Origin of the sequence: Indolivaga macrotermitis, assembly GCF_900128985.1 — a bacterium.
Lineage (GTDB): Bacteria > Bacteroidota > Bacteroidia > Bacteroidales > Dysgonomonadaceae > Dysgonomonas_A > Dysgonomonas_A macrotermitis.
Map to the genome: position 1 here is coordinate 1 of NZ_FQUC01000015.1, position 57,671 is coordinate 57,671.

Consider the following 57,671-nt stretch of genomic DNA (forward strand, 5'->3'; position numbering starts at 1 on the left):
TTTAAGATTGGGGAACTCTATGGTTTTAAAATACTTGTCAAAACGGAGGAAAGCCAAAAAGAAGGCTCGATGTTTAAAGACAACCGTTTCTTTATCGAGGGAGAGGGAAATATCAAGTATTCTTATAACAACGGACATATCGCTACTGACCCGTTACTGGCTTCGACAAACTTCCTGAAAGCATTGGATAGGATACCTGTCCTGATAGATAAATACCAATCGGACAATCAAAAGCTGGAAAAAGATCTGCCTGTACTCAAAGAGGTAATGGATTCGGTATGGAAGAAGGAACCGGAGCTAAAGGAACTCAAATCCCAGTTGGATTCGCTCAGCAGGCAGATTAACCTAAATTTGGAGAATAAGGACAAAAATCAGGGACAGGTTACGGATGTCGCGAAACGAACGCAAACGGCTGATATACCGAAGATGAAGGATATAAAGCCGGAAGCAGCTGCTCCAAACAAGCCGGAGCAACCGGAAGCTGTATCGAATATACGTTCCGGACGGGCTATGTCCATCAAGGACATAGTGGAGGCCAATCCCGGCAGGATCATTATCGCCAAGCCGGATACGGGGAATACGTCGCAGGACGGCCGGCAGATTGAACAGCGGAAGAGGCCGGCAAAAGGCTTCGGGATTTAAACCGGATATGGATATTCCAAACTTATAAATTATTTACCAACCATTTAAAAATTTTAAATTATGTGTATCGTATTGATAAAAGTAGTATTGTCGGCTGTAGCCGGACTGGTGTGGTGCGTATTGGTCGTGTTCTTCTGTATGTGTGTAGAACATCTGCTCTTTAAGAAAACACGCAGGCCCGCGTTGACTGATAAGGAGGTTATCCTTATCAAAGAAGTACTGGCGGGACATATCTGCCTGCCGCAGGTAGCCAACGACGGCTTGTTCGTGCAGTGCGTGGACAGGATAGAGCAGGTTTTCGAGCAGTTCATCGCCAAAAACGGACGGCAAGCCGGAAGGCTGGAAGAACTCAGCGAAAGGCTCTCCGCGATGTATATGGAAAATAAAAAAAATGAAGTTCAGACACATACATTTCCTCTTATTGAAGCGGATGACGCAGGATTGGAATTGGAGCAGGAAGAGGTATTCTCACAGGGCTTATCCTTTGAGGAAATACTTCGCGGCAGGGATAGCGAGAAAAAGGGGAAGGAAAGGGAAAAAGAGAAGAAAGAAAAAGAAAGCCTGTTGAATGCTTCGATAGACAGTACCGGCCTTCCTCCCTACAGCCGCGGCATTTTCCGATACAGCATGTCCTGCGCTACTGTAAACGATATTTTACAGGTCATGGTCTGCTTTGGTTCCCGCAAGTCCCTGCTGAAAATACGCGGTATCGGGGATGTATCCGTCGACAGGCTGGAAGCGTTCATGCTGGACAACGGGCTGATGTACATGCGGAACCATATGTACCAGTCGGAATACGAAGATCCGGAAGCGCTGGCGGTATTGCGGGAAAACAAGAAATTCCCACGTATAAGATAATCAGGCCTGTTACAGGATAAAAACAACATAAAACAAAAGGATAAAACAATATGGAAATAAAAATGATAGAAGGAAAAGTATATGAGCGGTTCAGGCAGCAGGTAAAGGCCTTGTTGGAGAAGACCCGTAAACTGTCCCCGAAGCGCGTGGACGAAGAATGGTACAATAACCGGGATGTCTGCCGCCTGCTGGGCGTGTCGCTCAGGACACTGCAAACCTACCGGGACAAGGGACTGATCCCTTATTCGCAGGTGGGCCACAAGTGCTACTACAAGATAAAGGATGTGGAATGCTTTATGGAGAAGAACAGGACGGAAATGGGTCGGAGACAGAGATAAATAATATTTAAACCTATAAGAGATAAACAGATATGGACATACATGATATTTTAAACCACAGGTCTTCCGAGATACTCGAATTATTTTACAACATGGAGAAAATAGACGAAAACATTGACAACTATGCGAATACCCATGAGCAGGCATTGGCCAACGGATCTTTTCTGGGCAACAAGGACGTATGCAAGTTATTACAAATAAGCCCCCGCACCCTTCAGGATTACCGGGACAAGCGGCTGATCGCCTTCTATAAACTGGAAGGCAAGGTATTATACAAAATGTCCGATATCTTCAAAATGCTGGAAAATAACTATTTTGACGCATGGAAGCAGAAGAGGTAAATTCCGGATCATTGACAGCAACAGCTAAGAATAAAAATACCCGAATGATTTTTCATCCGGGTATTTTTTGCTTTTGACTTAATTTAAGTGGGAATTCTGTATCACTGGCGGAACTAACTTACTTATTTCTGGATAGATATATTGCCAACCAACCCCATTTTTCCATAAGATTCCCGCATGAAAAATGGAAACCCTATCAGTTATTATAATATTTCACCATAAAACTACAAAATGGGTACATAACTAGGAAATTGTTGGCATTAAGACTTTTTATGGATTTAAAATATTAAAATCATGAAGATTTTATTTTTAATTTATCTATACACAAAGGTTAAGTTAAATATGTATATTTGAATTGATAAATTTTATGATTATGGAAATAAAAGATTTTGTATCCAAATTTAATTCTCATCCGGTTTTATTTGTCGGAACAGGAATGAGTCTAAGGTATCTGAAAAACTCTTTTACATGGGATTCTGTTTTAGAAAAGATATGCAACATTGTCTATCAGGATGAAGAATATTATTTAGATATAAAAGCTAAATGCACTCTTAATAATGGAGGCTTTGATTACCCGGGAATTGCCTCAATCATAGAAAAAGCATTTAATGAAAAACTCCAGAATGAAAGAAATGGAGAATTCAGCAGTATTAATGATTTATATTATAAGACGATAAAGGATGGAAAACCAATAAGCCGTTTTAAATTATACTTATCTCTCTTATTTTCAGAGATGAACTATAAAACAGAAAAAAAAGATGAACTGGACTTACTGAAACAATTAAGAGATAATATCAGTTCAGTAATAACAACCAATTACGATAGATTATTAGAGAATATATTCGAATTTACTCCAATCATAGGGAATGATATTTTGTTAACTAATCCATATGGTTCTTTATATAAGATACATGGATGCGTATTAATGCCCGACCGTATAATTATAACAGAAGAAGATTATGAGAAATCGAAATATCAGGATGAACTGATCAGGGCACAGCTATTATCTTTATTCGTACATAATCCTGTGATATTTTTAGGATATGGGGCGCAAGATGAAAATGTTAATAATATCTTGAGGACTGTATTTAAGTATGCTGAAGGAAACACTGAAATACTGCAAAAAATAAAGAACAATTTTCTACTTGTGGAATATGAAGAAGATTCTGATAATACTATTGTCTCCGATTATGATCTAAAAATAGATGGAGTTTCCATACAAATAAAGAAGATAAAGACAGATAACTATTCAGCCTTATACAAAGCGCTGATTGAAGCTAAATATCCAATATCAGCAATGGATATCAGAAAAGTCCAGAATATCATGTATGATATTGTCAGGCCGACGAAGAAGGAGGAGAACAGGGCTGTCCGGGAAGTTGTCGTTGTTGACTCGAAAGAATCAATAAATAACAGTGACCGGGTTCTTGTCATAACATATGGGAGTAGAGAAACAGCCAATACGATAAAAGAAACGATCTTCAAAGAAAAGTTAGTCAGGACACATATGGTCGCTGATGATTTCATGGCGGACTATTTTGAAATATTGGCACATAGGGATGCTGAAACAATCAAGGTTATAGATGACCTGATCATTCCTAGTAACCAATATTTTCCAATCTTTGGATTCCTTCAAATCTATAATAAGCTTAAAAATAAGACCAAGATAAAAAAGATACAACAGGATATCCTAAACAAGTTTGTCACTAAAGAAAAATCCAAGAAAGATTTTATTATTCATTCCTCGATTGAAGCTATATACAAGGATGCCAATATTGCAACTTCATTTAAGCATCCAACTGTAATATGGAATGTCTGGAATGGTAATATCCCCCTGGATAATCTGGAACAATTTCTTCGGTCTTATCCAAACGAGGAGAAGAAAGACTCAAAATACAGAAGATTGATTAGCTTGTATGACTATAAAAAATATGGTTCCGCAAAAGAGGTTTAGATAAGATCACAAAATAATACCCGAGAATACCTCGGGTATTTATTATAATGATAGTACATCTTCATATAGATAACGAAAAGACTGGGGAGGTATAAAATTTTCAAATATTTTATACGGATTAATCGGGGCATCGTATTTCTTCAGATTCCCTATTTTCAAAGCATAAGCTTTATCTCTGTTTTCAAAGTAAGAATCATAGAATGACTTTGTAATGCCTGATTGCTTTTCTGTATCTTCCCATATCTTTTCCGGCGTATCTTCCAATATCTTTGAAATTTCAAATTCTCCGACTATCATTCCAACCGGCATTGTTGAATAGATGATGACGGAATGAACTTCCTTATTCGAGAATATATTTTTTCTATACTCAAACCTTTTATTTCCATTAAAGATTTGTTCTACAAATTCGGGTTTAATTGATAATAATATTTTCATATACTTGTCCTCTGGCTAAAAGTCTATTAAATTGCTCATCTGTCAATCTGAAAAATCCCCAATATTCGGGATTTATACCTAACTCATCCATTAATATTTGCTTGGTTATTCTTCTGTTGAGCGCAATATTATATGTCATTTTTATAACAGTTAAGTTTCGTTGCTGGTTGAACCATTTGATCAAATCTTCCCTGTCAAAAATACTATATGCATTTGCATATTGAATAAACTCATTTATATTAGCAAAATCATTTTTAGTTTTTACCTCTTCAACAACACATATAGACGTTATCACACTCCTGTAATGCGCCGGACCAAGATTGTCTTTTGTCCGGTATATCGCAATTATATCCCTTGCCCTAAGTAAATTGACATCCCTCATAAAGCATATGTATATTTTATGAATACTATTCGTATGAGAAATATCTTCAATCAAATTGTAATTTTCATTCCTCAATATAGAGTCAGGAAAAAGTTTTGTATGATACTCCGGATAAATTGATAACGCAAATTTACGCCTATTATTGGATTGAATCAAGGGATAGTCAAGAATAACATCATCGGAAAATGTTCGCATGTTTTTTACGAGTACCTGTTCTGTTCCATTATCTGTTGTTTTTATTCCTGCACTAACAAAACCATAACGTTCTAATAACCCGATCAATGCATCATGCTCATTAAAGACTGTAACATAAGCTTCATCAACATCCTCAACAATTGCTTTATCCATTATTTTTTTGACAAAACGCTCTCCAAAGCGTGTCCCATGAGGATTTACTTTAAATGTCCCTACCTTTAATCGTTTTTTATTTGGTCTTACTGGCTCAATATCATCTAAACTTCCGTTTTCTATCTTTAGATATAAAAAACCGGCAATATTCCCCTTCATATCGTACTGAACATAGACAGTTGCCCCTTCAGCAGCTTTTCTTCCAAACCAATCGCTAAATTCAGCGTAACTTTCTTTAAGGGAGTCGAAGAATAGATCATCTAAGTTTATTTCGGAAAATGCTTTTATTTCCATAGTGAACAATTTAATGATTAACATTAAAAAATATATAATCTAAAATTAGACGTTCTTATATTTTCGTAAATGTATGAAAAAAAGATTTAATTTAACATTCTTGTTAATTGTAGTGTATCAGTCGCTTCATTTTGACAGACCTCTGATGATTTTATCATTTTAATTCATCCCCAAATGCTGTTCCATATACGGAGGCAAACAATCGCTTATACCCGGATGCAGACACCTCCTGATTATCCATTCCCGAATGACCTTCGCATGCCGTGAGTCGATACGAAAGGCCATTGCTATAACTACTTCCAGGTTTACTTCGCGTATATCGTAACGGATACGGGTACCACTGGCATATAGGTCGTATTTACATGTTTCCTGCACGTTTAGTGTTTTTTCTTTAAGGATAACATTCAGGCAGGCGTTGATCTTTTGTACGCTCACATCAAAGAGTGAAGGCAGTTCTACCTTGCGGAGCCATATGGTAGCGTTTACAGGCTCAAATACAATCTTGTATGAATTATTTTCCCCTTGCTCTATTTTTAGTATTCCTTTATTTGGGTTTTCTGATGTTTTCATATTGCTGTCTGTTGTAAATTTGTTTGTAAATGATTTGCTTGTGGAAAATGATATTTCCCGTCCAATCGCTTTTTCAAGGCCTGCATATCCTCATCCACCTTTTGATTCGTTATCTTGGCATAGATCTGTGTTGTACTAATATTCTTATGTCCCAGCATACGGCTTAGCGTCTCGATAGGAACACCGTTCGACAGGCAAACGGTAGTCGAAAATGTGTGCCGGGCCTGATGGAACGAGAGCGCGTCCAAACCCGCGGCTTGCCGGATTTCTTCCATATAGTAATGGATAAGCGCATAATAAGGGACGTTAAAAACCTTGCTATTTTCATCATTTCCGGTTGGATTCCGGTATTTGCTGTAAATATCCGAGGCTATGCCTGTCAATGGGACAATAGCCTGCGTACCTGTCTTCTTGCGCCTGAGGCGTATCCATGTGACACCCTGCCCGTCGGTAGATATATCCCCGTAGCTCAGGTTATGCAGGTCGGCATAGGCTAAACCGGTAAAGGCTGAAAAGATAAACAGGATGCGTACCCGTTCCGCTTTTTCGTTTGCCATGGGATTACACAGGATACGGTTCAGCTCTGTACGGGAAAGCCACCGGCGGGCAGTCTCTTCCTGCCTGCATTTATAGTCCGCGAAAGGGTTCTTGCGGAGCATCCCCCTGCTGATAGCCCGGTGTACCATATGTTTCAGTTTCATCAGCACGTTAAAAACCGTATTGACGGAAAAACCCCTGTTGAAACGCAGGAAGAACTCAAAATCTTCGATAAAGGAAGGTTGCAGTTCCCTGAAAGCGATATCCTCCAACCCGCATTTCTGCTGTATGAACTTCTCCAGGTTATTGTAAGCATGTACATAGCTGTAATAGCTGCCCTTCGACTTAACAATGCCTACGCCTTTAAGGTATTCCCCGTTATGCGCTCTGAACTCTGCCAGGAGCATCGGGATACCGGATTTAGCGGTGAGCAACGCGTTTTTCAAACTTTCGGCTGTTACGCAGGCATCTTCTTCCACCTGCCTGTTGTAATACTTTACGAGCTTCCGCTCATATTCTTCCAGCTTTTGGTTAAGTTCCCTGTCTACTTTATCCTTTCCGGTGGAACGTCCCTTTTTAACATTCCACAGGGCTGGGGCTATCTCTTCCCCGGTTGAGAATTGGGTAAGTTTCCCGTCCACCGTGATCCTTCCCATTACCGGGCACTTGCCGTTTTTCTTTACCTTTTGACGGTTGATATAGAATAATATACTGAATGTACTGCGCATGTTTTTTTGAGTTATAAGTTATAAATTATGAGTTATGAAATATCATTCAACAGAGCCAATTATTTGATTTGGACATTATTTACAGATTACCCTCTATCAGGGTAAACCGGCCTTCTATACGCTTCGACAGCCTGTGCATGTCTTCCCTTATCTTATCCAGAGAGAGTTCGGCATAGCGTTGGGTGGTCTTTATATGCTCATGCCCGAGCATGCGGCTGACCGTTTCGACAGGCACACCTTCGGAGAGGGTGATCAGGCTGGCGAATGTGTGGCGGCTGACATGGATTCCCAGCGCCTTATTGATGCCGCACCGTTTGGCAATGGCGTTAAGCCCCGAATGGACTGTCATTTTACCGGGGACATCCAGTACTTTACCTCCGGGCTGTTGCCCACGGTATTTTTCAATGATAGCCAGCGGGATATCCAGCAGGCGCACCCGGTATCCGACGCCCGTCTTTTGGCGTTTGGAGATAATCCACCTGCTGCCGTCCTCCATCGTGTGGATTTCATCGTATGTCAGATTCTTCATGTCGATGTATGAAAGTCCCGTGAATACCCCGAACAGGAAAACATCCTTCGTTTTCTTCTGCTGCCTGACCCGCGGCTCGTCCGACATGAACCTTTCCAGCTCTCCTTTAGTCAGCGTTTTATGTACAACTTCCTCGCGTTGGGCTTCGAAACCGTGAAAAGGGTCACGCGGGAGGATGCCTTCATTGACGGCGTTGCGGACTACTTTCCTGAAATAGGTCAGGTAGATGCTGCCGGTACCGGTACTGAATTTACGGTCTACACGCAAATAATTGCAGTAGTCCTCAATATGGGAATAAGCCAATGTCCTGAAAGGCAGGTCGCTCCGGTTTAGTTTTTCACGGATAAAGCCTTCCAATGCCCTGTAGGAGAGGAGGTACTGTTCATATGCCGCCCTGCTGTAATCTTTTCCTACACGCCCTGCTATATTATCATTCATTGTACGGAAAGAATCCAGAACGGTAGCCTGGGTAGAGGCGATACCCTGGCTGGCATTTTTCAGGTCATGGGCATCAACCGCCGGGCTGGTTTCTCTCAACTCTTTGTAGCGGGTGTGGATAACCAGGTTGATGCGTTCGATGGCGCGGTTGACATCCAGCGCCATCCGGCTCTTGCCTGTCATACGCCCGGATTTGGTGTCCCACAGGCAGGCATCGGCATTGATTTTCAGGCTGAACTGCGACATGGATTTCCCGATGTGGATACGTCCCATGACAGGGCTAAGGCCGTCTTTCCCGCATTGCTTCTTTTTCAGGTAATACAGTACCTTTAATTCTTGTTTCATAGGCTCATTTTTTTTTGTATTTAAGTTATACATCAATGAGCTATATGCTTCTATGAAAAATAGGGCTGGATTATAAGGAAAAACCATCCGGGCAGGTTTGTTCGCCAAAGGATAGACAAATTTGCTTTTTACCCCTGAAAATCGGTCTGTTTTACCGTATTTTACCCCGGTATTCCTTCTTCAAAACAGGTAACGGACAGGTAACGGAAACCCTGCTGAAAACCGCTTTTTCCAGCTTTTTACCCTCCCGAAAATCAATGCAAATGAATGCTTTATCTTTTGAATATCAATCTGATGCCTTTAAATTTTATTAATCTGCTTTTATGTCGTACCTTTGTTACCTTCATATCGAATAAAAAGATAAAGTATTTTGAATCTCGAATTATTTATAGCCCGAAAGGTATATTTCGGAGAAACTACTAAGCAAAAAGTTTCTTCTCCAGCGATAAAAATAGCGATAGCCGGAATTGCTATTGGTTTGGCTGCTATGGTATTGTCTGTTTGTATAGTAGTTGGATTTAAGAAGGAGATTAGAGATAAAGTAATCGGATTCGGTTCGCATATTCAGATTACAAGTTTTACGAATACCACATCGTACGAGACTAAACCGGTACGCCTGACCGATAGCCTGCTATCCGTAATTAATTCTAATGTCAATGTAAATCATATAGAATCTTTTGCGACTAAGCCGGGCATAATCAAAACGGACTCGGATTTTCAGGGAGTTGTTTTAAAAGGAGTGGGAGAGGACTACGACTGGTCTTTTTTCAAAGATAATATGATTGAAGGTGATGTTCTGCAATCATCGGACTCGGTAACAGGCAATCAGGCAATCATATCTAAATATATTGCCGACCGTTTGCATCTGAAGTTGGGCGATAGCTTTATGACATATTTCATTCAAGAGCCTGTAAAAGTACGGAAGTTCACTATCGCAGGAATTTATAGTACGAATTTCGAAGATTATGACAAACTGTTTATGATTGTAGATCTTCGTACTGTTCAGAGGTTGAACAGCTGGGATGATAATCAGGTCAGCGGGCTTGAATTGAGAATAAAAGATTACAATCGCTTGAAAGAAGTGAAGACCGAGTTGTTTTTTGAGATGGCCGAATGTCATGATGGAGACGGAAACGCATTGTTTACCCGGTCGATAGAAGATATGAATCCTATGATATTCAGCTGGCTCAGCCTCTTGGATATGAATGTATGGGTAATTATCATACTGATGCTTGCAGTTTCGGGTTTTACTATGATTTCGGGATTGCTGATAATTATACTGGAAAGGGCTAATATGATAGGTATACTGAAAGCTTTAGGTGCTCGAAATACGAGTATCCGTAAAGTTTTTCTATATATATCGGCATTCTTAATACTAAAAGGGATGTTTTGGGGCAATTGCATCGCTTTGGCTATTTGCGGACTTCAGAAGTATTTCGGAATTATCAAGCTCGATCCTGCGACATACTACGTAACGGAAATGCCTGTTTATATTAATCCCATTTATATAATACTGATAAATATAGGTGCATTAATTATTTCATTGCTTATGATGATAGGGCCTTCATACTTGATAGCACGGATATCTCCGGCTAAGTCCATTAAATTCGAATAAGTAGATTCTTCTTCATATGTTAATGTAACGAATGATAATTGAAAATAATTTCTATCTTTGCAGTAATTAAAGCAATAAACAACACTTGAATGGTAAATATTTTCACACATAGAAACATAAATAATCCTCTAAATTTTAACGGTTTAGATTTGTTATTGTGTGCTGAAATATTAGAGAGAGAGAGAGAGAGAGAGAGAGAGAGAGAGAGAGAGAGAGAGAGACGCATCACTTGCGTTAACTAAACAGAAATTTTCTAAAATACAAATTTTTCTATTGTGTCAAAACAACGGGGCGTCTTTTTATGTCTTCGTTTGTTTTGTCGTATATATCCATTTCCAAATAAGTTGGCCGGGCAGGCTGTGTCCGGTAGGATCATTGTTGTTTTGTTGTCGTTCGAATACTATTTCGGGTAACAGGTTATGCTTTGGCCAACTATTACAGGCAGCAGGGTGCAGTGAATGCATCTTGCTGCTTTATTTTGCCGATTTACCGGATATTTTTTTTAACGCAAAGACTCTAAGACACAAAGGTATTTTACGATATTCTGTAGAGATGTATTGCATACGCCTGAAACAAAAAATAATCAAGAGGATGTATACAATACGTCCCTATAAGAGACATTTTCAAAATCAACAACTCTTAATAAAAACAACAGAAGGGTCTGTGACCCTAAAAACAACAAACAATGAAGAAAAAGATTCTTTTACTAATGGGGGTATTTACTTTTGGAATACTCAATGCACAAGTCGGAATAAATACGCAGAATCCACAAGCTACACTGGCTATTGTATCGGAAGGGAATACAAGCACGAGCCAAGCCCTTGCGGTCGAAAATGTATCGGGTACTGAAATATTATCTTTACGAGATCATGGACATATGGGATTAGGAGTTAATAATCCGATGGTCAGGCTCGATCTCCGGGACGGGGTAAACAATTCTATCATGGGAATTGGTAATAGCAGCCAAACGGCAACAGCGGCTAAAGCGGGAGCTTTGAAGTACGATTCGGGGCCTCAGGCATTGTATTTGTCAGATGGTACGAACTGGAATAAGCTTAGTGCAAATGTTATCCGTACATACGTTGTAGCTGATATAATCAATATCAGCCAATCTTTTGCAACTAATACTTCGACAACGGTAATGAATTGGCGGGAGCTCGAAGACCTGCTCGGGACGTTTTCTCCCACAACAGGAATATTTACTGCGCCTCGTACAGGTACTTACACTATATCGGCAATAGTAACATTCGATGCCGGCTTGGTAGGTGCTAATAGTTACATGCAAATGGAATTAATATCGCCATCTGCCACTGTTAAATGTCAGACTACTTACTACGGTGCCGCTACATTCCAGACATCTGTACTATGTTCGGGAAATTTTCAACTGTCGGCAGGAGAAACTCTCAAATCGGCAATTTATCATAATATGGGAACTGCAAAGAGTCCTAAAGCGGGATATTGTAATTTAAGTATATTGGAGAATTAAGGTCTCACACCTTTTTTATTGCTTCAGTAAGTAAGAGAGCAATAGATTGTTATGCTTCGAAAATATATCATTAAATACTTATTATTATTTAATATAATGGAAAAGAAAATATATAATTATTTGTGGTTAACCGCAATTGTTGTATTCAGTGGGTTAACTACATCTGCTTTTGCTCAAAGTGTAGGCATCAATACCAATTTACCTACAGGTACACTCGACGTATTCTCAGAGGGAAATAGTAACCTGACTAAAAATATAGAGATCGTAAATTCCGCTAATGTCAATTTACTGACATTATTAGACAATGGTTATATGGGAATAGGAACATCTATTCCATCTGTAAGGCTCGATTTGAGAGGAACGAGCGGAGCAAGCAATATTATTGGTATCGGGAATACAAACTTATCGGCATCAACAGCAAAAGCAGGTGCATTGAAGTATGTGGACGATACCAAGGAATTGCAATACTCGGATGGGACTCAGTGGATGATTCTCGAAGCCGATATGGTGAGGGATTGTGTGATTGCCGAAAACTCATATAACTTGATGACCTGCCCTGATAATACCACAACCCAACTGGGTAATTGGATTACGGTGTACGATCCAACATCTACATTCGATCCGGTGACGGGAGTATTTACAGCCCCTAAAACTGGATTATATACAGCCACATTTAGTATACATATGGTAATTACTGTAGTTGCTGCAGGCAGTTATCTAGAGGGGCAATGGATTGCCAGTAACGGGAAGACAATAAAATGTACCAATTCGTTCCCTATAGCCGGAGGTTTTATGGCAGCTATTACTTGTAGTGGAACTATTACTCTAAGTGCAGGAGATACTCTTTATCCTCAGATTTTCCATAACATGGGAATTGAAAAGCATCTGCGTATTTATGGGGATTCATTGTCTCCTGCATCTGATTTGAATTTCAATAACTTATCGATAGTGATACAATAAAGTAAATTGACCAAAATGAAAAGGATATTAATTATTTTATATATACTGCTTATTTTACCCTTTTGTCTGACTGCTCAGATAGGGGTAAATACAGAATTGCCCAAAGGCACACTCGGAATTAGATCTGCTTCATCTGCTATTCCCGTTGTTGTGTCTCGCAACTCAGACAATACGGAATTAGCAAAGTTATTAAATTCGGGATATCTGGGATTAGGTGGAGCCAATCCCGTTGTTAAACTTGATTTAAGAGGAACACAAGCTGATGGAGAGCTTGGGCTGGGAACAACTTCTATGACAGCCGCTGCTGCCGGAGCCGGAGCTATAAGATATAATAACGGTATTGAGTATTCGGATGGGGAGGTCTGGGTAAAGCTGACTGCGTTGCCTACTAAAGCTTATGTAATAGCTAAAAATTCTTCTCCATTAATTGCATTGCCAACGAGCACAACCTGGAAAAACTGGACAAAAGACATAGATGTAACTAACAGCTTTAATGCTTCGACCGGGGTATTTACAGTTCCACGCACCGGTGTATATTCGATATCTTGTACCGGAATGTTCCATATTGTTGCTACTATGGTTGGAGCTTTGCGTCTTGAGATTAATCTACAGGTTAGCAGCAGTACCGCTGCTAATGTAAAAAGTGCAGTAGCAGCTCCTGTAGGTGCAACAGGTGATCTTGTAAATATGACATGTGTGAATAAATCATTTTTATACCTTCAGGCAGGAGATACCTTCTATTTTTATATCTGGCATAATACAACTCCCAGTATAGAAATGACTACCGACGGATCATATAATACACTGACCATATCAGAGATGTAACAGAATATATTGAGAGGATAAATAAAAAGAGATGACTTTCCGGTCATCTCTTTTTTATTAAAATTTTATTTCTATTTCGGTGGTAGTATTTCCGGCTTTCCATTTAGGACCTTCTTCTATAAGCCGGATAGCTTCGTTGTCGAAAGGTTCGCACAAGCTCTTTTTCACCTTAATATCTGACGGGTGCCCATCCATACCGACAGAGAATTGTAAAACAACTTTCCCTTTTGTTTTATTACAATCTGTGTTCTCGGGATGAATTATGTTAGCTTCTATGTATTTTTTATATTCATTCATCCCTGCAACAGGTTCAGGTTTGATTTTAGCCGGTTCAGCTTTCTTTTTGTCTGGTTTAACAGATGATATGGCACCTGTGACCATAGATTTCTTCTGAACTCCGTATCCTGTAACAACAACTTCATTTAATTGTTGAGTGTCTTCTTTCATTGCCACTACTTTGGTATTCTTCGGATCGGGTATATCAATTTTTTCGAAACCGATAAAGTATGCGGTTAATGCAGCGTCATCCGAGTCGACGTTTAACTTGTAGTTTCCGTCAATATCTGTAATTGTGGCGTTGTTGGTACCTTTTTGTTGTACGGCAACTCCTATCAGTGGTTCGTGATTCTGGTCGACGATCTTCCCTTCCAGAGTATATTTCTTATTCGAAGCACGACTCTCTGCTTTAGCTGACCTGGCAGCCGGAGCCGATTTTTCAGCAATAGACTCAGCTGCCATAACAGCTGCAGGTGGGGAAGGGGGCGCAGGAGGAATTGCTGCCGGAGCCGGTGTCGCAACTGCTAATCCGGCAACTTTACCATCCAGTGCATTTTGTACATCAGCTGATAGCATATCAGCATCTTGTTGGCTTATCTCCTCATGCGATGCCAGCATAGGTGCGTCTGTAGAGATAATTTCTGTTGAAGAATGGTTATTAATATTCTTTTGTTTGACCGAAAGTTCCTGTATCTCATCTTTTCTTAGCTGAGCATAACTTTCAGGTACATAGATACGTATCGGATCAATCGGTGTAATTACCTCATGCAGGTTACTGATAGTTGCTACAGACGTAGCAATTACTTCTTTCTGCGGATTTTCTTCCTGAATAGCAGTTAATTCGAGGCGTTTTTGTTCTACATACTCCTGAGGGACATACAGATCGATATATCCGTTGGTAGTTTCGTTAGCAACAACCATCGACGACTGATGGTTTAATAAAACGAAATACCCGCTGATGAGTACAATAACGGCTACTGCTGCAATGGATATTTTCCATGCACCTTGCTGCCTGCGCTGTACGGAACGGGCTGTAATTGCAGATCGCATACGGGCAATACGGTCGGCATGATTTCCGGGTATGGAATCATAACCTTCTATGGCTTCTGCCAAAAAAGGATCGTCCATCGCATTTCGTTCAATGCGATGAGCCTCTTTACCTTTGCGGTAGCCTCGTATGTAATCAAGAAATTTCATTTTGCAATCTGCTTTCTATACACAGTTTTAAATTTCGTTTACCGTTTTGGATGTAACTTTTTACGCTTTTCATATCATATCCGGTCACTTCCACTATATCTGCATAAGACATGTCTTCGTAAAAAAACTTAGTCACAGATATTCTTTGAGGTTCGGATAATTTCGCCATGCAATAATTGAGTGCATCTTCCCGCTCGTCATCCAAATCTTCGCTTAATAGAGTCATAACGTCACCCGATTCCATAAGGTTCGAATCAAAATCGACCGGAATTTCACGTTTATTATCTTTTAGCAGGTGAAAACAGTGATTTTTTGTCACACTATACAACCATGTCTTGAATACCTTTATTTCGTACCCGCTGATTTTGGGAAGCAGGTTCTCGAATATTTCCATTACAGCATCCTGCGATTTATCTTCATCTTGCAGGTATTTCAGGCAGAGACCATATACAAGAGGTATATACCGATTGTAGAGCTTGCCGAAAAGTTCGGTATTGCCCGTATCACGGTACTGTCCGAGTAATTCCTCGTCGGTATACTCGATAGTTTTCTCTTTATTTAGTTTAAAGAACCTCAATAATATGGAATTAGTTGTTTTTTAGGCTTACTTACATAAGGCTATAATATAGGACAAAGCTACATGATTTTGCAAAAGATTGCAACATTTAAAAAAAATTATGCCTTGTTTATGGAATTTTTCTCCCTGTTTCCTCTATTTAATCAACAGCAAGTATTAGTGATGTACTTTGAAATCATAACAGCATATTGTTGTTTTAGTTACCAAAGCAATAAAATAGAATAAGAAACAATCAGAAAAAGTAATAAACATAAAAAATGAAGACCATGAAAACTAAAATCACAGCTTTTTTGACATTTATGCTCTTTTGTATTTCTGTAGCTGTAAATGCTCAGGATATAATAGTAACAGGTACGGTTAGAGACAATATAGGAGATACTATCATTGGTGTATCCGTCTATATAAAGGGTACAACAAAAGGAACTTTAACTGATGTTGATGGAAAGTACAGGATAAGCGTATCCCCTGATAATACTCTTGTTTATTCTTTTATCGGTTTTAAAAATAAGGAAGTAAAAGTGGATGGCCGTACTGCGATTGATGTTGTGTTGGAAGAAGATACTCAACTGTTAAGTGAATCTGTCGTTATAGGGTATGGTGTTCAGAAGAAATCGATGATTACCGGATCAGTTGTGTCGGTAAAAGAAGATAAGCGGCAGAGAAATAAAAATAAGTCTACACCTCCGGCACCGCCAGCTCCTCCTGCGGCGTCACCTGTTCCGGTAGCCAGAGCTGAAGCGGATAGTAAATCTTTTGTTTCGGTTACTAATTACGGGAGTGAGGAATACGGAACTTATAAAGAGAACCGTTTTATGTCACCGATAGCCGAGGCGTTGTCTACTTTCTCCATTGATGTGGATACCGAATCATATACAAACTTTCGCCGTTTTATAAACAGTGGACAGAAGCCGAGTAAAGATGCTATCCGTATTGAAGAGTTTATTAATTATTTCAAATATAATTATGACGAACCGACTAATGCCGATCCTGTAAAAGTGACTACCGAAGTGGGACAAAGCCCTTGGAATACCCAGCATCGTTTGGTACGCATTGGGGTGAAGGCTAAAGAAATAGCAAAAGAAGATCTGCCTCCGAGCAATTTAGTATTCTTGATTGATGTTTCGGGTTCTATGTCGGGACCGACCCGTCTCGATTTGGTGAAAACTTCTATGAAAATGTTGGTAAATAATTTGAGGGATAATGACCGTGTGGCAATAGTTGTTTATGCGAGTGAAGTAGGGGAGAAGCTGGCTTCGACCTCTGGGAAAGACAAAGAGGTTATTAAAAATGCAATCGATCAGTTACGTGCATACGGTGCTACTAATGGTGCCGGAGGCATACAAAAGGCGTATGAGATAGCAGAAAAGAATTTTATGAAAGATGGTAATAACCGTATTATACTTTGTACCGACGGCGATTTCAATGTAGGGGCATCCAGCCCTCAGGCTTTGGAGGAAATGATAGAGCAGAAACGCCAATCGGGAGTATTCTTATCTGTACTGGGGTACGGTATGGGAAATTACAAGAGCAATAGAATGCAGTTGCTGGCAGAAAAAGGAAACGGTAATGCATTTTACATTGATAACCTGCAGGAGGCAAATCGTGTTTTAGTACAAGAGTTCAACGGTACATTGTATACTATAGCAAAGGATGTGAAGTTGCAATTAGAGTTCAATCCGGCTAAAGTTCAGGCATACCGACTGGTTGGTTATGAAAGCCGAATGCTTGCTAAAGAGGACTTTAACGACGATACTAAAGATGCCGGAGAAATGGGCGTAGGGCATACTGTTACCGCTTTATATGAGATTATTCCTGTGGGAGTAAAGTCGAATATGTATCCGAGAGTGGATGGTCTGAAATACCAGAAAACGGAACAGCCTGCCTCTAGTGTATCATTAACCGATTCTCCGGAATTGCTGACTGTGAAGTTGCGCTACAAGCAGCCTGATGGTGACAAAAGTGTGAAATTAGAGCTCCCGGTTATTGATAATGGAAAAAATGAAGTATCTTCGGACATGCGTTTTGCATCGGCGGTGGCTATGTTCGGTCAATTGCTGAAAGGTTCGGATTTCAAAGGCGATGCAACTTACGAAAAAACAATTGATCTGGCTCGTTCGGGCATCAGTAAAGATAATGATAAGGATGGGTACAAGGCCGAGTTTGTAAGGTTGGCCGAAACAGTCCGGGCAATGAATTAATATTACATAATTAAGACGGGAATCATGAAAGCTAAGCTGGGTATAGTTTTATTATTATTATGTGTTGTCTCTTTTTTCTTTTATAATAAAAGAGGGGGAGGAGTAAAACAGGAAGAGAAAACTGAAAAGTTACTAAATGGAGTGGTGTTAAATGCTTCTGATGATAAGCCTATATCGAATGTGCAGATCGCCATTGCCGGGAATAATCCGCAAACAATGACTAACAGCGAGGGCGAGTATCTGATTCTGGTAAGACCGACTCAAGAGCTTATTTTTAAACATCCGGCTTATCGTTCTGTAACTATAGCAGCTTCGGAAGCCAAGACTGTAAAAATGGAACTGATCGATTCTTCCTTTATTAAGAAGGCCGAAGAAAATCTATCTGTTACAGGTCAATAACCTGATATGCTGATATAATAAAGAGAGGAGATTCAAAAAATGAATCTCCTCTCTTTTATTTTTATTAGCCATCCTTAATCGAACATTTTGCGGAAGTGGCTGAATATTTTTTCTTTGACAGATGGTGACGGTTGAAAATTAGGTGAATTCTCAAGCCCTGTAAGGGTTTGCTTTTCACTGTCGCTAAGTTTTTCGGGAATGTATACACTGATATTGATCAGCAGATCACCCGTTCCATACCTGTGAACGCTGGGTAATCCTTTATTCTTCAGTCGAAGAACTTTTCCGGGCTGGGTTCCGGGTTCTATTTTTACCTTTGCTTTACCATCGATGGTCGGAATTTCTACACTTCCACCTATTGCAGCTGTGGTAACGCTGAGCAGAAGGTTGTATACGACATCATTATCGTCGCGGAATAATTCGGGATGTGGTTCTTCTTCAACCAGAATAAGTAGATCACCATTGACTCCGCCATGGCGGGGCGCGTTACCTTTTCCGCTCATCGAAAGCTGCATGCCTTCTGCTACTCCGGCAGGTATATTAAGGGTGATAACTTCTTCGTCGCGGATAATCCCTTCGCCCGAACAGTGAGGACATTTCTTTGTGATCGTTTTTCCTTCTCCGTTACAAGCCGAGCAGGTTGTTTGTGTCTGCATACGTCCCAGCATGGTGTCTACTACCCGGGTTTGTGTGCCCGATCCGTTACAGGTCGAACAGGAAGTGTATGCTGTTCCGTTTTCGGCACCGGTACCGCTACAATGCTGGCACGAAACGTATTTCTTTACTTTTATCTTTTTTTCTACTCCGGTAGCTATTTCTTTCAGAGACAGTTTTACCTTAACCCGTAGGTCTGATCCGCGGTTTACACGGCGGCCTCCACCTCCGCCAAAGCCTCCGAATCCGCCAAAACCTCCTCCGAAAATATCACCGAATTGAGAGAAGATATCGTCCATAGAGAACCCTCCGGATGAATGTCCGCCGAATCCTCCCGGGGCATCATGTCCATAACGGTCGTATTTCGCCCGTTTTTGATCGTCGCTTAGCACTTCATATGCCTCGGCAGCTTCTTTAAATTTGTCTTCGGCAGTTGGGTCTCCCGGATTTTTGTCGGGGTGGTATTGGATTGCTTTCTTCTTATACGCTTTTTTTATTTCTTCTACAGTAGCAGTTTTGGTTATTTCCAATACCTCGTAATAGTCTCTTTTGCTCGCCATTGTTTAATTTACTATATATAATTAAGGTTTTTAAGCCCTTATTTTGCTACAATTACTTTAGCAAAGCGGATTACTTTGTCATTCAGGCTATATCCTTTTTGAATACAGTCTACAACTGTGTCTTTTTGGTCTTCGCTTTGGGCAGGTATTGTCGTAATAGCTTCGTGCCTTTCGGTGTCGAATGTTTCGCCGATAGCATCGAGCTCTTTTACCCCGTTTTGAGCCAAATAACTTTTGAATTTGTTGTAAATAAGCTCTACACCTTCTCTGGCATCTTCCGGAATATTAGGTAATGCCCTTTCGAAGTCGTCGATGATAGGGAGCACACCTATAATGGCTTTTTCGTTGCCGCTTTTCAATAAGTCGGCTTTTTCCTTCATCGTGCGTTTCCTGTAATTATCAAATTCGGCGTGAAGGCGTAAATAAGAATCGTTCAGTTCTCCGAATTTTTGTTCAAGATCATCAGCCATATTGGCACTCTCTTCACTCGTGCCATCAGTATTTGTTTCGTTTTCTGACAGATTATCTGTGTTCAGAGTTTCGTCTTCCGGCAAAAAATCTTTTTCTTCGTGGTTTGCTCTCATGTTTTATATGCTTTTAGTTTCTTGTATTTTAGAGTTTTAGATTGTTCTCTTTGATACAAGTAACTTCAGTTATGCTTTATTATTTGCAGGTTGTACTACAAATTCTTTGCCAAACTTTTTCTGGAAGACGTATTTATCGGTTGTTGGAGTTTTAATAAATCTGTAAGTAAGCTTAGAATCTGTTTGAATTTTAGCGAAAATATTTATTATAGGCTCTCAATAGCTATAAAAAAGTTGAGCTATAAAATTTAAACAGACTCTTAAAATGTAAATAATTGTTATCAAAACGAAGAATAACTGAAAAGTGAAAACAATTAATCAAAAAACGAGAATCGGTCTTTGTAATGGTGAGGCAAAGTTCCTATCTTTGTGTAGAACGCTGATTTTAGGGTGTTATCGCAAAGTATCTGACCCGTTATAATCAGTTTTACAAGACATCTATGTTATCCGTCAGAAATATAATTTCAGTTATATGCTACTAGCACAGTTTTTTACTCCGATGAATGTTACGCTGATAATACTGCTGGCATCGTCAATCTTTTTTATGAGAGGGAAAATCAGGTCAGACCTGGTTGCGATATGTGCCCTTTTGGCTTTGGTCATAACCGGGATATTATCGCCGACGGAGGCTTTGTCAGGGTTTTCTAATCCTGTGGTTATAATGATGATAGGCCTGTTTGTGGTCGGTGGCGGAATATTCCGTACAGGGTTGGCTAAACTGATAAGCTCGAAGATTTTGCGGCTCGCGGGTGAAAGCGAAACCCGTTTGTTTGTACTGGTTATGCTCGTAACTGCTTCTATCGGGGCGTTTGTGAGTAATACGGGTACGGTAGCGGTGATGATGCCTATTGTTGTCAGTATAGCTGTGAGCGCCAAGATAAGTCCCCGGCGTTTTCTTATGCCTTTGGCTTTTGCCAGTAGTATGGGGATATTGACCCTGATTGCGACACCTCCGAATATGATAGTGAGTAACGAACTGGAAAAGAACGGATATGACGCTCTTTCGTTCTTCTCTTTTACACCAGTAGGTTTGGTTTGTTTAGCTGTCGGGATTATAGTACTGTATTTCTTGTCAAAGATATTTCTCTCGAAAGATGATTCGGACGGACAGGAAAATAAGAAATCGGGAAAATCCCTGGATGATCTTACGAATGAATATCAGTTGCATAAGTTGCCACATATTGTGATAAGTGACGATTCGGATATGATAGGCAAGACATTGAAAGAACTGAAGATATCCAATAACTATAATATAAGTGTGGTTACGGTAGAAAAACCGGGTGGGGGACGTTTTCGTAAAAATGTAAATGAAGTTGTAGCCGGCCCTAATACATTGATCGAAAAAGGGGATGTATTGGTTTGTTACGGTAAAAAAGGAAATATAAACCGGTTTGTTGAAGAGCAGGGATTTAAGATTGCCGAAACAGTAGAAAAGGAAACCGGCATTTTTGACTTCGAAGAGATCGGTTTAGCTGAGGTTTTTATTATGCCTAATTCGAAATTGGTGAACCGTACTATTATAGATGCCCATTTCAGAGACGAGTTTAATGTGAATATTCTGGGTATTCAGCGCGACAATGAGTATAAGATGACCGATTTGCAAAAGGAAAAGCTGCATTCGGGTGACGCTTTGCTTATACAGGGTACATGGACGGATATTGCTGATCTGGGCGATCGTCAGGACGATCTGGTGCTGGTCGGGCAACCTCTGAAAGAAGCGGCAAAGGTTACTATCAATTACAAGGCTCCGGTTGCTGCTACCATCATGGTGCTGATGGTTATAGCTATGGTTACAAATATTGTGGCGCCCGTTATCGCTGTTATGTGTGCTGCTGTACTGATGGTGGCGACAGGATGTTTGCGGAATATGGAGGAAGCTTATAAGAATATAAATTGGGAGAGTGTTGTACTTATCGCAGGAATGATGCCTATGGCTGTTGCCTTTGAGAAAACGGGGGCGGCTGCACTTATTTCCGATACACTGGTCGGCGGATTAGGTACTTATGGCCCGTATGCTTTATTGGCAGGCGTGTACTTCGGAACTTCTATTTTGACTATGTTTATCAGTAATAGTGCCACGGCGCTTCTTTTTGCTCCGATTGGTATACAGGCGGCTGTGAATATGCAGGTTAGTCCTTATCCATTTATGTTTGCTGTGGCTGTAGCAGCCAGTATGTGTTTTGCATCGCCATTCTCTACGCCTCCTAATGCTTTGGTAATGTCTGCCGGACGCTATAAATTTATTGATTATATAAAGGTAGGGCTTCCATTGCAATTGATTATGGGTATAGTGATGATCTTGGTATTGCCGCTTTTATTCCCATTTTAAAATGACTTAGAGATATGAAAAACTATATATTTGATGATTTTCCGCGCATAGGCTATCTCTTGGTTTCGAGAATGGTTGCCGACCAAAAAAAGAAACCTAAGTTTATGTATCGTGAGAAAAGAACGAAACCCGAAGATAGCGGGTGGCGTATTTTTTCGGGGGAAGAATCTGATGATTATGTAAATAATCCGGAGAATATAGCAATATCTTCTCCTTCCACTATTCTGAAGCAGGATGCTTCTATTGCAAATCTGCTTCTGAAGGGGGTTGGTTCTGTTTATGAGCGTGTATCGGATACTGCAGAATGGCGTAAAGTTCATGACTTTGGCTTGAAGGATGATTTTATGGTCAGGCACGAGTTGACTGACAGATGGAGATTCAGTATAAACAACCTGTTTGAACGCAGGTTGGAGAAGGAAACCGGTAGTTTGTTGTATACAACGGGAGATAAATCGGTACGTTTATCGGTTTGGAACGATAAAGGGAAAACGAAAGATATTATCTATAAAAGGTGTATTGAACGGGTAAATACAAGGGATGAATCACGTAACAAAACATTAGAAAAATATGATTTTTCGGATGATAAGGTATTTCGCACAGGGTATAGGATAAAAGAGTCTGATAGTCACCGGGAATACAATGTTATATATGCTTCTTCGATAATCAATGAGGAGTTACTACAGGCAGCTCTGTATTTTGATTCTGAAGAAGATATGCAATGGGCAATTGGTACATGGCAGTCAATGACTATTGATTGAAGAATTTTTATCTATTCAAAATAAAGAGGTTCTTTGATAGATTGAAGTTTGAATTTTTTGAACAATATATGAGAGGCAGGGCATAAGGTTTTATGCTCTGTTTGTGTTTAAAAAAAAGAGGATAAAAATATTTTGAAAAATGGTGTCACTTTTGTCACCTTTGTCACCTTTTTACGAGAAAAGCCTTTACAGTAAAGTGTTTGTGAAAGTGACATATTGGGTGACATCTGTTACCTTTTTTGATTATTTTGTTTACCTTTGGCAAAATTTTAAAGTTTTGCGCCTTTTGTTGTTTTCTAGCTACAAAATGGTAATTGTAGATACGAAACTTAATGTGCACAAATACTTGTTGTTACCGTTATAACTTATGTCTGTAGATGTAGAAAAGGCAATGGATGAAACTATCTTGCCTATCAAAAAAACGGATCTGATTTATCAGATTGAAGACCGCCCTCCATTTAAAGAAGCATTGTTCGTTGCTTTTCAGCATTTACTCGCCATCTTTGTGGCAATAATAACCCCTCCTCTTATCATTGCCGCCAGCTTAGGTTTAGATAGGGAGACTACCGGATTTCTGGTTTCAATGGCACTTTTGGCCTCCGGTATTTCTACATTCATTCAGTGTCGGCGATTCGGTCCTGTAGGTTGTGGCTTGCTCTGTGTTCAAGGGACTAGCTTTTCTTTTATAGGGGCTCTTACTGCCAGTTTTCACGGAATGGGTTTAGTTGCGTTGCCCGCCATGTTCGGGGTATGTATCGCTGCCGCTCCGGTCGAAATGATCGTTAGCCGCATACTGAAATATACACAGAAGATTATTACTCCATTGGTGTCGGGTATTGTAGTAACCATGATTGGGTTGAGTCTTATCAAAGTGGGTATTACTGCTTGCGGCGGTGGTTACTCTGCTATGGAAAACGGTACTTTCGGCAGTTATCAGAATTTAGGTTTGGCTGCTATTGTATTAGTGTCTATTTTGGTATTCAACAGTTTCAGGAATAAATATATACGTATGTGCTCGATCGTCTTGGGGCTGATTCTTGGATATATTGTTGCTTATACTCAAGGGTTGATTGATTTTTCTCAATTAGGTAATCTGGGAACTCTAAATATACCAACTCCTTTTAAGTACGGATTGGACTTTGATCTTTCGGCCTTTATTGCGGTTGCACTGATATATTTTATTACGTCAATTGAAGCAATGGGCGATATTACTGCCAATTCGATGATCGGGGGAGAACCTATTAAAGGTGAGAAGTTTGTGAAGCGGGTGCAGGGAGGAGTTTTAGCCGACGGTTTTAACTCTATTGTAGCCGGAGTGTTTAATTCATTCCCGAACTCGATATTTGCCCAGAACAACGGACTTATACAACTGACTGGTGTTGCAAGCCGTTATATAGGGTATTATATTGCGGCATTTTTGGTAATACTGAGTGCCTTTCCTTTTATCGGGGGGATTTTCTCACTTATGCCTGAGCCTGTATTGGGTGGTGCTACTCTGCTGATGTTTGGTACGGTGGCCGCTTCGGGGGTACGTATTATTGCATCTCAGGATATAGACCGTAAAGCGGTTTTGGTATTGGCTGTAAGTTTCGCCTGCGGATTGGGCGTAGAACTCGCTCCGGATATTTTGGCTCAAATGCCTACATGGGTTAAGGGGATATTCTCTTCCGGAATCACTACTGGCGGGCTGGTTGCTATTGTGGCGAACATTGTAATTCGTATAAAAGAATAAAGGACTAGAAATTATATTATAACTACGACGATTATGAAATTGCTTAAAGACAGGATTTTAAAAGATGGTAAAAGTTTTGATGGTGGAATTTTGAAAGTGGATAGCTTTATCAATCATCAAATGGATCCTATATTAATGAAGTCGATAGGAGTAGAGTTTGTACGTCGTTTTGGTAATATGCCTATAAATAAAGTGATAACGATAGAAGCCAGCGGTATAGCCCCGGCTATAATGTTGGGTTACTTATTGGAGCTACCGGTTGTTTTCGTGAAGAAAGCGAAGCCTAAAACTATGGGGAATATGATTACTACTCAGGTATATTCTTTTACTAAAGACACAACCTACGACGTATGTGTTAGCAGCGATTTTCTTACTCCGGATGATACGGTTGTTTTTATAGATGATTTCTTAGCAAACGGTCATGCTGCGATAGGTGTGAAAGATTTGGTTGATAAATCAGGAGCAAAATTAGCAGGTATGGGATTTATTATAGAGAAGAGCTTTCAGGAAGGCGGAAAACGTCTCCGCGATCTGAATATACATGTCGAATCTTTAGTCCGGATTAAGAGCCTGGGTACAAATAGAATCGAGTTTGAAGATTGACGATTATTTCGTATCAATCTTTTATAAATTAATGCACACAGCAAATACAACTGATAGAACAAAGGAAGCCATTGAAGTATATTTTAGATATGGATCCAGTTGAGCATCAACCTTAGTTGCCAGTATATTTCTTAGTATGATCAGAAAAGGAATAAAGAAGATAATATATAGATATTGATACCATTCGCTACAATAAAAGCAGCCATAAACAATAAAGCAACTAATACCCAAGAAGGTTAATGCTGCATGATATATGCGTGAGCCTTTTCTTCCAAATCGTATAGCTAAAGTCATCTTGCCCGATACGCAGTCATTTTCCATATCGCGCATATTGTTAATATTCAAAACTGCTACAGTAAATAACCCCATCCCGATTGCGGGAAGCCATGGTTGAAATGTGAGTTGCTGCACATTCAGAAAGAAGGTTCCCACGATAGCAACTAATCCGAAGAAGATAAATGAAAATATATCGCCAAACCCTTTGTATCCATAAGGGTTTTTACCTGCAGTGTACTTGATCGCAGCTATGATGGATGCCCCTCCTAATATAAAGAACAGGAGAATGTATGTAATAGGCATAAATTGAGAAGCTATATATATCAGGGAAGCTCCGACTATGCATGATAAAAGTATCGTTATTAAGATGGCTCTTTTCATAAGTTCAGGACTGATAGCTCCACTCTGAACAGTTCTTGTAGGACCTACGCGTCCTCCTGTTATATCGGTTCCCTGTTGATAATCTCCTAAATCATTAGCTAGGTTCGACAAAAGTTGTAATAGCGTAGCGGTAAGCATGGTTAATAAGCATACACTGATGCTAAAGTGCCCTGTTGAATATGCCATGCCATTCCCGCAAATAGTAGTAGCTATTGCCAGAAAGAGTGTACGAGGACGTAATGCCGAGATCCAGGTTTTTATAGATGCCATTTTACTTTATTTTCTGCAAAATAAATAGTTTTCGGTGGACATGGCAAATTATTTAAGGTCTCTGATCTTTTTATTACTTTTTCTAAGCAAAATAGCAATCAGTTGTTGCCATCTCAAAACATTGTGTTAATACTTATAATTATCCAATTAAAGCAGTTTGTAAAAAAGATCAGAAAGAGACAATTTGGTTGCTATTATGTGTTTTTATTGACATATATACTTTGCATGGTCTTTTTTATTGCTAATTTTGTGAAAACAATATATTAGTGCTTAAGTCTATATAGCATAAGCAAAACTGATTAACTCTGTTTTTTTTAATACTAAGATTTAAATATATAAAGTAAAAAGATGCTTACTGTCGAAAAAATCGGAGGCACTTCAATGTCTCAATTTAAAGATGTCCTATCCAATATTATTATCGGAAAACGTACTCCGGATGCTCTGTATAATCGTATATTCGTAGTATCGGCTTATAATAATGTTACTAATTGGTTGTTAGAACATAAAAAGACAGGGGACCCCGGTGTGTATGTTCAGTTTTTGAATAACGAAGATTATAGTATTGCTTTAGATAGCCTTTGTCAGCGTTTAGTCAATATTAATAAGAACTATGAAGCGATCGGTCTGAACCTGTCCGAAGCTAAAGAATTTATAGAATATCGTATCAAGCAAGCCAAGATGATGTTGTTCAGCTTAAGTAAGGTAATGGCATCCGGTTATGTGAATACGGAAGATATATGTCTGGCTGCCCGCGAAATACTGGCATCGATAGGAGAGGCACATTCGGCTTGGAATTCGGTGAATATTTTAAATAATAACGGAATAACCGCACGCTTTATCGATTTGTGCGGATTCAATGACTCATTGCCTTTAACAATTGATGAACGGATAGCGAAAGCTTTCGATAAGGTCGACTTTGAGAAAGTCTTATGTATTGCAACAGGATATACAAAAGGTACCGAAGGCATTATGAGAGCTTTTGATAGAGGCTATACAGAAGTAACTTTTAGTAAAATAGCGGTACAAGTGAAGGCTGATGAAGCTATAATCCATAAAGAATATCATTTGTCTAGTGCCGATCCTGGCATAGTAGGTGTCGATAAAGCTGTACCTGTAGGGCAAACTAATTATGTGATAGCAGACCAATTGGCAGATATAGGTATGGAGGCAATCCATCCTAAAGCAGCTAAACCGTTGGAATTAGCTGATATTAATATCCGCATAAAAAATACATTTGAGCCGGAACATCCCGGAACATTGATTTCCAGGGAATATGTATCGCCGGAGGCCAAAGTTGAGATAGTGTCCGGTACAACTAAAGTAGTTGCTATTGAAATACATGATCCCATGATGGTAGGAGAAGTTGGGTTCGACCTTCGTATAATGACTCATTTCGCTAAATACGGAGTCAGTTATATACTGAAATCAACCAACGCTAACTCTATAACAATGGTAGTGTGGGATAACCCTAAGTCGAAGGAGTTGATAAGTAACCTTAAGGATCATTTTTATCAGGTTAGGGTACAGCCTGTAGCTATAATTTGTGTTATGGGAACTAATATTGCAATGCCCGGTTTCTTGTATAAAGCAGCTAAAGCACTGTTCGAAGAGAATATCAATATTGAAAGTTTCGGACAATCATTGCGTCAGGTTAATATGCAGTTTGTTATAAACCGCTCTGATTATAATAAGGCAGTAGTTGCTTTGAACGAGGCTTTGTGCTTCCATAAATAATCTAAAAGACTATTTTCTTATACTAAAACAGTGCAAAGTTTAGTTAATTTTGTGAAGATTTCAGTAATAGTTGTTGTCAAAACAAATATATCTGTTATTTTTGTACTAATGTAAAGTTGAGATTTTTTCGAGTAAATTGAGTGTATACATCTATATATGATTTGTTAGTGTTTAGCATAGTTCAATACCGACTTTGAGTGTGTAATTTGCCTTCTCAGAAGAATAATTAGAATAATCTTCTTATTTTCAGCATGCAATCCCTCTTTCCTGTTAATGGTATATCTGTGTTATCGGTAAAATGCGCTTTTTAAGTGTGCTTTTTTACAATAATATGATTGTATTCAATAAATCAATTTATATATTTGTGCCGAATATAAAGCTCAGTTTGCAATATTATATAGAAAATGAGAATTCAAACTTATATTTATAAATAATATAGAAACAATTGAATATTACTAATTAATTTAAACAAATTTATTTTACTATTATGGAAACTAAACCACAAAAAGCAAAAGCAAGATCTAAAGGAGTATCAGCAGGATTGGTGATCGCAGGTTGTGCTGTTGTAGCCTTCTGTTTTTTCTTTTTCGTATGCGGTGATCCTTCTGGATTTGATGAAAAAGGACACCCACACCCAGGAAACTATTTTGCAACACTTTATCAAGGAGGATATGTAATTCCTATCGTTATTACGCTTCTTTTAACTACACTTGCTTTGTCGGTTGAAAGATTTTTTGCTTTGAACAGAGCTAGCGGAAAAGGTAGCATTCCTAAATTTGTAGCTGAAGCTAAAGCTAAACTAGAAGCTGGCGATATCGCAGGTGCTGAAAAACTATGTGATGATCAAAAAGGTTCAGTTGCTAATATCCTTAAAGCTGGTCTTGTTAGATATCAAGATGTTGAAAGCTATACAGATATGAATAACGATGAAAAAGCTGAAATTATTCAACACGAAATCGAAGATGCAACAACATTAGAATTACCATATCTAGAGCAAAATCTTTCTATCATTGCAACAATTTCTACACTAGGTACATTATTCGGACTATTTGGTACAGTACTTGGTATGATCAAATCATTTGCTGCGATGGGACAAGAAGGAGCACCAGACTCAACTGCACTTGCGGTAGGTATCTCGGAAGCTCTTATGAATACAGCGATGGGTATCGGTACAGGAGCTCTTGCTATTATTTTCTATAACTATTTCCAAGGTCGTGTAAAAGACACTACAGATGCAGTAAACGAAATCGCATTTGCTATTGGACAAACATACGTATCTAAACACGGAAGAAAATAAATCATTTTTAACTAAATGATTTGTGGAAAAGTAAAATATTTCCACTCTAATTAGAAAAATAATAAAGAAGAAATGAGCAAAGTAAAACCAAAAAAACAGGAAACATTCATCGACATGACCGCGATGAGTGACGTTACTGTTCTCTTGTTGACGTTCTTCATGCTGACAGCCAATTTCGTTCCAAAAGAACCTGTTCAGGTAATGACCCCTGCTTCTGTTTCGGAAGTAAAGATCCCTGAATATGATGTTATGACTATTCTTATTGATCCTAAGGGACAGGTTTATATGAATCTGGACAGACCTGAAGACAAAAGAAAAGTTCTGGAAAGTGTTGGCGAACAATATGGGGTTAAATTTACTCCCAAACAAATTACTTCATTTATAAATCAAACCCACATTGGTATGCCAATCGGCCGTATGCAGGCTTTCTTGGATTTACCATTGGATGAGCAAGATGCATTAATGAAACAATTTGGAATTCCTACTGATACAATCATCAGCGCTAATAACCAATTAGCAGTATGGGTGAGAACAGCTAAGGAAGTAAATGAAAATTTGTCAATAGCAATCAAAGCAGACCAGTCAACACCTTATACATTGGTGAAGAATGTAATGTCTACATTGCAAGACCTGAAAGAGAACAGATATAGTTTGATAACAACTCTGAAAGCAATGCCCGAAGGGTTTTAATGTATAGAACTTTAATTAAGAAAATAGTAAAACTATGGCAGAAGTAAATACCGGTGGTGGCGGAGAACAAAAGAAAGGCCAACCCCAGAAGCTCAATCTACGTGTAGACTTTACACCGATGGTTGACATGAACATGCTTTTGATTACTTTCTTTATGTTCTGTACGACTTTGAGTAAACCTCAAACTATGGACATTGTTATGCCAACTAAAGATACAGATCTTACCGAAGAAGATAAGAACCAGGTAAAAGCTTCTAAAGCAATTACTTTGATTCTTGGAGAAGATGATAAAATCTATTATTATATGGGTGAACCTAATTATAGTGATTATACATCTTTGAAAGAAACTACTTATGGTGCCGGAGGTTTGAGAGATATCTTGTTGGAACGTAACCGTGACGCTGTAGCTGAAATGAGAACGCTCAAAATTGATAGGGCTAAAAAGAAGATAACAGAAGAACAGTTCAAAGAAAAGTCAAGTGAAATAAGAAACAAGAAAGACGGACAGGTTGTTGTAATCAAACCTACCAACAGTGCTTCTTATAAGAACTTGGTTGATGCTCTAGACGAGATGCAGATTTGCAGTATCGGTAAATATGCTATCGTAGAAATGGCTGACGGAGATAATTACCTAGTCCAGAACTACCAGTCTAAAGGCGCATTATCTGCTGAAACAGGCGGTCGATAATAAATAATCACACATTTAAAAACAAAAAAATGGGAAAAGAAATTAATTTGAATTCCTCTGAATGGCGTGATATTGTATTCGAAGGTAAAAATAAGACTTATGGTGCTTATCAGTTACGTAAGACATCATCGAAAAGACATATTGTTGCATTTATTGCAGTAGTGATCTTTGTAGGTGTTGTAGCTGCTTTGCCTGCTTTCCTTGACGCTGTAAGACCAAATAAAGATAATTTGGGTGGGGTCGACGAAGCATTCGAGCTATCTAATATTGCAAATGTAGAGGAACAAGTTCCTGAAGAGAATCTTATTCGTCAAGAAACTGCTCCACCGCCTCCACCTTTGAAGGCAACTATTCAGTTTACACCTCCGGTGATTACAGAGGATAGTAAAGTGAATGAGGATAAAGAGATGAAGTCAATTGAAGAATTGAATGAAGCAAAAGTTCAGATCTCTATCGCAACTGTTGAAGGAACAAATGATAAAAATGCAGTGGATATCGCTGAATTGAAAGAGCATAAAGTTATCGTTGAAGAAAAGGAACCTGAAAAACCTTTTGTCAGCGTAGAACAAATGCCTCAATTCCCTGGGGGAGACGCCGAATTGATGAAATTCATCGGTAACAACCTTAAATATCCACCTATCGCAGCTGAAAACGGTATCGAAGGACGTGTAGTAATTCGTTTCGTTGTAGGTAAAGATGGAAAAGTATCTGATGCACAAGTATTACGTTCTTTAGATCCATCTTGTGATAAAGAAGCTATCAGAGTAGTAAGATCAATGCCTACATGGGTACCGGGTATGCAGAATGGACGTAAAGTTCCTGTATATTATACCTTGCCAGTATTGTTTAAACTACAAAAATAATTTTGAGATGCATTATACGGCATTCTCAGAAGGATAATGTAAAAAGAGGAGTTGATGGCATGTGGTGACATGTGTCGCGCTCCTCTTTTAAATATTAGATCTTTTATGAGGGACAATAATAAATTTACATTTAGAACCGTTTGGAGTATAATCATGGCCGTACTTTATATAGCTATGGGAGGATTGATTATGTTCTCGGGTTTAATTCTTAAATATAATTTCAGGGACAATAATTCTCAGGAAGACGATTTCCTTATTGTCCGTTATATATTAGGAGTAGGTATTATAGGATACGGATTGTTCCGGGCCTATCGTGTGTATAAATACAAAAAGTAATAGTGGTTTGGAGGTTTATGTTAGTGAAGTTTTTATTTAATTATCAAAAATTATGAGAAAAGTTGGTTTATTTTGCATAATACTATCTTTAACAATTTTCTCAGCGTGTAATCAGAGAATAAAGGTTACGCGGACTGACACTCCTACCAGTGGTATAGCTGAAATAGCAAGTGACGATTGCTTTAGTCCGATAGTACAAGAAGAAATAGATGTATTTGAGGCCTTAAATAAGGATGCATCTATTATTCCTACTTTTGCAAGTGAGGTTGATGTTTTTAACCTACTGTTAAAAGATAGTCTGAGGCTGATAGTTGCAGCCCGTGATTTGACCGATGCTGAAAAGCAGGGTCTTTTAAATAGGAAATTACAGCCCCGTACTCAAAAAATTGCGGTGGACGGTATTGCTCTTATAATAAATAAAGAGAACACTGATTCTTTAATCAGTATGTCTCAGATAAAGAAGATAATGACTGGCGAAATTGATTCATGGAAACAAATCAATGAGCAATCAAAATACGATCAAATAGCTGTTGTGTTTGATAATCCTAATTCGAGCACAGTACGTTTTATCAAAGATTCGATAAACAGAGGAGAGCCTCTGGCTGAGCGGTTGAAGGCTCAGGAAAATAACAAGGCTGTATTGGATTATGTGTCCAGAACGCCCAATGCAATAGGTGTGATTGGTGTAAACTGGGTAAGCAATCCTACTGATACTACAAACCTGAGTTTCACAGATCGGGTAAGGGTTATGTCTGTCAGTAAATCAGATCCGGCAACCCGTCAAAGTAGTTTTCAGCCTTATGCTGCTTATTTGGCCTTAGGAGAATACCCTTTGCGTCGCGATGTATTTGTTATTACATCGGATCTTAGGGGTACGTTACCCGCAGGATTTGTGGGTTTTTTGGTAGGAGATAGAGGTCAGCGTATAATTCTGAAAGCAGGCCTGATTCCGGCTACCAGACCAATGAGACTGATTACTATACAAGATGAATTTTGAAGGATATTGGAACTCTTCGGAAATCATTAATCAACACTTGAATATTTAAATTATACTATAAGAATTAATAAAGGATGAAAAAGAAGTATTTATTAGGAGCTTTTCTAGGCTTGTTACTTAGTACTCCGATTTTTGCACAGTCAAATCTTGGAGCAGACTATTTAAATACAGGAGAGCTGAAAGTTGCAAAAGAAATTTTTGAAAAACAAGTAAGTCAATCACCTGCCGAAGCTTATTATTATTTGGGAGAAGTTGCTTATAAAGAAGGCAATACTGCTGAAGCGAAATCTAATTATGAAAAGGGATTAGCTGCATCTGCAGATTTTGTTCTTAATAATGTTGGATTAGGTAAGCTTTTGTTGAAGACCAACCCTAAGGAGGCAGAAGATCAATTTTCTATTGCACTGAAAAAAGATAAAAAAGATGTAAGAGTACTTGTAGCTATAGCTGAAGCTTATTATGCGAACAATATGGCTCAAAAAGGTGAAGCTAAATTAGCTGATGCCCGTAAAGCTGATAAAAAATCGCCTCTGATTTATTTGTTAGAGGGAGATTTGAAAGCAAAAACCAACGTTGGTGAAGCTGCCGGAAGTTATGCTCAGGCATATAACTTTGATCCGACATGTGCAGTTGCTTATATTAAATCGGCACAGGTTTATGAGGCTGTGAATCCTACATTAGCAATTGAGATGCTTCAAAAAGCAGTAGAGATCAATCCTAATTACACTTTAGCATATAAAATGTTAGGAAGTATCTACTCTCACAACGGACAGTATGCTGATGCTATTGAGGCTTATAAAAAATATTTTGCTCAAGGAGCATATGATGTATCGGATTTGACTCGTTATGCAGCTGCGTTGTATTTCACTAAGCAATACGATGAAGCTAAAAAACTGATCAATGAAGGTATTTCTAAAGAGCCTAATAATTTTGTATTGAATCGTCTGTTGATGTATAGCTATTTGCAATCAAAAGATTATACAGATGGTTTGGCTGTAGGAGATAAATTTTTCTCATTAGATAAAGGCGATAGCGAATATATTGTTCAGGACTTTATGACTTATGGTGAGTTGTTAAGTAAAAACAATCAGTTAGATAAAGCTTTATTGCAATACGAGGCTGCGGTAAAACTGGATCCGTCGAAATCGACAGTGTATAAAGAGATCGCTATGGCATGTGTTGAAGGAAATCAATATGCTGACGCTGCTAAATATCTTCAACAATATGTAGATAAGGCAGATCCTGCGATTGTAGAAGCTACAGATTACTTTAATATCGGTCGTTATTCTTACATGGCTGGTACAGCTGCTCAAAAAGATACAGTAGACGTTGATGCTCCTGTAAAAGCAAAAGCTTTGTTACAACAGTCGGATAAAGCATTTGCGACAGTGAGTGAACGTATTCCTGATAGTTATTTGGGATATTTCTGGAGAGCGCGTGCTAATGCGGCTTTAGACCCTGAAACAACAGAAGGTTTGGCTAAACCATATTACGAAAAAGTAATAGAAATAGCTTTAAGTAAAGATGATGGAAGTAATAATAACGAACTTATCGAAGCATATCGTTATTTGAGTTATTACTATTACCTTGCTTTTGATAAGTCAAAGAGTGCATCAGATAAAGATGCTGTTAAATCATACAGTGAAAAGATCTTAGCTCTTGATCCTGAAAATGGGGTAGCTAAGCAATTACTAGAGGCTGTTAAATAACAGGTACTATTAAAAATAGTAAAGGAATAGCATATTTATTATGTTATTCCTTTTTTTTATATATAAAAGCCTTACCTTTGTAGCTTCTAAGTGGATAGATTTGTTTGCTTGCAACCACATGAAAAAAATGCTAAATACAGTCATTTCCTCATATTCCTGCAAGATTTAACTATCTCACTTTTGTTTATTTTATTAACTAACGTATAACAAATAGAGATATGAGTTATTTATTTACTTCCGAATCAGTATCGGAAGGCCATCCGGACAAAGTAGCAGATCAGATTTCAGACGCATTACTCGATGAGTTTTTGGCTTATGATGCGAACTCTAAAGTGGCGTGTGAAACTTTAGTAACAACTGGGCAAGTAGTTTTGGCCGGAGAAGTTAAATCCCGTGCATATATTGATGTGCCTGAGGTTGCCCGTAACGTGATAGAACGTATTGGCTATACTAAAAGTGAATATCAGTTTGAAGCTAAATCGTGTGGAGTCTTGTCTGCAATTCATGAACAATCGGACGATATAAATAGGGGAGTCGATCAGAAAGTTGATCCGATGGATCAAGGTGCCGGAGACCAGGGAATGATGTTTGGCTATGCAACTAATGAGACAGATAACTATATGCCTTTGGCGCTAGACTTGTCACACTCTCTATTGCTGGAGTTGGCAGATATCCGTAAAAATGAGTTGCATTTGATGCCATACCTTCGTCCTGATGCGAAGTCTCAGGTTACTATCGAATATGATGACAACGGAACCCCTTTACGTATTGATACAATAGTATTATCAACCCAGCATGATGAGTTTGGAACCGATCAGGAAATGCAGGATAAGATCCGTCAGGATGTAATTAATATTCTTATTCCAAGAATTAAGTCTAAATACAAATTTAGAAATGATATTCTTAGCTTATTCAATGACAATATTATTTATCATGTAAACCCGACCGGTAAATTTGTCATTGGTGGTCCTCACGGCGATACAGGTCTTACTGGACGTAAGATTATTGTAGATACATACGGAGGAAAAGGAGCACATGGGGGAGGAGCTTTCTCGGGAAAAGACCCTTCGAAAGTAGACCGCTCTGCCGCATATGCGAGCCGCCATATTGCGAAAAACCTTGTAGCAGCAGGTGTTTCTCCCGAAATCCTGGTTCAGGTATCATACGCTATCGGTGTGGCTAAACCCATGAATATATATGTTAATACTTATGGCAAGTCAAATGTGAAAATGACCGATGGTGAAATAGCAAAGGTTGTGGAATCATTATTCGATATGCGCCCTAAAGCAATAGAGGACAGATTGAAGCTGCGTAATCCGATTTATTCAGAAACTGCGGCTTACGGTCATATGGGGCGCGAACCGAAGAGTGTGGAAAAGGTATTTCAGTCAAGATACAATCCGGAGCCTCTAAAATTGAAAGTTGAATTATTTACATGGGAAAAATTAGATTTTGTAGATGCTGTAAAAAAAGCGTTTTCTCTATAAACTATATTAGTTTCCTTAATTAAATAAAAAATGACACTGCATCCTTGATGATTTTATCTCAGGGATGCATTGTTATAATTATCTTTGTGCCGAATTAAAAAAGTGTTTTTCTTGGAATCCGGAGAAAGTACATATGTAATTGATAGTGTCGCGTTAGCCCGATCTTATAAAGATTCGGTCGAATATCGTTCTCTTCTCAAAATAGAGAAAGATACTAGCATGTATTTTACCGAAGATAAATGGCAATCTTTACATACTGCAGAGTCTCGCAAAGAGTTTCAGAATAATGGACATCTGGGTATACATAAAGATTTTGCACTTGAGAATGAAGATGGAGTATTGGTATTACTTCTGATTTGTTTTTTGTTTTTCACCAGAATATATAAGGGGGGCATCACCTTCTTTAGAGAAAATACAAGATTATTATTTTCTTACAGGGAAAATTCCAATCTATTTAGCGAAACGACTATTACTGAATTTTGGTTCAACTTTATACTCTTATTTCAGAATGTATTGTTAACGTCCATTATTATATTTGATATTTTCTTAGAATCAGATAATAATCCGTTGCCTAAAGATAGTTTTGCCACTATTCTTGTTTTTATTGTTATTATAGCTCTTTTCATCTCCATAAAATCGTTGTTTTATAGGTTTATCGGTTATGTATTTGATATGAAAGAGTATACCAATATGTGGCAACGAACGTATATTATTGTTCTGGAAATGACTGGAATGATTGCTTTTGTTCCCACATTGATGATGATCTATTCGCAAAAATTTCACTTTGTACTGATCATATTCTTTATCAGCCTCTTTATAATCTCCCGTCTTATTCTTTTTTATAGGATAATTACGTTTTTTTTAAGGCAACCTGTTAATTTTTTGTTTTTGATTGTCTACCTTTGCAGCGTCGAAATTATACCGTACATATTGCTATATCAGGTATTGATTTTTTTATATAAAGTTGATTTAATAAGTTTACTATGGCTTTGAAAATTAAGAAAGTGCTGATTTCACAACCAAAACCAGCAACCGAAAAGTCCCCCTATTATGATATTGCCGAAAAATATAATTTGTCTATTGATTTTCGTCCATTTATAAAAGTCGAAGGCCTGGATGCTAAAGAATTCAGACAGCAACGTATTAACATTCCGGATTATACAGCTGTCGTTTTTACTGCAAAAGTAGCAATTGATCATTTTTTTGCATTGTGTGAAGAAATGCGTGTGACTATGCCAGAAACGATGAAATATTTCTGTATATCTGAATCCGTTGCACTTTATCTCCAGAAATATATTGTATACCGTAAGCGGAAAATATTTTTCAGTCAGACAGGAAAAATGGATGGTTTGGCGTCTTCATTAGCTAAACATAACAAAGAGAAGTTTATTGTTCCTGTTTCGGATGCTCATAATGAGGATATAACTGCTGTATTGGATGAAAAGAAGGTTGATTACATTAAAGCCGTTATGTATCGTACAGTAAGTACTACTATTGAACCAAGCGAAATAGATACTTATGATATGATTGTCTTTTTCACGCCATTAGGTGTTGCTTCTTTATTTAAGAATTATCCGGGTTTTGAGCAAGGAGAAAAAGCTATCGGATGTTTTGGTGCTGCTGCTGCAAAAGCTGCCAAAGACTTAGGGCTTAGGCTCGACTGTGAGGCTCCTCTGCCGGGATTGACCTCGATGACCGCAGCTCTGGAAGCTTATGTAAAAGAAAATCATAAGAAAAAATAAGAGATTAATATTCATATTATAATAGAGCTTGGTTTTTTGTAATAAAAAACCAAGCTTATTTTTATTAATCGAGATTGTATTCGATATGGAAGAATTTGAAGATGAAGAATTAGGGATAATACGTATTGTCCGTAATGTGAGATCAAAGAATGTGATTGCACGTAATAAGCAGGGATATATCCAACTGACTATACCTCCATTTTTTTCTGATAAGCAAATATTGGGAGTTCTGGATAAAATGCGTCCCCGATTACGCACTATTCCTGTGAGGCCGGTTATTGTTTTTTCTCCTGAAAGTGAGTTCCACACGGCGACCTTTTCCCTTCGGATAGAATCGAAGAATGTAAGGAATTATCATGCTAAGTTACATGAGAGAGTTTTGACTATAACATGTCCCAATATCAGTAATTTTTCGGAAGTGAAGGTTCAGTCGATTATTCGTAATTGTATAGAGCAAACTATGAGGCATGAAGCGAAACGGATGTTTCCAGAGATGTTACGTGTATTAGCCGAAAAGCATGGTTTTATTTTTACAACATTGAAAATAAATAAGAGCAGAACCCGTTGGGGAAGCTGCTCTTCGAAGAAAGGTATTAATTTATCTTATTTTTGTCTTTTGTTACCTCAGTATCTCATTGAATTTGTAATGCTTCATGAATTATGTCATACAATAGAGATGAATCACGGAGAGCGTTTCTGGCAATTATTAGATAAGGTAACAGGTAATAGAGCTAAAGCCCTGACCGAAGAGTTAAAGCTAAAAGCGGCTCAATGGTAAAGCTTACTTTACATTGTCTTCCAGATTATCTTTACCAAAGCATAATGGAAGCAGGCTGCGAATAGAATCGGCTTCGTAAATATGCTTTTCTCCGTACATAATAATTTCTACAGGCTGTTCAAACCTGTTTTCTACTTCAACTAATACCTGACGGCACGAACCGCAGGGTGTACATACATCTTGTGTGAAAGCTCCTTTTGTGCTTGCTGCTATAGCTATTGCTTTTACAGGAATGTCGGGATATTGAGCATTGGCATAGAAAAGAGCAGTACGTTCGGCACATAAACCGGAGGGGTAAGCTGCATTTTCCTGATTGCTTCCGGTTACGATAGTACCATCTGCTAAAAGTACTGCAGCGCCGACATTATAGCCGGAATAAGGTGCATATGCTGAATTTGTTGCGTTTTTTGCCTTTTCTATTAGTATTTTTTTATCATTCGTGTATTCCACTATGCTATAAACTCTTAATTTTGCAGAAATTTCTAAACTTTCCATATATATCAATGTTTATTTATATTGAAATCAAAGGTAAAAAAATTTAATATGATTTATACGACAAACAGAAAGGGTTTGCTTAAACTTACTATATTATCCCTGTTTTTTATCTTCACTACGCAGTTTATTTATGCCGGCGGTAAAGTTGTCCGTAATAAAGCATACGAAGATTATATAGCTAAATACAAAGATTTGGCTATAAGCCATATGAAGAAATACCGTATACCTGCCAGTATAACCCTGTCTCAGGGATTATTGGAATCGGGTGCGGGAAGGAGTTCGTTGACTGTAAGATCGAACAATCACTTTGGGATTAAATGTCATAATGGATGGAAAGGCGAATCGGTGATTGCGGCGGATGATACTCCGAATGATTGTTTCAGAAAATATAAAAAATCGGAAGATTCGTACGATGACCATTCTCGCTTCTTGAATGAGAAACCCCGTTATAGTAAACTGTTTAATCTGGATATTACAGATTATAAAGGATGGGCCAGAGGCTTACAGCAGGCAGGATATGCTACGGACAGGGCTTATGCCAATAAATTGATAAAGCTTATCGAGGATTATGAACTCTATCAGTATGATAAAAAAGGGGGATCGTCGAAAGTAAAGAAAGAAGAGATAAAAATCGAAACTCCGGTTATCCCGGTTAAACATCAGGTATATAAGACTAACGGGCTGATATATGTTATTGCTCAGCGTGACGATACTTATGAGTCTATAGCCCGTGAGTTTAACTTCAAAATGAAAGACCTGTCCAAATATAATGAAGTACCTGAGAATTTTCCTATACAGGAAGGTGATTTGATTTATTTCCAGAATAAAAAGAAAAAGGCGGATAAACCTTACTACGAGCATGTGGTAGAGGTCGGTGAGTCTATGCATAGCATATCTCAACTTTATGGTATTAAAGTTAAGAATCTCTACAAAATGAATAAAAAAGATATGGAATATGTTCCTACAGAAGGGGAGGTATTGAAATTGAGATAAACCTTATTTATCTGCCCATTCGCTTTTGACGTTTCGCCCACTTACGTCTTAAGACAGTATCACTGTATCCTAATTTTATAAGCAGGAATTTGGGTTTTGACAACAAAGCTTTAAATGTCTTTGGCCATGTAAGTAGTTCACAGAGGTCGTTTTCTTTGTAATATTTGGCTAGTGCCGGATTGGGTAATACGAGGGTTTCATTCTCTGCTTCATTTTTTATTAAATGATGGTATAAGTTTAGTATGCTATTATTGTGTAAATTTTCTAATTCTTTTGTTTTCACTTTGTATTTTTCCAGAATATAAGTGATTTCTTTATTTATTAAGCTTACATCATCAACAAATGTCTTATAGTATTTTCTAGTTATAGAGTTTGGATTTTCTCTGTAATTATAGAATTTTTGTGGAATAATTAATAGAGAGTCAGCCCTGAGTACAGTCTCTATAAAATAGAGTTTATCTTCTGTAAAGTTTGCCTTGCTAAAATATAGTCCTTCAACTAATTTTCTACGAATAAACAACGACCATACTGAGGCCATAGAACCTAATGATAAACGAGTCTTCCCTATAAAATGAGGTAAAAACTTGAATTGTATATCTTTCTTATCTAGTTTCTTAATAGATGATACTCTTTTTGGAGTAGGATGGGGGATATATACTACATCTATATCGTCCGATATATTTTCCATTATGCATGAGTACATACCCGAATTAATCCAGTCATCTGAATCAATAAAACTGATAAAATCGCCGGAAGCATATTTAAGTCCAGCGTTCCGGGCTTCTGATATACCTTTGTTTTGTTGGTGGATAACCGTTATCCGGCTATCTTTAAGGGCATAGCTATCACAAATCATCCCAGAACTATCTGTACTTCCATCATTAATTAATATAATTTCCAGATTCAGATAGTCTTGTGTAATGATACTATCAAGACATTGAGGTAGATATATCTCAACGTTATATACCGGCAGAATTACCGAAATCGTCATGTAAGTTAGTACTTGTTAGTTAGTCGGTGCCAAATATACTAAAATGTCTGAATTGAATGATAAGAATGTGCTGTTTTCTATGACAAGTAATCGCAACTTCTTGTTGTTTAGTGCGAAAAAACTCCCGAATTTGTTTTACGGGAGTTGTTATCTGATAGGTTTATTAGAAATTATATCCGAAACCAATACCTAATATTTCTTTGAACTGCACTCTGGCTCCATGTTTATCACCTTCGGTGTCGATGTATTTCACATCATTGTCGTATTTAAGAGTTGTGTTGATACTTGCATTAAGGTATTTGTTTATCTTCATACTGATCAACAGGTTCCATTCTACATCAACGTTTCCGAATGACTTGTCATATGCAGTAAAAAAGTTGGCATCACTGATTACTTTTACATTTTCCATGATGTCTTTTTCCAGTGTACCTTTGATATATGCACCAAATTCGGCTCTGAATTTATCGCCCGGATCAACACCGAATGAACCCAGATCAGAAAGATAGTCGTCATTAACAAAAGTCATTTTTCCGGCTATTGGAGAAAAATATGCCGAGTAGAAAGAATCTTTGGGGCGATATTCTATACCTATTGATACATTTGAATAAGCCGGTGCCATGAATTTAGAGATGTAATTTTCCTTATTCGGATAATTATATCCTTTGTAAAATTGCGATTTAAAATCAGCCATACCTGTATAATACCATTTATTATCAGTAGTATAACCCAGCTGAGTTGCTACTTCGAGTTTATCAGTCGATTTCTGAGCTCCTTGTCCTTTTGTGCTGGTGATTCCATACTCAATAGCTAGGGAGTTGATCCATGCCCAGTTGCCTGTTTTATGCTCAAGTTTGCCATTCAGGTAAAGATTACCAGCAAAGGCATTATCACCACCAGCCGACCAGTTCGATAAAGATGTTTGTGATAAGTTTACTCCTGTGCTACCAGAATGTTTCCATGTCTTTACTTGGGTTGAATCCGCCTCTTGGGCAATTATTGAAGTTACGGTACTAAGAGCAAATACGAATAATAATAATCGATTCATTTTGAATATGTTTAAGTTTTTATTTGTGAAGTCTAACGCTTTATTGTTAATATTTGTTCATTTCTGTGGTTTACCCTGAATTTGTAACTTCCCTAAAAAGTCAACTTTCGTATTGTATATTATATATTTGTTATATTTGTAACAGAATAATTGAGTAAATTGTGTTATTGGTTATACTATCCAGTTTTTATACAAAGAAAGAATAAATGATTATAACTTACAAAATGCAGCTTTCTTTTTTAGATCAGGAAGAAATTAATACCTCTTCTTCTTGCCCTAAATGTGGCTGTAATAAATGGATAGTAAAGACTGAAGAAGGAAAGATCTCTATTTTATTGGGTAGTACAACCATTTTGAAGGTGAGTGTTTTATGTGCTGATTGTCAGAAAAGGATACCTAAGTTGAGGTGGACTCTCGAGGTTGCCGAGATTGTAGCGCGCAAGAAATCGGAATATAAACCGTCATTCCGAAAACGCTATGGTTTTATACTATTTCTGATATTTCTTTTTGTGATTATTATTGGCTATGCGACGTTAACAACAGTAATAGATCATAGAACGGTTATGAAAAATGCGTCGGAGAATTTTGCAAAATGCTATGATAACGAAAAGCAGGCTTTATGGTATAATGATCTTAAAGCTGGAGATTTTATCCTTTGCAACAAACAATATACAGACGATTTGCAAGTATACGAGATATATAATATTGGTACTGATACTATTACATTAAAAGCTTATCAACAATATATTCCGTTAGAAAAAGTAACAGAGATTGAAGACTTGAATAAGGTTAGACTGGGGCAGGGGACTGCTACAGAATATTTAGTAAAAACAAAGTATTTTAGAAGAGGAATATTGGAAGAGGTATCTGATGATGTCGGAGGCCCTAATAATTATTATATTAAGCAGATTAAAAAAAATAAATAACACATATATATTCGCTATGTCAACAGACGATAAAAAGATTATATTTTCGATGATCGGGGTTAATAAAGTATATCCCCCTCAAAAACAAGTGCTTAAAAATATTTACTTGTCATTTTATTATGGTGCCAAAATCGGTATCATAGGTTTGAATGGATCGGGTAAATCTACTTTGTTAAAAATTATAGCAGGTATTGATAAAGAGTATCAGGGTGAAATAGTATCTGATAAGGGATACTCTGTTGGATATCTGGAACAGGATCCGAAGTTGGATCCGACAAAAACTGTAAAAGAAGTAGTTCAGGAAGGTGTACAACCTATTATCGATCTTTTGGCGGAATATGAGTCGATTAACGAAAAGTTCGGATTGCCTGAATATTATGAAGATTCAGATAAGATGGATGTGCTGTTTGCACGTCAGGCCGAACTTCAGGATAAGATAGATGCTTCGGATGCATGGAATCTGGACAATAAACTGGAACGTGCAATGGATGCTTTACGTTGCCCGCCCGAAGATGAACTGACCGAACACTTATCGGGAGGAGAAAAACGCCGTGTTGCTTTATGTCGTTTGCTATTGCAAGAGCCGGATGTTTTATTACTGGATGAGCCTACCAACCACTTGGACGCTGAGTCTATAGATTGGTTGGAACAGCATTTACAGCAATATGCCGGAACTGTGATTTGTATCACTCACGACCGTTATTTTCTGGATCATGTTGCGGGTTGGATTCTTGAACTTGACCGTGGTGAAGGTATTCCTTGGAAAGGAAACTATACTTCGTGGTTGGAGCAGAAGACAAAACGTATGGAACAGGAAGAAAAGCAAGCCAGTAAACGCCGGAAAACTTTAGAACGTGAGCTCGACTGGGTTCGTATGGCTCCAAAGGCTCGTCAGGCAAAGGGTAAAGCCCGTCTGAATGAATACGAAAAATTACTGAATGCCGATCAGAAAGAAAGAGAAGAAAAACTAGAGATATTTATACCTAACGGTCCACGTTTAGGTAATAAGGTAATAGAAGCGCAAGGTGTTGCCAAAGCTTTTGGCGATAAATTGTTGTTTGATAATCTAAACTTTATGTTGCCTCCTAATGGTATTGTCGGTATTATCGGACCTAATGGAGCCGGTAAAACGACCCTCTTCCGTTTGATTCAGGGTTTGGAAACTCCCGATAAAGGTGCTTTCGAAGTAGGAGAAACCGTTAAAACGGCATATGTAGATCAGGCACACGAAGATATAGATCCTAATAAAACTGTTTATCAGGTAGTTTCCGGAGGATCGGATTTTGTTCGTGTCGGAGGAAAAGAAATCAATGCCAGAGCTTATCTGTCACGCTTTAATTTTTCGGGAGGTGATCAGGAAAAGTTATGTGGTGTGCTTTCTGGTGGAGAGCGCAACCGTTTACATTTGGCTCTAACTTTAAAAGCCGAAGCGAATGTGCTTTTGCTCGATGAGCCAACGAATGATATAGACGTAAATACTTTACGTGCTCTGGAAGAAGGTTTGGAGAACTTTGCGGGTTGCGCGGTTGTTATATCTCACGACAGATGGTTCTTGGACCGTATCTGTACACATATCCTGGCATTCGAAGGTAATTCGGAGGTATTTTATTTTGAAGGATCATACAGTGAATACGAAGAGAATAAAAAGGCCAGATTAGGCAACGTGGAACCTAAGCGGGTTCGTTATCGTAAACTGATGAACTGATATCTTCGGTGAAGTTCTTTATTATAATGAGATAAATAAATGTTCTCAACTTATAAAATAGTATATATATATCCGTTTAAAATAGCGGATGGAACTTTATATGCCAAAGCAGGGTCGAGTGTATCGACCCTGTCTGTGTATTAATGGGATATTAGGAATATTAAAGTAAATGGAAGATTTGATGAGATCATCAAGTAAAAGGAGTTTAGGGGTTTGTCTGATTTTTGTCTTTTTCTTTATATTAGCTTCAACGAACCTGATATATGGACAGAGTACTATTGTGCACGGAATTATCAGGGACTCGGTGACTAATAAGCCGGTCGAATATGCGACAGTACGGTTTGACGGTACCAATGTCGGAAAACTTTCCGATGATGATGGTAAGTTTTCGGTTTCGAATTCATCCGGTAATGGAAAGCTGATAATTTCATTAATGGGGTATGATACAAAAACAGTAAATGTGCCTATTAATCAGGTGAGCCGTCTTGAAATTAAGTTAAGTGCTTCAGGGGTTCAATTGGGGGAAGTTGTTATAAGACGAACTAAAGAAAAATATTCTAAAAAAGATAATCCTGCGGTAGAATTGATCAAAAAGGTTATTGAGAACAAACATAATTATCTGGTTACCAGCAGAGATTATTATATGAACGATGAATATGACCGTATTTTGTTCGCCCTGAATGATTATCAATCGGCAAAAGGACTGCTCAAGAATATGAAATTCCTGTCTAAGTATGCCGATACTTCTTTGATCGATAATAAATCGATCTTACCATTCTCGGTAAGGGAAACTACCTCAAACCTGTATTACCGGAAGAATCCTAAAGCAACACGGAGGGTGATTACTGCATATCAGAATCAAGGGATAGATCAGGAGATAAATACAGAGTCTATTGACGCAATTGTAGCTGAGGTTTTTAAAGAAGTCGATATTACTGATAATACTATAAATCTGCTTTTACATGATTTTGTGGGGCCGTTGAGTTCCACTTCGTCTGTCAATTTTTATAAATGGTATATAATTGATACAGTAAGTATTGACCAGAAGAGATATGTAAATCTGGGATTTGTTCCTTTCAATACACGGGACGTTGGCTTTATCGGTAACATTTATGTGCAGCCCGAAGCTCCGTATGCCATAAAGAAGGTGTCGTTTAGAGTTCCTAACCGGATCAATGTGAATTATGTCGACAATATGCTGGTTACTCAGGAATTCGAGGAGAAGTCTCCCGATCTTTGGGTACCTGTTAGGTTTACTACAGCCATTGACTTATCGATGTATAACATGGCTAAATTTTATGTACAGAAAGAACGTACATTTAGTAACTTTATATTTGATTTGCCTCTCGAAGCAGCATTTTCGGGTTCTGCTCCTGTTATTTATTTGTCCGACTATAAGAAGCAAAAAGACGGCTATTGGAACAATAACCGTCCCGATGCATTGAACAAAGATTACCGTATGGATGAGATGATGGTAGAATTTCGCCAGAATAAGGTTATTGATATAACCCTTAAAGTCGCCGATATCTTGTCTTCGCAATATGTTCCGACAAGCAGGGAAGAAGAGAAAAATAAACTGGATATAGGGACTCCGCTGACGTTTTACAGCTATAACCATCTCGAAGGAAACAGAATCAGGTTAACAGCGTCTACTACGAAATTTTTCCATCCGCATTTTTACTTGTATGGATACGGTGCATACGGAACGAAAGACGGAAAATGGAAATACTATGGGGAAGCTACCTGGGCTTTTAACCGTAAAAACTATCATAAGGATGAGTATCCGCGTCATAACCTGTCTATTGCTTATAAGTATGATGTGAATCCTTTGGGACAAAGGTTCTTGCAAGCTGAACGTGATAATATCCTATTATCGTTCAAGGCTAAAAGGTATAATAATATGACATATGACCGGATGGCCGAGATTAATTATTTGCATGAGTATTACAATGGTTTTTCCTACAATCTTTTTGGCCGGACTCATGATGAAAATGCTGCGGGAGATTTACGCTTCGAAAGGCGTAATGAGGATGATATGTTAATCGAAATGGGTAATATAAAAACTACAGAAGTAGGCCTGAACCTGAGATACGCCCATGACGAAAAATTTTTCCAACAAAGGCGCAGACGTAGGAGTTTGCCGTCTAAAGGTGTGATCTTAACTTTATCGCATACAATAGGGCTCAAAGATGTTCTGAATGGACAGTTTAATTATCATAAGAGTGCATTAGCTATTGATAAGGAATTTTGGATTGCTCCTTATGGTCGATTGGGGGTAACTCTTAAAGGCGAGAAAGTATGGGGTAAGGTTCCTTTCCCAATTTTATTATCTGCCAATGCTAACAGCTCTGTTACTATACAACGTGGATCATTCTATATGCTAAAGCCTCTTGAGTTTTTGAACGATTCGCAATTTACATGGGATGTAAGTTATAGGATGGGAGGGTGGCTGTTTAACCGTATACCTCTTATCAAGGGATTAAAGTGGAGAGAAGTCGCTGGTTTCAGAGGCTTTTTTGGAGATTTGAATAAGAAGAATAATCCTGATTATAACCGCAACCTGATGATATTTCCTGAAGATTCGCGTACTATGGGTAAGAAGCCATATATGGAGTATAGCGTCGGGATAGAGAATATATTTCAGTTCTTCAGGGTTGACTATGTGAGACGGTTAAATTATTTCGATACTCCCGGTATCGATAAACATGGTTTCAGAATCAGTTTTGATGTGTCTTTTTAATTGTAGTTATTATAAACAGAATGAATGAAGTTGCTATAAATAATACAGCAGTAAATGAAAATATTACAGCAAGAAGGTTTGCCGATCTGATATTGGATATGGGTACTTTCTTGTTGGCGTCGGGTGCTCATAGTGGAAGAGTGAATAGCAATATCAGACGTATAGCTTTGGCTTGGGGATTTACTGTGAGTTTTCATCCTTCATTCAAAGGGTTACTTGTTACTGTCCAGAATTCCCGGGACGAAAAGGATACGATTACATTATTTAAAGAATCTCCCACACATATAGTGCACCTTGAGGTTTTGACACGTGTAAGTCATCTTTCATGGAAAGTGTATGAACAAGGTATGACCATTGAAGAGACTGAGAAGGCTTTTCAGGAAATAAAACAGATGCCTCATTACAATCACTGGCTGGTGGCGGTTGTTGTCGGGTTTGCGTGTGCCGGATTATGCTTATTCTCTTTCGGAGACTGGCAAAATGCAATAGTTACGTGGTTGGCTGCCTTTGTTGGTTCTCTTGTACGCTATAAAGTAGCCTCTCTTAATTTCAACTCGATGATTTCGATTGGCTTTGCCGCATTTGTAACTACAACAATAACAGGGTTAGGTTCGGTGAACGGAATAGGTATTCATCCCGAGGCGGCAATGGCAACGGGGGTATTGTATCTCATTCCCGGAGTACCTTTGGTTAATGGTGTGATCGATCTGATCGAGGGATATTTGTCTTCAGCAGTGAACAGGTATTTGTTTGCCGGTTTTATTCTCCTCTGTATTGCGGCGGGTATGATGCTGAGTATAACTTTTCTGGGTATTAATAATTTTAGTTTGTGAAAAAATGAATTGGGCAGAAGTTGCATTAAATATATTACGCGATTTTTCTATAGCCTTTGTAGTCGGGGCTTGTTGGGGAATACTATTTGGTACACCCAAAAGGATTCTTGTAATTGCCGGACTATTAGGCGGTATGGGACATTGTATTCGTTTTATCCTTTTACAATTGGATTTTGGATTAATAACGGCCACTTTAGCAGGTTCGGTAGCAATCGGATTATTGGGGATTGTTGTGGCGCATCGTGTCGATAATCCTCCTGTTGTTTTCACTATGCCCGCTTGTATAACAATGATTCCCGGAATGTATGCTTACAAAACCATGTTAGCCGGAATGAAGATAACCGATGCGAATACATTAGATACCGACCCTTCTTTATTACCTACTATGGCACACAACTTAATGCTGACAATGTCGCTTCTGTTTACCTTAGCGATAGGTATCTGTATTGCAGCACTTCTGTTCAGGACGACCAGTGTGAAAGAAATCGAATTTGCTAAGAAGTTAGAACGAATGACACATTTTAAGTAACATAATTATAACCCGGTTATTCCCATCTTTTTCATTAAAAAACAAGCATTCATATTTTGAGCTACACCTTCCCTTATTTTATAGGTGAAGGTTAAATTATCGTCTGTTATATCAGCTTCGAAACGATAATCTTTTACATTGTCAGGATATTCTTTCTCAAGATTACCTAATATAAGGTCATGGGTTGCGATAATCCCGTTACTGTTGAGTGATATTAGCTGTTTCATTAAAGCTATAGACCCTTTTTGTTTATCCTCCGAATTAGTTCCTTTCAGTATTTCGTCTAATATGATGAATAATTGCTCTCCTGACTGCAAACGGTCTATAATCATTTTTAGTCTTTTGAGTTCTGCAAAGAAATAGGATTCATTGTCGGCTAAAGAATCGGCAGTTCGGAGATTGGTGACGAGCCGTCCCGGATAAAAAGTTAATGATTCGGCGCAAACCGGAGCTCCGGCACAAGCCAGTGTATGATTGATACCTATTGTGCGGAGATATGTACTTTTTCCGGCCATATTGGCTCCTGTTATGATGAGGAAAAAAGGTGTTTTGGATATTCTTACATCATTCCGAACACATTTATCACGGTGTAACATCGGATGTCCCAATGCTTCCCCTTCGAATATAAATTTATCGGATGGAGTAGGGTAGGTATAATCAGGGTGATTGAATGCAAATATGGCAAACGATACAAGTGCATCAAATTCGGATAAAGTATTGAACCATCTGTTTATATCATTTTTGTGTACCTGTGTCCATTTCTCTACTTTGATAGCATATCTGACTCCCCATACTAAATAGGGGTTGAATAGTAAAAACACAGGGAAAGTTGCCGAAACAGTCAGGTTATTGTAATACGATTGTAACTGCCTGATAGCCTGCGATGCTGAAGATGGTTTCTTTAGCTCATCTTGAATGTTTTGTAAATACGCTGAGCCATACTTCTCGTGTTCGATTAAAGTCATTAATTCCGAATATGTTTCGAGAACCTTAGATTTGCTATCAAATGTGTTCATAATCTGTTTTACCTGTTTTAGAGGTATACTGCTGATCACTAAGGTCAATATATAAACGTAAATGTAATAGCTGCCCGGTATATAGTCTAAAAAGATAGAGATTCCCGCAATAATATGAATGAGAGGAATTATATATAACAGATATTTCCATAATAAACTATTGGCTAAAAGAGGTTTCTGTGAAAAAGAAACAGAGAAATCTTTAGTATTGAGCTTATCCATTTCGGTCATTTGCCCGATAGATATGAAATGTGCTAACAGTGCCGGATTTTTAGAAAGTTCTTTTATGGCTGATTGTACAGACAATATTTTGTCTTTGTTTTCTTGAGGGTTTATAAGTGAATCCGCTAATTTATCTTTACCGAAAGAGGTGACCGTCCGGTTAAGAGATTGAAAAAAAGAGCGTTTACCGAATATATCCAGATCGAGGCTAAAACTATGCTCGGCATCAATTTTCTCCTCTGCACCATCGAATGCTGAAAAATCATACTCTAGCCCTTTCAGCTCGTTACTTGCATTTTCTATTTGTTTATCGGCGTAGAGCTTCTGTTTATACAAAGAGTTATGATATTTCATTAATGCGAGAAATACAACTATAGAGATAACTATATTAGTTACAACAGTACTTGTATCGTTCCAATAGAGATATGTAACTATACAACAGACAATAAATATGGCGAGGCGGGCTGTTCCGATCTGAAATATCGTTTTTTTCAAAGCTCCGGATCTGCCTTGATATTTTTCAATGGTGTCAGAATAGTGTTTGTATATATCGTTTATTGTCATACCTGCATGTTTTTTGGAGTGATCTAGAATAATTCGTGTAAAATATCTAATGATTTGAGTGCCTGAAAATCATGTAAATGTATACGGTAATACTCGAGCATACGGTTGATTATATTCAGGCGGTCTTGGCGCGATAAAATGAAACGGTGCATATTCTCATATGATATGCGTGCCAGCAAAGATAATACTTTACTGTCAGTACGGTTAATATAGTGATTGTGTAGTGGCTGGTGGTGTACAAATACTCCATTGAGCATATCGAAATAATCATTCTCCGTGTAATCTTCCAGATTCGGGTAGAATCCAAGAAAACGGGTAAGTTTCAGCATAAAAACCAGATGAAAATTGGCTAACCCCTTGTCTGTCTCTTCCAATACTTGTATCGATTGACTTAAGTAGTCGAAGATAATACGGTATTCGTCAGTATCTTTCAATATGCGGCTGAGGAATTCGGAGAGGAAGAAGACGATGGATGTTTTGACCATATTACCCTGAATTGAATATAGAGGGTAAAGCAGATGTGCTTCTTTGATTCGTTGTATATCGCGTGTTGCCTGATGTTCGGTTTCCATATCCAGAATAGATAAGGGGGCAAATATCGATTTAGGGAGCTTGGCCGATTTACTTTTCGATTTGGGAACCATATATGTAACTCTTCCAAATTCACTCGTGTATAACGACGCTAAAAGGTATTTATCGTTATAGTTTATTGTGTTCAGAACTATGGCTTGAGTCTTATGGAGCATTAACTGTAATTTGTTTATAGCACAAATTTAGCGATTTTGTTGCATAAAAAATCCCGGATAAAATTTTATCCGGGATCATTATATCGAACTTAACAATTCTTATTGACCTTGTTGAGCATCTCTGATCATCTTCTCATTAGGAAGGATAAGGATTTCAACACGGCGGTTTTGTGCCCTGCCATCAGCACTGCTGTTGTCGGCTACAGGTTGTGTAGATCCCATTCCGGCCGATGTCATACGATTACCGGTAACACCTTTCTGTAGAAGGAAGTTATATACCGATTGTGCACGTTTTTCGGACAAAGGATTGTTGATCGCGTCAGAACCTGTGTTATCGGTATGTCCAAATATCTGAATATCAGTATCAGGATTATTTTTCAATGAAGTTGCAAATTGTGTAAGAGCACTCTGAGACGCAGAATTTAAAGAACTTGAGTTAGTTGCAAACAGAATTCCTGATTCGAATGTTACTTTGATAGCTTGTCCGTCATTGATACTTTCTACCTGAGCTCCGTTGATCTGTTCCAATTCAGCTTTTTGCTTATCCATCTTGTTTCCCACTACAGCACCAGCTGTACCTCCTAAGACAGCACCGATACCGGCACCCCAAGCTGCACCTTTGCCTCCTCCGGCAATGGCTCCAATTCCGGCTCCTAAAGCAGCACCTGCGCCTGCTCCAATTCCGCCGCCTTTAACTGTATTACTTGCACCGCAGCTTGACAATATCAATGCTGCACTAAGAGCAAATGCTCCAAATGATGTTTTTTTCATAATTATAATATTAATCTTATTTATTCGAAAATATTAAGAGACTCGCAGTATGCTAATTCTCCTTGTATGATGAAGGTCACTTCTTCGGTAGTGAACTTAGCTAGTTTGTCTTTTTTAGTGTTTTTGAGGACAAACTCAATCAGTTCGTCTTCGTCGATATCTATAACATCTTCATCAGAAGTACTTTCGTCTAACAACCCTTTGTCTTCATAGAATTCATAAATAATGTCGATAACATAGTTTATTTCATCGTCCGAAAATCTTCCTTTGAGTTCCTGTGGCAGATAGTTTTGGATGTATTTTACTGCATCGTCTTCATCGTAACCAATTGGGTCGAGTTCTGTACTCATAAAATTTTCTTTTTTTAGTATTATAATTATATTAACAATTATACAGTATGGATGTTCAGTTAAAAAAATAATTGAATCCTAAATATTCTTTATTTTTTATTTACTTGTTTGTTTTTTAGCTGTTTGAGTTTTTTTACCGGTTGTAGCTTTAGCTGGTTTTTTATCGGTTTTTGTTCCTCTCTTAGCTTTTGTCGTCGTATTGTCAGTATTTTTGATTATTTCAAGACATTGTTCTTCCGTTAGGGATTTGGCTTCTGTTCCCTTAGGTATTTTATAGTTATTCTTCTGAAAAGTTATATAAGGTCCGTATCTACCATTTAAGATTTGGATCTCGTTATCTCCTTCGCCGAAAATCTGGATTGTTTTTTCGCTATCTTTTTTACGTTTCTCTTCTATCAGGTCGATAGCCTCTTCTTCGGTAATCGAATAAGGATCGTATCCTTTAGGTAAAGATATAAATTTACTGTTGTGACGGATATAGGGTCCGAAACGCCCAACAGCTACCTGCATCTCTTTTCCTTCGTATTCGCCTACCACACGTGGTAATTCAAATAGTTTCAGAGCTTCTTTCAGAGTTATGGTTGTCAAAGACTGGTTCTTTTGTAATGAAGCAAACGTTGGTTTCTCTTCATCATCCTGAGTCCCGATCTGGGCCATAGGACCGAAGCGTCCGATCTTGACAGAAATCTGTTTACCTGTTTTAGGATCAGTACCTAAGATTCTTTCTCCGATTTTGTGGTCGGTGTGGCTATTCATAACTTCATCGACAACCGGATGGAAACTTTTATAGAAGGTGTCGATCAGATGTGTCCATTCTTCTTGTCCCTCGGCAATATTATCGAATTGTTTTTCTACGGTAGCTGTGAAATTATAATCGAGGATAGATGGAAATGACTCTGTTAAGAAATCATTTACAACTATTCCTATATCGGTCGGTTTAAGCTTATTTTTGTCAGCTCCGGTAACCTCGGTTTTTGTCGAATCCGAGATCTTTCCTTTCTTTAACTGCAAAATATTGTATTCGCGCGATACGCCTTCGATATTACTTTTCTCAACATATTCTCTGTTTTGTATTGTAGAGATGGTTGGTGCATAAGTGGAAGGTCGTCCGATACCTAATTCTTCGAGTTTGCGGACAAGCGATGCTTCGGTGTATCTTGGTGGTCGTTGAGTAAATCGCTCGGTTGCGGTAGACTCTTTCAACTCCAGTTTTTCTTTCAGGTGTAATGGAGGTAACAGAGACTCTTCGTCTGCGTCGGCAGGTTCGTCATCAGTATCTTCAAGATATACACGAAGGAAACCATCGAATTTCAGAACCTCACCTGTTGATACGAATTTAAAATCATCTTCGTTCGCTATATCTATGGTCACGGTAGTACGTTCTAACTCTGCATCCGACATTTGAGATGCAATAGTGCGTTTCCATATCAGGTCATATAGCTTTTGCTCCTGTGCAGATCCCGATACTTTAGAATCTGTCATATAAGTTGGTCTGATAGCCTCGTGAGCTTCCTGTGCTCCTTTCGATTTAGTTGAGAACTGGCGTACTTTCGAATATTCTTTACCATACACACTCTCAATTTCGCTTTTCGAGGTATTGATAGCTAGTGAAGAGAGGTTTACCGAGTCGGTACGCATATAAGTAATCTTACCCGATTCGTATAACCTTTGTGCGACAGACATTGTCTGAGATACAGAGAATCCAAGTTTGCGGGCAGCCTCTTGTTGTAGCGTAGAGGTTGTGAAAGGGGCAGCCGGCGATTTTTTTACCGGTTTGGTTACTATATCATCTATTTGATACGAATTAGTTTCTTTCAGGTGTTCCAAAAGGGAGAGAGCCTCTGCCTTTGTTTTCAAACGCTTATTAAGCTCAGCCTTCAGCTCATATTTTGTTCCGTTTTCTTCTTTAGTAAAGATTGCCTGAATACGGTATGCTGCTTCGGTTTTGAAATCCTGTATTTCGCGTTCGCGTTCAACGATCAGCCGTACAGCTACAGACTGTACACGACCTGCCGATAGGGCTGGTTTTACCTTTTTCCATAAAACGGGAGATACCTCGAATCCGACAATACGGTCCAATACCCGGCGCGCTTGCTGGGCATCTACCAGGTCTTTGTTTATCTCGCGTGGATTTTCGATAGCGTTCAGGATCGCATTCTTTGTTATTTCATGGAATGCAATACGTTTAGAGTCTTTATTCTTTAAATCGAGGGCTTCGTACAAATGCCATGAAATAGCCTCTCCTTCGCGGTCTTCATCGGACGCGAGCCATACAATGTCGGCATCTTTCGCTGCGGACTTTAGTTCCGATACGAGTTTTTTCTTATCAGCCGGAATTTCATATAGTGGTTTATAGTTATGGGCCAGGTCAACGCCAAGATCTTTTTTCTTAAGGTCGCGTATATGTCCATAGCTGGACATAACTTTGAAGTCTTTCCCTAAGAATTTTTCAATTGTCTTAGCTTTGGCCGGAGACTCTACTATAACTAGGTTTTTCTGCATATTGTCGTCGTTTTCAATTAAAATAAACGGTAAATGTAATCAAATTGTTTACCGGTTGTGTCGTTTTTGCTTTTTACGGGATAATAAGATGTATCTTAATTAACAATTTATGTATCTTATTATCAATAGTTAGAATGTTAAAATAGTTCTTCTTCTATTTTATAATTATTGCGTTCTGTTGAGTTTCGGGATATCAGTTCTCCGATAAAGCCGGCTAAAAAAAGCTGCGTTCCGAGTATCATCGCTGTTAGTGATATGAAAAAATAGGGCGAATCGGTAACCAGTCTGTACGGAAGCCCATTTGTCATAGCATATATCTTTGATGCACCGACCCCGATAACAGATATTAAGCCGAGTAGAAACATTATACTGCCTAGCAATCCGAAGAAATGCATTGGCTTGCGCCCGAAAGCCGAAAGAAACCACAATGTCAGTAAATCCAGATAGCCGTTGAAAAACCGGCTGACTCCGAATTTGCTTTTACCATATTTCCGTGCTTGATGATGAACTACCTTTTCTCCGATTTTGTTAAATCCCGCAATCTTTGCCAGATAGGGGATATAACGGTGCATATCGTTGTATATTTCTATATTTTTAACAACGTCTTTGCGGTAGGCTTTCAAGCCGCAGTTGAAATCGTGTAATTTAATGCCCGATACTTTACGTGCTGTGGCATTGAACAGTTTGGTCGGTAAAGTTTTACTTATAGGATCGTACCGTTTTTCCTTCCAGCCGGATACCAGATCGTAATTGTCTTTCACAATCATGTTATACAGCTCGGGTATTTCGTCAGGGCTATCCTGCAAATCGGCGTCCATAGTGATAACTACATCACCTTTCACTACAGCAAACGCACAATGTAATGCCGGAGATTTACCGTAATTTCGTCTGAACTTGATTCCTTTTATATTATCCGAATTCTTCCGGAGATCACAAATCGTTTGCCACGAATTGTCTGTACTTCCGTCGTCAACAAAAATCACTTCGAATGAAAAGTTATGAGCCTGCATAACTCTTTCGATCCATGTGTAAAGTTCGGGTAACGATTCCTCTTCGTTATATAATGGAATGACAACGGATATGTCCATAATTACTTAAATGATTTTTTTATGTAGGATTTGCCCTGTTATTGCGGGATACAAAGTACCCTAAGATCAAAGACAGGAAAAATCCGATTAGTACATTAGCTATCGCAGTGCATAGTGCATAATATAATGCCCCGTATGTTGAAAGGAATGCCTTAAGATCATTATATGCTATATCCGGCATTTTCATTTTACTTATCATGTCGAGAATGACCTTGTTCTGGCTAGATACAAGGGCAGGGTTGATAACCAGTAAATGCAGGCATACGATAACTGCTTCGATAATCGATGCAAAGATAAACAGTAATAATGAGAACAGGATACATTCGCCGAAACTAATCTTTCCTCCGAGGTCTGTATCCCGGTACCGGGTAATCAGTACATAATATATAATAGGTGTGCCTATTGCTAAAATATTATATATGTACTTGAATACATCGTAATGATCGCTTCCAATGACAAAGAAGTACCGGAATACCCAAAATAGCCCGAGAGGCAAAGCGAAATTCATTGCCGACGAGAGTATACTGTTTTTGTTATCGCTCATAGTTATTATGGTGATCATTAAAAAATGACGGTACGAAAGTAGCAAAAATTCTAAACAAACAGAAAAACTAATTCTTTTCGTAACCCTTTTTAGGAATTACAGGTACATATACCTCTGTCAGAAGTTCGTTTTCGTCAGTACTTGCCGGATTATTAAGGTATTTTTCGAAAATAATATCATCCCTGAAATTGTACCGGCTCTCGGGAAGCCATATATACCATATTTTTTTATATAGTTCCGTTAAATGTTTATAAGCCCCTTTGTGGGTAAAGACAGCATAGATGCCTTCCCTTATTTCCTTATATTCTATATTGTTACGGGATGTGGTTGGATATTCTATACTGAGACAGGGGCAAAACTCGGGTTTTTGATCGGGATTATCGGGAAACTCAAAACAAGCGCCGAGCGACTCGCTGCCTTCGTATAGCAGATTACTGAATATGGCGAACGAATATAGTTTTTGCCAGATATTGTTGTAAGTAGCTTCCGGATCTATACTTCTCAGGTAAATAATGTGTTTAGGGTATATCTTGCAAATACGGGGAAAAAGCTGCCCGGCTCTGCTCACCGCCCATCGGCTTGGCGTGATTTTGTAAATACTTGGCGGAATTCCGAAATATTTTTTGAATGCTTTAGACAAAGCTTGCATACTGTTGTATCCGGATTCGGTTGCAAGCCTGTCAAGCGAGGTGTCGTTTGTCCGTAAATTTTCGGCTACATGTTCGAGTCTCAAGCGTTGTATATACTGAGCCGGATTTTCGCCGATTATGGCTTTGAATATACGGTGGAAATGGAACGGCGATATGCATGCAACCTGAGCCAGCGTTTCCAGATCGTTATTGTCTTGAAGATGATCGTTGATATAATCCAG

Annotated in this window: 54 protein-coding genes and 1 pseudogene (1 of these 55 running past the window's edge); 33 read left to right on the plus strand and 22 right to left on the minus strand. The window is 38.4% G+C overall.

What is annotated here, in order from left to right; translation table 11 throughout:
* The 5 genes and pseudogenes from BUC12_RS15915 to BUC12_RS15935 all read left to right on the plus strand — a co-directional run.
* Positions 1-642 (plus strand): annotated as a pseudogene (locus tag BUC12_RS15915) (DNA methylase); the annotation flags it as partial.
* A 60-nt stretch (positions 643-702) separates the two neighbouring features.
* Entirely contained in the window at positions 703-1,500 is a 798-nt protein-coding gene (locus BUC12_RS15920) for a hypothetical protein (RefSeq protein ID WP_062185106.1), read from the plus strand.
* Positions 1,501-1,550: 50 nt separating this feature from the next.
* Complete coding sequence (locus tag BUC12_RS15925) at positions 1,551-1,838, plus strand: helix-turn-helix domain-containing protein (protein ID WP_062185109.1); 288 nt, start codon at positions 1,551-1,553, stop codon at positions 1,836-1,838.
* A 32-nt stretch (positions 1,839-1,870) separates the two neighbouring features.
* Positions 1,871-2,179, plus strand: coding sequence for a helix-turn-helix domain-containing protein (locus BUC12_RS15930; protein WP_062185112.1), 309 nt, complete (start codon positions 1,871-1,873; stop codon positions 2,177-2,179).
* 373 nt (positions 2,180-2,552) lie between these two features.
* Complete coding sequence (locus BUC12_RS15935; protein ID WP_062185116.1) at positions 2,553-4,133, plus strand: SIR2 family protein; 1,581 nt, start codon at positions 2,553-2,555, stop codon at positions 4,131-4,133.
* A gap of 42 nt (positions 4,134-4,175) precedes the next feature.
* On the opposite strand, the gene BUC12_RS15940 is transcribed toward BUC12_RS15935, so the two are convergent.
* From BUC12_RS15940 to BUC12_RS15960, 5 genes are all read right to left on the minus strand, one after another.
* Positions 4,176-4,568, minus strand: a complete 393-nt coding sequence (locus BUC12_RS15940) for an ASCH domain-containing protein (RefSeq protein WP_062185119.1) — start codon at positions 4,566-4,568, stop codon at positions 4,176-4,178.
* Positions 4,546-5,592: a hypothetical protein gene (locus BUC12_RS15945; protein ID WP_062185135.1), complete on the minus strand. Its 1,047-nt coding sequence runs from the start codon at positions 5,590-5,592 to the stop codon at positions 4,546-4,548. Before BUC12_RS15945 ends, BUC12_RS15940 begins: the two co-directional genes overlap by 23 nt.
* 159 nt (positions 5,593-5,751) lie before the next feature.
* Positions 5,752-6,162, minus strand: coding sequence for a hypothetical protein (locus tag BUC12_RS15950; protein WP_062185122.1), 411 nt, complete (start codon positions 6,160-6,162; stop codon positions 5,752-5,754).
* Positions 6,159-7,427: a site-specific integrase gene (locus tag BUC12_RS15955; protein ID WP_062185125.1), complete on the minus strand. Its 1,269-nt coding sequence runs from the start codon at positions 7,425-7,427 to the stop codon at positions 6,159-6,161. Before BUC12_RS15955 ends, BUC12_RS15950 begins: the two co-directional genes overlap by 4 nt.
* Positions 7,428-7,506: 79 nt before the next feature.
* Positions 7,507-8,739 carry a site-specific integrase gene (locus tag BUC12_RS15960; RefSeq protein WP_070808650.1) on the minus strand — a complete coding sequence of 411 codons (1,233 nt, stop codon included), beginning with the start codon at positions 8,737-8,739 and terminating at the stop codon, positions 7,507-7,509.
* A gap of 370 nt (positions 8,740-9,109) precedes the next feature.
* Between BUC12_RS15960 and BUC12_RS15965 the strand changes: the two genes are divergently transcribed.
* Positions 9,110-10,354: an ABC transporter permease gene (locus BUC12_RS15965; protein WP_062185132.1), complete on the plus strand. Its 1,245-nt coding sequence runs from the start codon at positions 9,110-9,112 to the stop codon at positions 10,352-10,354.
* A gap of 299 nt (positions 10,355-10,653) precedes the next feature.
* On the opposite strand, the gene BUC12_RS20125 is transcribed toward BUC12_RS15965, so the two are convergent.
* On the minus strand, positions 10,654-10,818 hold the full coding sequence (locus BUC12_RS20125) for a hypothetical protein (RefSeq protein WP_157257569.1): 165 nt from the start codon (positions 10,816-10,818) through the stop codon (positions 10,654-10,656).
* A 221-nt stretch (positions 10,819-11,039) separates the two neighbouring features.
* On the opposite strand from BUC12_RS20125, the gene BUC12_RS15970 reads away from it, so the two are divergent.
* From BUC12_RS15970 to BUC12_RS15980, 3 genes are all read left to right on the plus strand, one after another.
* Entirely contained in the window at positions 11,040-11,840 is an 801-nt protein-coding gene (locus BUC12_RS15970; RefSeq protein WP_062183350.1) for a hypothetical protein, read from the plus strand.
* A gap of 96 nt (positions 11,841-11,936) precedes the next feature.
* Positions 11,937-12,800 (plus strand): hypothetical protein, encoded by an 864-nt coding sequence (locus BUC12_RS15975; RefSeq protein ID WP_062183347.1) that lies wholly within the window; start codon positions 11,937-11,939, stop codon positions 12,798-12,800.
* Positions 12,801-12,815: 15 nt separating this feature from the next.
* The gene (locus tag BUC12_RS15980; protein WP_062183344.1) at positions 12,816-13,625 is read left to right on the plus strand and encodes a hypothetical protein; all 810 of its coding nucleotides are present in this window, start codon (positions 12,816-12,818) and stop codon (positions 13,623-13,625) included.
* A gap of 57 nt (positions 13,626-13,682) precedes the next feature.
* Here BUC12_RS15980 and BUC12_RS15985 read toward each other — a convergent pair whose 3' ends face one another.
* Positions 13,683-15,098 (minus strand): energy transducer TonB, encoded by a 1,416-nt coding sequence (locus BUC12_RS15985; RefSeq protein WP_062183341.1) that lies wholly within the window; start codon positions 15,096-15,098, stop codon positions 13,683-13,685.
* Positions 15,085-15,675, minus strand: a complete 591-nt coding sequence (locus BUC12_RS15990; protein ID WP_062183338.1) for an RNA polymerase sigma factor — start codon at positions 15,673-15,675, stop codon at positions 15,085-15,087. Before BUC12_RS15990 ends, BUC12_RS15985 begins: the two co-directional genes overlap by 14 nt.
* Positions 15,676-15,974: 299 nt before the next feature.
* On the opposite strand from BUC12_RS15990, the gene BUC12_RS15995 reads away from it, so the two are divergent.
* Positions 15,975-17,873, plus strand: a complete 1,899-nt coding sequence (locus BUC12_RS15995; protein ID WP_439645624.1) for a vWA domain-containing protein — start codon at positions 15,975-15,977, stop codon at positions 17,871-17,873.
* Between the two features lie 24 nt (positions 17,874-17,897).
* Entirely contained in the window at positions 17,898-18,272 is a 375-nt protein-coding gene (locus BUC12_RS16000) for a carboxypeptidase-like regulatory domain-containing protein (RefSeq protein WP_062183332.1), read from the plus strand.
* 74 nt (positions 18,273-18,346) lie between these two features.
* Here the strand turns inward: BUC12_RS16000 and dnaJ are convergent, their stop codons facing one another.
* Complete coding sequence (gene dnaJ / locus BUC12_RS16005; RefSeq protein WP_062183330.1) at positions 18,347-19,486, minus strand: molecular chaperone DnaJ; 1,140 nt, start codon at positions 19,484-19,486, stop codon at positions 18,347-18,349.
* A gap of 38 nt (positions 19,487-19,524) precedes the next feature.
* Complete coding sequence (locus BUC12_RS16010) at positions 19,525-20,070, minus strand: nucleotide exchange factor GrpE (RefSeq protein ID WP_062183327.1); 546 nt, start codon at positions 20,068-20,070, stop codon at positions 19,525-19,527.
* Positions 20,071-20,569: 499 nt separating this feature from the next.
* Here BUC12_RS16010 and BUC12_RS16015 point away from each other — a divergent pair, with 499 nt between their 5' ends.
* The 4 genes from BUC12_RS16015 (at position 20,570) to xpt (ending at position 25,492) form a co-directional block, all read left to right on the plus strand.
* A complete protein-coding gene (locus BUC12_RS16015; RefSeq protein ID WP_062183368.1) occupies positions 20,570-22,399 on the plus strand; it encodes an SLC13 family permease in 1,830 nt (609 codons plus the stop codon).
* Positions 22,400-22,413: 14 nt separating this feature from the next.
* The gene (locus BUC12_RS16020; protein WP_062183324.1) at positions 22,414-23,157 is read left to right on the plus strand and encodes a DUF2185 domain-containing protein; all 744 of its coding nucleotides are present in this window, start codon (positions 22,414-22,416) and stop codon (positions 23,155-23,157) included.
* Between the two features lie 367 nt (positions 23,158-23,524).
* A complete protein-coding gene (locus BUC12_RS16025; RefSeq protein WP_062183321.1) occupies positions 23,525-24,889 on the plus strand; it encodes a nucleobase:cation symporter-2 family protein in 1,365 nt (454 codons plus the stop codon).
* A 33-nt stretch (positions 24,890-24,922) separates the two neighbouring features.
* Positions 24,923-25,492: a xanthine phosphoribosyltransferase gene (xpt, locus tag BUC12_RS16030; protein ID WP_062183318.1), complete on the plus strand. Its 570-nt coding sequence runs from the start codon at positions 24,923-24,925 to the stop codon at positions 25,490-25,492.
* A gap of 21 nt (positions 25,493-25,513) precedes the next feature.
* Here xpt and menA read toward each other — a convergent pair whose 3' ends face one another.
* Complete coding sequence (menA, locus tag BUC12_RS16035) at positions 25,514-26,419, minus strand: 1,4-dihydroxy-2-naphthoate octaprenyltransferase (protein WP_062183315.1); 906 nt, start codon at positions 26,417-26,419, stop codon at positions 25,514-25,516.
* A 348-nt stretch (positions 26,420-26,767) separates the two neighbouring features.
* Here menA and BUC12_RS16040 point away from each other — a divergent pair, with 348 nt between their 5' ends.
* From BUC12_RS16040 to BUC12_RS16095, 12 genes are all read left to right on the plus strand, one after another.
* The gene (locus BUC12_RS16040; protein ID WP_062183312.1) at positions 26,768-28,153 is read left to right on the plus strand and encodes an aspartate kinase; all 1,386 of its coding nucleotides are present in this window, start codon (positions 26,768-26,770) and stop codon (positions 28,151-28,153) included.
* Positions 28,154-28,640: 487 nt separating this feature from the next.
* A complete protein-coding gene (locus BUC12_RS16045) occupies positions 28,641-29,450 on the plus strand; it encodes a MotA/TolQ/ExbB proton channel family protein (RefSeq protein WP_062183309.1) in 810 nt (269 codons plus the stop codon).
* Between the two features lie 72 nt (positions 29,451-29,522).
* Positions 29,523-30,140, plus strand: a complete 618-nt coding sequence (locus BUC12_RS16050) for an ExbD/TolR family protein (RefSeq protein WP_062183306.1) — start codon at positions 29,523-29,525, stop codon at positions 30,138-30,140.
* 34 nt (positions 30,141-30,174) lie between these two features.
* Entirely contained in the window at positions 30,175-30,828 is a 654-nt protein-coding gene (locus tag BUC12_RS16055) for an ExbD/TolR family protein (protein WP_062183303.1), read from the plus strand.
* Positions 30,829-30,857: 29 nt separating this feature from the next.
* The gene (locus tag BUC12_RS16060; RefSeq protein ID WP_062183300.1) at positions 30,858-31,691 is read left to right on the plus strand and encodes an energy transducer TonB; all 834 of its coding nucleotides are present in this window, start codon (positions 30,858-30,860) and stop codon (positions 31,689-31,691) included.
* A 153-nt stretch (positions 31,692-31,844) separates the two neighbouring features.
* Entirely contained in the window at positions 31,845-32,027 is a 183-nt protein-coding gene (locus tag BUC12_RS16065; RefSeq protein ID WP_062183297.1) for a hypothetical protein, read from the plus strand.
* Positions 32,028-32,079: 52 nt separating this feature from the next.
* Positions 32,080-33,024: a PstS family phosphate ABC transporter substrate-binding protein gene (locus BUC12_RS16070; RefSeq protein ID WP_062183294.1), complete on the plus strand. Its 945-nt coding sequence runs from the start codon at positions 32,080-32,082 to the stop codon at positions 33,022-33,024.
* 74 nt (positions 33,025-33,098) lie between these two features.
* On the plus strand, positions 33,099-34,733 hold the full coding sequence (locus BUC12_RS16075; RefSeq protein ID WP_062183291.1) for a tetratricopeptide repeat protein: 1,635 nt from the start codon (positions 33,099-33,101) through the stop codon (positions 34,731-34,733).
* 218 nt (positions 34,734-34,951) lie between these two features.
* Complete coding sequence (metK, locus tag BUC12_RS16080) at positions 34,952-36,220, plus strand: methionine adenosyltransferase (protein ID WP_062183287.1); 1,269 nt, start codon at positions 34,952-34,954, stop codon at positions 36,218-36,220.
* A 111-nt stretch (positions 36,221-36,331) separates the two neighbouring features.
* The gene (locus tag BUC12_RS16085; protein WP_062183284.1) at positions 36,332-37,213 is read left to right on the plus strand and encodes a DUF4271 domain-containing protein; all 882 of its coding nucleotides are present in this window, start codon (positions 36,332-36,334) and stop codon (positions 37,211-37,213) included.
* Complete coding sequence (locus BUC12_RS16090) at positions 37,204-37,962, plus strand: uroporphyrinogen-III synthase (protein WP_062183281.1); 759 nt, start codon at positions 37,204-37,206, stop codon at positions 37,960-37,962. The genes BUC12_RS16085 and BUC12_RS16090 overlap by 10 nt, the downstream gene beginning before the upstream one ends.
* Positions 37,963-38,047: 85 nt before the next feature.
* The gene (locus tag BUC12_RS16095) at positions 38,048-38,740 is read left to right on the plus strand and encodes a M48 family metallopeptidase (protein WP_062183365.1); all 693 of its coding nucleotides are present in this window, start codon (positions 38,048-38,050) and stop codon (positions 38,738-38,740) included.
* A gap of 3 nt (positions 38,741-38,743) precedes the next feature.
* On the opposite strand, the gene cdd is transcribed toward BUC12_RS16095, so the two are convergent.
* Complete coding sequence (gene cdd, locus BUC12_RS16100) at positions 38,744-39,235, minus strand: cytidine deaminase (protein ID WP_062183277.1); 492 nt, start codon at positions 39,233-39,235, stop codon at positions 38,744-38,746.
* Positions 39,236-39,283: 48 nt separating this feature from the next.
* Between cdd and BUC12_RS16105 the strand changes: the two genes are divergently transcribed.
* Complete coding sequence (locus BUC12_RS16105; protein WP_062183274.1) at positions 39,284-40,228, plus strand: glucosaminidase domain-containing protein; 945 nt, start codon at positions 39,284-39,286, stop codon at positions 40,226-40,228.
* A gap of 7 nt (positions 40,229-40,235) precedes the next feature.
* Here the strand turns inward: BUC12_RS16105 and BUC12_RS16110 are convergent, their stop codons facing one another.
* Together BUC12_RS16110 and BUC12_RS16115 are read right to left on the minus strand one after the other, a co-directional pair.
* Positions 40,236-41,219 (minus strand): glycosyltransferase family 2 protein, encoded by a 984-nt coding sequence (locus tag BUC12_RS16110; protein WP_062183271.1) that lies wholly within the window; start codon positions 41,217-41,219, stop codon positions 40,236-40,238.
* Positions 41,220-41,382: 163 nt separating this feature from the next.
* Positions 41,383-42,264, minus strand: a complete 882-nt coding sequence (locus BUC12_RS16115; RefSeq protein WP_062183268.1) for a DUF3078 domain-containing protein — start codon at positions 42,262-42,264, stop codon at positions 41,383-41,385.
* Positions 42,265-42,470: 206 nt separating this feature from the next.
* Between BUC12_RS16115 and BUC12_RS16120 the strand changes: the two genes are divergently transcribed.
* The 5 genes from BUC12_RS16120 to BUC12_RS16140 all read left to right on the plus strand — a co-directional run bounded on the left by BUC12_RS16120 (position 42,471) and on the right by BUC12_RS16140 (position 48,997).
* Positions 42,471-43,190, plus strand: a complete 720-nt coding sequence (locus tag BUC12_RS16120; protein ID WP_062183265.1) for a hypothetical protein — start codon at positions 42,471-42,473, stop codon at positions 43,188-43,190.
* A 16-nt stretch (positions 43,191-43,206) separates the two neighbouring features.
* Positions 43,207-44,895 (plus strand): energy-dependent translational throttle protein EttA, encoded by a 1,689-nt coding sequence (gene ettA, locus BUC12_RS16125; protein WP_062183362.1) that lies wholly within the window; start codon positions 43,207-43,209, stop codon positions 44,893-44,895.
* Positions 44,896-45,064: 169 nt separating this feature from the next.
* Complete coding sequence (locus BUC12_RS16130; RefSeq protein ID WP_062183262.1) at positions 45,065-47,635, plus strand: DUF5686 and carboxypeptidase-like regulatory domain-containing protein; 2,571 nt, start codon at positions 45,065-45,067, stop codon at positions 47,633-47,635.
* A 20-nt stretch (positions 47,636-47,655) separates the two neighbouring features.
* Positions 47,656-48,468 (plus strand): threonine/serine exporter family protein, encoded by an 813-nt coding sequence (locus BUC12_RS16135; RefSeq protein ID WP_062183259.1) that lies wholly within the window; start codon positions 47,656-47,658, stop codon positions 48,466-48,468.
* Positions 48,469-48,472: 4 nt separating this feature from the next.
* Complete coding sequence (locus BUC12_RS16140) at positions 48,473-48,997, plus strand: threonine/serine exporter family protein (RefSeq protein WP_062183258.1); 525 nt, start codon at positions 48,473-48,475, stop codon at positions 48,995-48,997.
* A gap of 5 nt (positions 48,998-49,002) precedes the next feature.
* On the opposite strand, the gene BUC12_RS16145 is transcribed toward BUC12_RS16140, so the two are convergent.
* The 8 genes from BUC12_RS16145 to BUC12_RS16180 all read right to left on the minus strand — a co-directional run.
* Positions 49,003-50,799 carry a MutS-related protein gene (locus BUC12_RS16145; RefSeq protein WP_062183255.1) on the minus strand — a complete coding sequence of 599 codons (1,797 nt, stop codon included), beginning with the start codon at positions 50,797-50,799 and terminating at the stop codon, positions 49,003-49,005.
* Positions 50,800-50,822: 23 nt separating this feature from the next.
* Positions 50,823-51,545 (minus strand): DNA repair protein RecO, encoded by a 723-nt coding sequence (gene recO / locus BUC12_RS16150; protein WP_062183252.1) that lies wholly within the window; start codon positions 51,543-51,545, stop codon positions 50,823-50,825.
* A 99-nt stretch (positions 51,546-51,644) separates the two neighbouring features.
* On the minus strand, positions 51,645-52,316 hold the full coding sequence (locus tag BUC12_RS16155) for an OmpA family protein (RefSeq protein WP_062183248.1): 672 nt from the start codon (positions 52,314-52,316) through the stop codon (positions 51,645-51,647).
* Between the two features lie 20 nt (positions 52,317-52,336).
* Complete coding sequence (locus BUC12_RS16160) at positions 52,337-52,666, minus strand: hypothetical protein (protein WP_062183245.1); 330 nt, start codon at positions 52,664-52,666, stop codon at positions 52,337-52,339.
* Between the two features lie 96 nt (positions 52,667-52,762).
* Entirely contained in the window at positions 52,763-55,168 is a 2,406-nt protein-coding gene (gene topA, locus BUC12_RS16165) for a type I DNA topoisomerase (protein WP_062183244.1), read from the minus strand.
* Positions 55,169-55,305: 137 nt separating this feature from the next.
* A complete protein-coding gene (locus BUC12_RS16170; protein WP_062183242.1) occupies positions 55,306-56,256 on the minus strand; it encodes a glycosyltransferase family 2 protein in 951 nt (316 codons plus the stop codon).
* A gap of 19 nt (positions 56,257-56,275) precedes the next feature.
* On the minus strand, positions 56,276-56,800 hold the full coding sequence (locus BUC12_RS16175) for a DUF4199 domain-containing protein (RefSeq protein WP_062183240.1): 525 nt from the start codon (positions 56,798-56,800) through the stop codon (positions 56,276-56,278).
* Between the two features lie 67 nt (positions 56,801-56,867).
* Positions 56,868-57,671: the 3' portion of a GyrI-like domain-containing protein gene (locus BUC12_RS16180; protein ID WP_175552641.1), read on the minus strand. It continues 297 nt past the right edge of the window; 804 of the gene's 1,101 nt are visible here — the last part of the coding sequence; the start codon falls outside the window, past its right edge; it ends in the stop codon at positions 56,868-56,870.

Excerpts from the sequence above, each read along its gene's own strand:
- BUC12_RS15920 (WP_062185106.1), top strand. The coding sequence starts at position 703 with ATGTGTATCGTATTGATAAAAGTAGTATTGTCGGCTGTAGCCGGACTG.
- BUC12_RS15925 (WP_062185109.1), top strand. The coding sequence starts at position 1,551 with ATGGAAATAAAAATGATAGAAGGAAAAGTATATGAGCGGTTCAGGCAG.
- BUC12_RS15930 (WP_062185112.1), top strand. The coding sequence starts at position 1,871 with ATGGACATACATGATATTTTAAACCACAGGTCTTCCGAGATACTCGAA.
- BUC12_RS15935 (WP_062185116.1), top strand. The coding sequence starts at position 2,553 with ATGGAAATAAAAGATTTTGTATCCAAATTTAATTCTCATCCGGTTTTA.
- BUC12_RS15940 (WP_062185119.1), bottom strand. The coding sequence starts at position 4,568 with ATGAAAATATTATTATCAATTAAACCCGAATTTGTAGAACAAATCTTT.
- BUC12_RS15945 (WP_062185135.1), bottom strand. The coding sequence starts at position 5,592 with ATGGAAATAAAAGCATTTTCCGAAATAAACTTAGATGATCTATTCTTC.
- BUC12_RS15950 (WP_062185122.1), bottom strand. The coding sequence starts at position 6,162 with ATGAAAACATCAGAAAACCCAAATAAAGGAATACTAAAAATAGAGCAA.
- BUC12_RS15955 (WP_062185125.1), bottom strand. The coding sequence starts at position 7,427 with ATGCGCAGTACATTCAGTATATTATTCTATATCAACCGTCAAAAGGTA.
- BUC12_RS15960 (WP_070808650.1), bottom strand. The coding sequence starts at position 8,739 with ATGAAACAAGAATTAAAGGTACTGTATTACCTGAAAAAGAAGCAATGC.
- BUC12_RS20125 (WP_157257569.1), bottom strand. The coding sequence starts at position 10,818 with ATGCATTCACTGCACCCTGCTGCCTGTAATAGTTGGCCAAAGCATAAC.
- BUC12_RS15970 (WP_062183350.1), top strand. The coding sequence starts at position 11,040 with ATGAAGAAAAAGATTCTTTTACTAATGGGGGTATTTACTTTTGGAATA.
- BUC12_RS15975 (WP_062183347.1), top strand. The coding sequence starts at position 11,937 with ATGGAAAAGAAAATATATAATTATTTGTGGTTAACCGCAATTGTTGTA.
- BUC12_RS15980 (WP_062183344.1), top strand. The coding sequence starts at position 12,816 with ATGAAAAGGATATTAATTATTTTATATATACTGCTTATTTTACCCTTT.
- BUC12_RS15985 (WP_062183341.1), bottom strand. The coding sequence starts at position 15,098 with ATGAAATTTCTTGATTACATACGAGGCTACCGCAAAGGTAAAGAGGCT.
- BUC12_RS15995 (WP_439645624.1), top strand. The coding sequence starts at position 15,975 with ATGCTCTTTTGTATTTCTGTAGCTGTAAATGCTCAGGATATAATAGTA.
- BUC12_RS16000 (WP_062183332.1), top strand. The coding sequence starts at position 17,898 with ATGAAAGCTAAGCTGGGTATAGTTTTATTATTATTATGTGTTGTCTCT.
- dnaJ (WP_062183330.1), bottom strand. The coding sequence starts at position 19,486 with ATGGCGAGCAAAAGAGACTATTACGAGGTATTGGAAATAACCAAAACT.
- BUC12_RS16010 (WP_062183327.1), bottom strand. The coding sequence starts at position 20,070 with ATGAGAGCAAACCACGAAGAAAAAGATTTTTTGCCGGAAGACGAAACT.
- BUC12_RS16015 (WP_062183368.1), top strand. The coding sequence starts at position 20,570 with ATGAATGTTACGCTGATAATACTGCTGGCATCGTCAATCTTTTTTATG.
- BUC12_RS16020 (WP_062183324.1), top strand. The coding sequence starts at position 22,414 with ATGAAAAACTATATATTTGATGATTTTCCGCGCATAGGCTATCTCTTG.
- BUC12_RS16025 (WP_062183321.1), top strand. The coding sequence starts at position 23,525 with ATGTCTGTAGATGTAGAAAAGGCAATGGATGAAACTATCTTGCCTATC.
- xpt (WP_062183318.1), top strand. The coding sequence starts at position 24,923 with ATGAAATTGCTTAAAGACAGGATTTTAAAAGATGGTAAAAGTTTTGAT.
- menA (WP_062183315.1), bottom strand. The coding sequence starts at position 26,419 with ATGGCATCTATAAAAACCTGGATCTCGGCATTACGTCCTCGTACACTC.
- BUC12_RS16040 (WP_062183312.1), top strand. The coding sequence starts at position 26,768 with ATGCTTACTGTCGAAAAAATCGGAGGCACTTCAATGTCTCAATTTAAA.
- BUC12_RS16045 (WP_062183309.1), top strand. The coding sequence starts at position 28,641 with ATGGAAACTAAACCACAAAAAGCAAAAGCAAGATCTAAAGGAGTATCA.
- BUC12_RS16050 (WP_062183306.1), top strand. The coding sequence starts at position 29,523 with ATGAGCAAAGTAAAACCAAAAAAACAGGAAACATTCATCGACATGACC.
- BUC12_RS16055 (WP_062183303.1), top strand. The coding sequence starts at position 30,175 with ATGGCAGAAGTAAATACCGGTGGTGGCGGAGAACAAAAGAAAGGCCAA.
- BUC12_RS16060 (WP_062183300.1), top strand. The coding sequence starts at position 30,858 with ATGGGAAAAGAAATTAATTTGAATTCCTCTGAATGGCGTGATATTGTA.
- BUC12_RS16065 (WP_062183297.1), top strand. The coding sequence starts at position 31,845 with ATGGCCGTACTTTATATAGCTATGGGAGGATTGATTATGTTCTCGGGT.
- BUC12_RS16070 (WP_062183294.1), top strand. The coding sequence starts at position 32,080 with ATGAGAAAAGTTGGTTTATTTTGCATAATACTATCTTTAACAATTTTC.
- BUC12_RS16075 (WP_062183291.1), top strand. The coding sequence starts at position 33,099 with ATGAAAAAGAAGTATTTATTAGGAGCTTTTCTAGGCTTGTTACTTAGT.
- metK (WP_062183287.1), top strand. The coding sequence starts at position 34,952 with ATGAGTTATTTATTTACTTCCGAATCAGTATCGGAAGGCCATCCGGAC.
- BUC12_RS16090 (WP_062183281.1), top strand. The coding sequence starts at position 37,204 with ATGGCTTTGAAAATTAAGAAAGTGCTGATTTCACAACCAAAACCAGCA.
- BUC12_RS16095 (WP_062183365.1), top strand. The coding sequence starts at position 38,048 with ATGGAAGAATTTGAAGATGAAGAATTAGGGATAATACGTATTGTCCGT.
- cdd (WP_062183277.1), bottom strand. The coding sequence starts at position 39,235 with ATGGAAAGTTTAGAAATTTCTGCAAAATTAAGAGTTTATAGCATAGTG.
- BUC12_RS16105 (WP_062183274.1), top strand. The coding sequence starts at position 39,284 with ATGATTTATACGACAAACAGAAAGGGTTTGCTTAAACTTACTATATTA.
- BUC12_RS16110 (WP_062183271.1), bottom strand. The coding sequence starts at position 41,219 with ATGACGATTTCGGTAATTCTGCCGGTATATAACGTTGAGATATATCTA.
- BUC12_RS16115 (WP_062183268.1), bottom strand. The coding sequence starts at position 42,264 with ATGAATCGATTATTATTATTCGTATTTGCTCTTAGTACCGTAACTTCA.
- BUC12_RS16120 (WP_062183265.1), top strand. The coding sequence starts at position 42,471 with ATGATTATAACTTACAAAATGCAGCTTTCTTTTTTAGATCAGGAAGAA.
- ettA (WP_062183362.1), top strand. The coding sequence starts at position 43,207 with ATGTCAACAGACGATAAAAAGATTATATTTTCGATGATCGGGGTTAAT.
- BUC12_RS16130 (WP_062183262.1), top strand. The coding sequence starts at position 45,065 with ATGGAAGATTTGATGAGATCATCAAGTAAAAGGAGTTTAGGGGTTTGT.
- BUC12_RS16135 (WP_062183259.1), top strand. The coding sequence starts at position 47,656 with ATGAATGAAGTTGCTATAAATAATACAGCAGTAAATGAAAATATTACA.
- BUC12_RS16140 (WP_062183258.1), top strand. The coding sequence starts at position 48,473 with ATGAATTGGGCAGAAGTTGCATTAAATATATTACGCGATTTTTCTATA.
- BUC12_RS16145 (WP_062183255.1), bottom strand. The coding sequence starts at position 50,799 with ATGACAATAAACGATATATACAAACACTATTCTGACACCATTGAAAAA.
- recO (WP_062183252.1), bottom strand. The coding sequence starts at position 51,545 with ATGCTCCATAAGACTCAAGCCATAGTTCTGAACACAATAAACTATAAC.
- BUC12_RS16155 (WP_062183248.1), bottom strand. The coding sequence starts at position 52,316 with ATGAAAAAAACATCATTTGGAGCATTTGCTCTTAGTGCAGCATTGATA.
- BUC12_RS16160 (WP_062183245.1), bottom strand. The coding sequence starts at position 52,666 with ATGAGTACAGAACTCGACCCAATTGGTTACGATGAAGACGATGCAGTA.
- topA (WP_062183244.1), bottom strand. The coding sequence starts at position 55,168 with ATGCAGAAAAACCTAGTTATAGTAGAGTCTCCGGCCAAAGCTAAGACA.
- BUC12_RS16170 (WP_062183242.1), bottom strand. The coding sequence starts at position 56,256 with ATGGACATATCCGTTGTCATTCCATTATATAACGAAGAGGAATCGTTA.
- BUC12_RS16175 (WP_062183240.1), bottom strand. The coding sequence starts at position 56,800 with ATGAGCGATAACAAAAACAGTATACTCTCGTCGGCAATGAATTTCGCT.